At 43.0% G+C, this 57671-nt stretch carries 50 protein-coding genes, 1 tRNA gene, 1 pseudogene and 1 riboswitch (2 of these 53 cut by a window edge); of the genes and pseudogenes, 45 read left to right on the top strand and 7 right to left on the bottom strand.

All coding sequences use genetic code 11. The features are described 5' to 3' along the window. The 3 genes in view from EL081_RS07605 to EL081_RS07595 are tightly spaced (at most 13 nt apart) and all read left to right on the top strand, a layout consistent with a single transcriptional unit that may run on beyond the window. Window positions 1-926, top strand: partial view of an ABC transporter substrate-binding protein gene (locus EL081_RS07605; RefSeq protein WP_126404679.1) — the 3' portion only. Its footprint begins 49 nt before the window's first position; the window shows 926 of its 975 coding nt (coding positions 50-975); its start codon lies beyond the left edge, outside the window; it ends in the stop codon at window positions 924-926. A gap of 10 nt (window positions 927-936) precedes the next feature. After that, a complete protein-coding gene (locus EL081_RS07600; RefSeq protein ID WP_126405066.1) occupies window positions 937-1830 on the top strand; it encodes an ABC transporter permease in 894 nt (297 codons plus the stop codon). A 13-nt stretch (window positions 1831-1843) separates the two neighbouring features. Then, window positions 1844-2647, top strand: coding sequence for an ABC transporter ATP-binding protein (locus tag EL081_RS07595; RefSeq protein ID WP_126404678.1), 804 nt, complete (start codon window positions 1844-1846; stop codon window positions 2645-2647). A gap of 439 nt (window positions 2648-3086) precedes the next feature. On the opposite strand, the gene EL081_RS07590 is transcribed toward EL081_RS07595, so the two are convergent. Both EL081_RS07590 and EL081_RS07585 read right to left on the bottom strand, forming a co-directional pair. After that, the gene (locus tag EL081_RS07590; RefSeq protein WP_126404677.1) at window positions 3087-7976 is read right to left on the bottom strand and encodes a glycosyl hydrolase family 95 catalytic domain-containing protein; all 4890 of its coding nucleotides are present in this window, start codon (window positions 7974-7976) and stop codon (window positions 3087-3089) included. Window positions 7977-8239: 263 nt separating this feature from the next. Further along, window positions 8240-8425 (bottom strand): annotated as a pseudogene (locus EL081_RS07585) (UTRA domain-containing protein); the annotation flags it as partial. Between the two features lie 214 nt (window positions 8426-8639). Between EL081_RS07585 and pflA the strand changes: the two are divergent. The 4 genes from pflA (at window position 8640) to EL081_RS07565 (ending at window position 11707) form a co-directional block, all read left to right on the top strand. Next, window positions 8640-9434: a pyruvate formate-lyase-activating protein gene (gene pflA, locus EL081_RS07580; protein WP_048689741.1), complete on the top strand. Its 795-nt coding sequence runs from the start codon at window positions 8640-8642 to the stop codon at window positions 9432-9434. Between the two features lie 127 nt (window positions 9435-9561). Beyond that, complete coding sequence (locus EL081_RS07575) at window positions 9562-10497, top strand: manganese-dependent inorganic pyrophosphatase (RefSeq protein WP_126404676.1); 936 nt, start codon at window positions 9562-9564, stop codon at window positions 10495-10497. 63 nt (window positions 10498-10560) lie between these two features. Further along, window positions 10561-11073: a YiiX/YebB-like N1pC/P60 family cysteine hydrolase gene (locus EL081_RS07570; RefSeq protein ID WP_126404675.1), complete on the top strand. Its 513-nt coding sequence runs from the start codon at window positions 10561-10563 to the stop codon at window positions 11071-11073. Next, the gene (locus EL081_RS07565) at window positions 11057-11707 is read left to right on the top strand and encodes a DUF1803 domain-containing protein (RefSeq protein ID WP_126404674.1); all 651 of its coding nucleotides are present in this window, start codon (window positions 11057-11059) and stop codon (window positions 11705-11707) included. The genes EL081_RS07570 and EL081_RS07565 overlap by 17 nt, the downstream gene beginning before the upstream one ends. A gap of 36 nt (window positions 11708-11743) precedes the next feature. On the opposite strand, the gene EL081_RS07560 is transcribed toward EL081_RS07565, so the two are convergent. Next, complete coding sequence (locus EL081_RS07560) at window positions 11744-13189, bottom strand: UDP-N-acetylmuramoyl-L-alanyl-D-glutamate--L-lysine ligase (protein WP_126404673.1); 1446 nt, start codon at window positions 13187-13189, stop codon at window positions 11744-11746. A gap of 86 nt (window positions 13190-13275) precedes the next feature. Between EL081_RS07560 and EL081_RS07555 the strand changes: the two genes are divergently transcribed. From EL081_RS07555 to EL081_RS07490, 13 genes are all read left to right on the top strand, one after another. Next, window positions 13276-14904 (top strand): putative polysaccharide biosynthesis protein, encoded by a 1629-nt coding sequence (locus EL081_RS07555; RefSeq protein WP_126404672.1) that lies wholly within the window; start codon window positions 13276-13278, stop codon window positions 14902-14904. Window positions 14905-15044: 140 nt separating this feature from the next. Next, window positions 15045-16139 carry a cystathionine gamma-synthase gene (locus EL081_RS07550; protein WP_126404671.1) on the top strand — a complete coding sequence of 365 codons (1095 nt, stop codon included), beginning with the start codon at window positions 15045-15047 and terminating at the stop codon, window positions 16137-16139. A gap of 9 nt (window positions 16140-16148) precedes the next feature. Continuing rightward, window positions 16149-17318, top strand: a complete 1170-nt coding sequence (locus tag EL081_RS07545; protein ID WP_126404670.1) for a MalY/PatB family protein — start codon at window positions 16149-16151, stop codon at window positions 17316-17318. 40 nt (window positions 17319-17358) lie between these two features. Then, a riboswitch (M-box (ykoK) riboswitch) is annotated at window positions 17359-17513 on the top strand. 223 nt (window positions 17514-17736) lie between these two features. Then, the gene (gene mgtA / locus EL081_RS07540; RefSeq protein WP_126404669.1) at window positions 17737-20397 is read left to right on the top strand and encodes a magnesium-translocating P-type ATPase; all 2661 of its coding nucleotides are present in this window, start codon (window positions 17737-17739) and stop codon (window positions 20395-20397) included. Window positions 20398-20497: 100 nt separating this feature from the next. Continuing rightward, entirely contained in the window at window positions 20498-21127 is a 630-nt protein-coding gene (gene upp / locus EL081_RS07535) for a uracil phosphoribosyltransferase (RefSeq protein WP_126404668.1), read from the top strand. A gap of 162 nt (window positions 21128-21289) precedes the next feature. Beyond that, window positions 21290-21880: an ATP-dependent Clp protease proteolytic subunit gene (locus tag EL081_RS07530; RefSeq protein ID WP_126404667.1), complete on the top strand. Its 591-nt coding sequence runs from the start codon at window positions 21290-21292 to the stop codon at window positions 21878-21880. A 128-nt stretch (window positions 21881-22008) separates the two neighbouring features. Continuing rightward, window positions 22009-22293, top strand: a complete 285-nt coding sequence (locus EL081_RS07525; RefSeq protein ID WP_126404666.1) for a DUF2129 domain-containing protein — start codon at window positions 22009-22011, stop codon at window positions 22291-22293. A 94-nt stretch (window positions 22294-22387) separates the two neighbouring features. Continuing rightward, window positions 22388-23545, top strand: coding sequence for an ABC transporter substrate-binding protein (locus EL081_RS07520; protein WP_126404665.1), 1158 nt, complete (start codon window positions 22388-22390; stop codon window positions 23543-23545). Between the two features lie 81 nt (window positions 23546-23626). Continuing rightward, window positions 23627-24496 (top strand): branched-chain amino acid ABC transporter permease, encoded by an 870-nt coding sequence (locus tag EL081_RS07515; RefSeq protein WP_009731472.1) that lies wholly within the window; start codon window positions 23627-23629, stop codon window positions 24494-24496. Between the two features lie 3 nt (window positions 24497-24499). Beyond that, entirely contained in the window at window positions 24500-25447 is a 948-nt protein-coding gene (locus tag EL081_RS07510) for a branched-chain amino acid ABC transporter permease (protein WP_006595829.1), read from the top strand. Next, window positions 25447-26211, top strand: coding sequence for an ABC transporter ATP-binding protein (locus EL081_RS07505; RefSeq protein WP_126404664.1), 765 nt, complete (start codon window positions 25447-25449; stop codon window positions 26209-26211). The genes EL081_RS07510 and EL081_RS07505 overlap by 1 nt, the downstream gene beginning before the upstream one ends. After that, window positions 26211-26921 (top strand): ABC transporter ATP-binding protein, encoded by a 711-nt coding sequence (locus EL081_RS07500; protein WP_126404663.1) that lies wholly within the window; start codon window positions 26211-26213, stop codon window positions 26919-26921. Before EL081_RS07505 ends, EL081_RS07500 begins: the two co-directional genes overlap by 1 nt. Before the next feature lie 350 nt (window positions 26922-27271). Further along, a complete protein-coding gene (locus tag EL081_RS07490) occupies window positions 27272-27928 on the top strand; it encodes a CBS domain-containing protein (RefSeq protein WP_126404662.1) in 657 nt (218 codons plus the stop codon). Window positions 27929-28084: 156 nt separating this feature from the next. On the opposite strand, the gene EL081_RS07485 is transcribed toward EL081_RS07490, so the two are convergent. Continuing rightward, a complete protein-coding gene (locus EL081_RS07485) occupies window positions 28085-28972 on the bottom strand; it encodes a YitT family protein (protein ID WP_126404661.1) in 888 nt (295 codons plus the stop codon). A 172-nt stretch (window positions 28973-29144) separates the two neighbouring features. Between EL081_RS07485 and tmk the strand changes: the two genes are divergently transcribed. The 8 genes from tmk to EL081_RS07445 all read left to right on the top strand — a co-directional run bounded on the left by tmk (window position 29145) and on the right by EL081_RS07445 (window position 34923). Then, complete coding sequence (tmk, locus tag EL081_RS07480) at window positions 29145-29783, top strand: dTMP kinase (protein ID WP_126404660.1); 639 nt, start codon at window positions 29145-29147, stop codon at window positions 29781-29783. Beyond that, a complete protein-coding gene (locus EL081_RS07475) occupies window positions 29780-30679 on the top strand; it encodes a DNA polymerase III subunit delta' (RefSeq protein WP_126404659.1) in 900 nt (299 codons plus the stop codon). Before tmk ends, EL081_RS07475 begins: the two co-directional genes overlap by 4 nt. A 4-nt stretch (window positions 30680-30683) precedes the next feature. Then, window positions 30684-31004, top strand: coding sequence for a DNA replication initiation control protein YabA (yabA, locus tag EL081_RS07470; protein WP_023024026.1), 321 nt, complete (start codon window positions 30684-30686; stop codon window positions 31002-31004). A gap of 2 nt (window positions 31005-31006) precedes the next feature. Beyond that, on the top strand, window positions 31007-31891 hold the full coding sequence (rsmI, locus tag EL081_RS07465; protein WP_126404658.1) for a 16S rRNA (cytidine(1402)-2'-O)-methyltransferase: 885 nt from the start codon (window positions 31007-31009) through the stop codon (window positions 31889-31891). Next, a complete protein-coding gene (locus EL081_RS07460) occupies window positions 31881-32453 on the top strand; it encodes a GNAT family N-acetyltransferase (protein WP_048689681.1) in 573 nt (190 codons plus the stop codon). The genes rsmI and EL081_RS07460 overlap by 11 nt, the downstream gene beginning before the upstream one ends. Continuing rightward, on the top strand, window positions 32446-32934 hold the full coding sequence (locus EL081_RS07455; protein WP_126404657.1) for a methylated-DNA--[protein]-cysteine S-methyltransferase: 489 nt from the start codon (window positions 32446-32448) through the stop codon (window positions 32932-32934). The genes EL081_RS07460 and EL081_RS07455 overlap by 8 nt, the downstream gene beginning before the upstream one ends. 9 nt (window positions 32935-32943) lie before the next feature. Further along, the gene (locus EL081_RS07450; RefSeq protein WP_048789566.1) at window positions 32944-33297 is read left to right on the top strand and encodes an arsenate reductase family protein; all 354 of its coding nucleotides are present in this window, start codon (window positions 32944-32946) and stop codon (window positions 33295-33297) included. An 84-nt stretch (window positions 33298-33381) separates the two neighbouring features. After that, window positions 33382-34923, top strand: coding sequence for an ABC-F family ATP-binding cassette domain-containing protein (locus tag EL081_RS07445; protein ID WP_126404656.1), 1542 nt, complete (start codon window positions 33382-33384; stop codon window positions 34921-34923). Between the two features lie 33 nt (window positions 34924-34956). Here EL081_RS07445 and EL081_RS07440 read toward each other — a convergent pair whose 3' ends face one another. Beyond that, window positions 34957-35781: a peptidylprolyl isomerase gene (locus EL081_RS07440; protein WP_126404655.1), complete on the bottom strand. Its 825-nt coding sequence runs from the start codon at window positions 35779-35781 to the stop codon at window positions 34957-34959. Window positions 35782-35974: 193 nt separating this feature from the next. Here EL081_RS07440 and EL081_RS07435 point away from each other — a divergent pair, with 193 nt between their 5' ends. The 6 genes from EL081_RS07435 to EL081_RS07410 all read left to right on the top strand — a co-directional run bounded on the left by EL081_RS07435 (window position 35975) and on the right by EL081_RS07410 (window position 43553). Continuing rightward, window positions 35975-36757 (top strand): hypothetical protein, encoded by a 783-nt coding sequence (locus EL081_RS07435; RefSeq protein ID WP_185946485.1) that lies wholly within the window; start codon window positions 35975-35977, stop codon window positions 36755-36757. A 63-nt stretch (window positions 36758-36820) separates the two neighbouring features. Then, window positions 36821-37741 (top strand): hypothetical protein, encoded by a 921-nt coding sequence (locus EL081_RS07430; RefSeq protein WP_126404654.1) that lies wholly within the window; start codon window positions 36821-36823, stop codon window positions 37739-37741. Window positions 37742-37904: 163 nt separating this feature from the next. Then, window positions 37905-38180 (top strand): hypothetical protein, encoded by a 276-nt coding sequence (locus EL081_RS07425; protein WP_164555440.1) that lies wholly within the window; start codon window positions 37905-37907, stop codon window positions 38178-38180. Window positions 38181-38280: 100 nt separating this feature from the next. After that, on the top strand, window positions 38281-40635 hold the full coding sequence (locus EL081_RS07420; RefSeq protein WP_126404652.1) for a DNA translocase FtsK: 2355 nt from the start codon (window positions 38281-38283) through the stop codon (window positions 40633-40635). Between the two features lie 101 nt (window positions 40636-40736). Continuing rightward, window positions 40737-41123: an SMU1112c/YaeR family gloxylase I-like metalloprotein gene (gloA2, locus tag EL081_RS07415; protein ID WP_006595847.1), complete on the top strand. Its 387-nt coding sequence runs from the start codon at window positions 40737-40739 to the stop codon at window positions 41121-41123. Between the two features lie 84 nt (window positions 41124-41207). Further along, window positions 41208-43553: an HAD-IC family P-type ATPase gene (locus EL081_RS07410; RefSeq protein ID WP_126404651.1), complete on the top strand. Its 2346-nt coding sequence runs from the start codon at window positions 41208-41210 to the stop codon at window positions 43551-43553. A gap of 53 nt (window positions 43554-43606) precedes the next feature. Here EL081_RS07410 and EL081_RS07405 read toward each other — a convergent pair whose 3' ends face one another. Beyond that, the gene (locus EL081_RS07405) at window positions 43607-43951 is read right to left on the bottom strand and encodes a DUF3397 family protein (protein ID WP_126404650.1); all 345 of its coding nucleotides are present in this window, start codon (window positions 43949-43951) and stop codon (window positions 43607-43609) included. Window positions 43952-44112: 161 nt separating this feature from the next. Between EL081_RS07405 and rplK the strand changes: the two genes are divergently transcribed. From rplK to EL081_RS07355, 8 genes are all read left to right on the top strand, one after another. Further along, window positions 44113-44538 carry a 50S ribosomal protein L11 gene (rplK, locus tag EL081_RS07400; RefSeq protein WP_006595850.1) on the top strand — a complete coding sequence of 142 codons (426 nt, stop codon included), beginning with the start codon at window positions 44113-44115 and terminating at the stop codon, window positions 44536-44538. Window positions 44539-44635: 97 nt separating this feature from the next. Further along, window positions 44636-45325: a 50S ribosomal protein L1 gene (gene rplA, locus EL081_RS07395; protein ID WP_006595851.1), complete on the top strand. Its 690-nt coding sequence runs from the start codon at window positions 44636-44638 to the stop codon at window positions 45323-45325. 154 nt (window positions 45326-45479) lie between these two features. Further along, a complete protein-coding gene (locus tag EL081_RS10150; protein ID WP_232011388.1) occupies window positions 45480-50819 on the top strand; it encodes an accessory Sec-dependent serine-rich glycoprotein adhesin in 5340 nt (1779 codons plus the stop codon). A 539-nt stretch (window positions 50820-51358) separates the two neighbouring features. Further along, window positions 51359-52090, top strand: a complete 732-nt coding sequence (gene pyrH / locus EL081_RS07375) for a UMP kinase (protein ID WP_006595852.1) — start codon at window positions 51359-51361, stop codon at window positions 52088-52090. Window positions 52091-52108: 18 nt separating this feature from the next. Then, entirely contained in the window at window positions 52109-52666 is a 558-nt protein-coding gene (frr, locus tag EL081_RS07370) for a ribosome recycling factor (RefSeq protein WP_006595853.1), read from the top strand. Window positions 52667-52772: 106 nt separating this feature from the next. Beyond that, a complete protein-coding gene (gene cvfB, locus EL081_RS07365; RefSeq protein WP_126404649.1) occupies window positions 52773-53627 on the top strand; it encodes an RNA-binding virulence regulatory protein CvfB in 855 nt (284 codons plus the stop codon). A 10-nt stretch (window positions 53628-53637) separates the two neighbouring features. Further along, the gene (locus EL081_RS07360; protein WP_023023987.1) at window positions 53638-53853 is read left to right on the top strand and encodes a YozE family protein; all 216 of its coding nucleotides are present in this window, start codon (window positions 53638-53640) and stop codon (window positions 53851-53853) included. 91 nt (window positions 53854-53944) lie between these two features. Beyond that, the gene (locus tag EL081_RS07355) at window positions 53945-54943 is read left to right on the top strand and encodes a PhoH family protein (protein WP_185946450.1); all 999 of its coding nucleotides are present in this window, start codon (window positions 53945-53947) and stop codon (window positions 54941-54943) included. A 66-nt stretch (window positions 54944-55009) separates the two neighbouring features. Here EL081_RS07355 and ald read toward each other — a convergent pair whose 3' ends face one another. Continuing rightward, window positions 55010-56122, bottom strand: coding sequence for an alanine dehydrogenase (gene ald, locus EL081_RS07350; RefSeq protein ID WP_126404647.1), 1113 nt, complete (start codon window positions 56120-56122; stop codon window positions 55010-55012). Window positions 56123-56329: 207 nt separating this feature from the next. Between ald and EL081_RS07345 the strand changes: the two genes are divergently transcribed. From EL081_RS07345 to tetA(46), 3 genes are all read left to right on the top strand, one after another. Further along, complete coding sequence (locus EL081_RS07345) at window positions 56330-56899, top strand: GNAT family N-acetyltransferase (RefSeq protein WP_126404645.1); 570 nt, start codon at window positions 56330-56332, stop codon at window positions 56897-56899. 50 nt (window positions 56900-56949) lie between these two features. Continuing rightward, window positions 56950-57022: transfer RNA gene (locus EL081_RS07340), tRNA-Thr, on the top strand. 403 nt (window positions 57023-57425) lie between these two features. Continuing rightward, window positions 57426-57671, top strand: partial view of a tetracycline efflux ABC transporter Tet(46) subunit A gene (gene tetA(46) / locus EL081_RS07330; protein ID WP_126404643.1) — the 5' portion only. The gene runs 1479 nt beyond the window's last position; only the first 246 of its 1725 coding nucleotides appear in the window; it begins with the start codon at window positions 57426-57428; its stop codon lies off the right edge, out of view.

The following is a 57671-nucleotide window of genomic DNA, read 5'->3' as shown; positions in this document are numbered from 1 at the left end:
TGATGACCTCCCTCTTGACCCTTCATCACTTGAAGACCTCTAAGCATGAAAAGATCAAGATTGGGATTTCCCAGTATATTACCCATAAGTCTTTAGATGCGACTCGTAAAGGCTTTGTGGAAGAGTTAGCCAAACAAGGTTATGTAGATGGAGAAGAGATTGAAATTGATTATCAAAATGCCCAAGGGGAGCAGCGAAATTTGAAAAATATTTCAAATCAGTTGTCACAAGAAAGCGATCTTGTATTTGCCATTGCAACTCCATCAGCACAAAGTATCGCCAATACGAGCAAAAGGACCCCTGTAGTCTTTTCTGCAGTGACAGACCCTCTGGCTGCTAAGTTGGTCAAGAACTTGGATCAGCCTGGTGGCAATGTGACAGGAACGAGTGACCAATCTTCAGATGCCATTGCTACGCAAGTCGACCTGATTCAAAAGGTTTTGCCAACAGCTAAGACAGTCGGGATCCTCTATACGCAAAGTGAGCCCAACTCAGTCGTTCAAAAAGATGAAGCAAAGAAGGTCCTTGAGGCCAAAGGCTACCGTGTCGTAGAGAAGACCATTTTAGACAGTAATAATGTGAAAGCGGCAGCGGACAGTTTGATGTCAGAGGTGGATTTAGTCTTTATTCCAACAGACAACATCATTTCTTCTACAATGGAAACCATTAAACAAGTGTCTTTGAAACATAAGGTTCCAGTTATTGGAGGTTCGATTGAAATGGCCCAAGTAGGAGGGCTCTATACCTATGGGACAGACTACACTGAGTTAGGTCGTCAATCTGCCCGGATGGCGATTCGTATCCTGAAAGGGGAAAAGGCAGCCGAACTGGCAGTGGAGGCCCCTAAGAATCTAGAATTGTATGTTAACAAAGAGATGGCTAAGAAATTAGGAATTGATCTCTCTGGTATGAACGAAAAGAAATAGGAGATGGATGATGGATTTTGTATTATCAAGTTTATCTGAAGGTTTATTGTGGTCGATTATGGCCATTGGTATTTTCTTAACATTCCGCATTTTAGATATAGCGGATATGACAGCAGAAGGGGCTTTTCCGCTTGGGGCTGCAGTCGTTGCGTCCCAAATTCAAGCAGGGCAAAACCCTTGGCTAGCGACCCTCTTTTCGATTTTAGCAGGGATGTTAGCAGGTCTAGTTTCTGGCCTTCTGCATACCAAGATGAAGATCCCCGCCCTCTTAACAGGGATTGTGACTCTGACAGGTCTCTATTCGATCAATATAAAAATCATGGGGGGCGTCCCTAATTTATCCATTGGTGATTCTAGTACCATTTTCAAGTCTGTGATGGGCTTGGGTTTGTCCAATGAGGCAGCTGTCTTTGCTGTTAGTATTTCTTGTTTGTTATTGGTTTGTCTGATTTTAACCCTCTTGATGAAAACCCAGATTGGTTTGGTTCTTCGTTCGACTGGGGACAATATCCCGATGAGTGAGGCCAATGGGGTGAATGTGGATACCATGAAGATTTTCGGTTACATGATTTCCAATGGACTGGTTGCATTGTGTGGGGCTCTTTTCGCTCAGACAGATGGCTTCTCCGACGTGACTTCTGGTACAGGGACCATCGTCGTAGGTCTCAGTGCTGTTATTTTAGCAGAAGTCCTAATCCATGATTTGACCATTGGAGGACGCTTGCTTTCGATTGGAGTGGGGGCAATTGTCTACCGCCTCATTATCCTCAATATCTACGAAATTCCAAACCTAGACCAAAACTTAGTCCGTTTGTTTAACGCCATTCTCTTGGCTTTGGTCTTGTTCGCACCAGAAGTACAGAAACGTCTCAAGATTCGTGGATTAAAATTAAGCAGTAACTAGAAGGAGAAGATAAATGGCAACATTGTTAAAAATTGAAGACATCCATAAGACATTCGAAGCAGGCACGGTCAATGAAAACCATGTTCTCAAAGGCTTGGATCTAACAGTAGAAGAAGGGGATTTCATCTCCGTCATCGGAGGAAATGGAGCTGGGAAATCGACATTGATGAATATTCTGGCAGGTGGATTGCAAGTGGATCAAGGAGATATCCTTTTGGAAGGGAAATCCATTAAGCAGACCAGTGTTCGGAAGCGTGCTAAAGATATTGCGCGTGTTTTCCAGGATCCTAAGATGGGGACGGCTTCCCGCTTGACCATTGAAGAAAACATGGCCATTGCTAAAAAACGTGGAGCAAGACGGGGCCTCAGTTGGGGGGTCAGAGAAAAAGACCGTGCGGAATTTAAAACGGCTTTGAAGGAACTCAATATTGGTTTGGAAAAACGCCTCAAAGTGGATACGCAATACTTATCAGGGGGACAACGGCAAGCCCTTACCTTGGTCATGGCTGCCTTGGTCAAACCAAAACTCTTGCTACTGGATGAGCATACCGCGGCGCTCGACCCCAAGACCAGTGAAATGGTCATGGAACTGACGCAAAAGATTGTCGAAAGCCATGATTTGACAACCTTGATGATTACGCATGATATGAACCATGCCATCGCATATGGTAATCGTTTGATCATGCTCTACCAAGGCAAGATTGTAGTCGATGTTAAAGGGAAAGAAAAGAAGAACCTGACAGTTGAAGACTTGATGCGCCTTTTCCATCAGAACAGTGGTGAAACATTGGTGAGTGACGAATTGGTATTAGGATAAACTAAAAAGAGAGTGGGACAGAAATCGGTAATTCGTTAGAATTCGATTTCGTCGTCCCACCTCCGCACAGTTGGGTAGGGCTGTAAAAGCTGATGAAATCAGCGTAGTAGAGCCCACTCAACCACTGCGTCTTGCTCGATAATCCAAAGACAATTGAGAGGCTAGGACTTTTGTCCCAGCCTCTTTTATATTGAAGAAAAAGTAATCCTAGTAACTTTCCTTAGGTGAGTGCGGACGTCAGCGAACTTCTACGAAGTTCCATGACTTAGTTTTGAATCTAAGGTTTCAAAACTCCCGAATGCTTGAAAAAAACAGTGTTTCAAGCATTTTTCTCACTGCAGAAAGTTTCAATGCTTAGCTTAATGCTAAAAAGACGAAATTTATTTTTTTATTGAAGAATCACTAAAGTTCTTTTATTGATGTAGCTAACAACATCAAGCTAATCCTGTTCCTTTTTCCCTAGGAAGCTAGCTGCGAGAACAAGGCTGAGTCCTGCTAAGAAGAGTAGGTATGAACGTTGTTCATGATTTGTTTTTGGAAGTTGTCTTTGCGAAGCCTGGTCTTGTTTAGAGTTGGGAACACTAGTCAGAGTGTTTCGGATATCAGTTGGATGAGTAGATTCTTCAACTAGGATGTTCCCGTTTTGAACCATTCTTCCTGAGACGATAGGCTCAACTTTTTCATAGGAATCTGGACTAAGGGTTCCGACTTCTGGTTCCGACTGGTAGACAATGGCATAGGTTCCTAACTCTTGTGCTATGAATTCAATCATGCCCTCTCGTAGTGTAAATGCTAATGGTTGGAGTTCTTGATTAGGAGTCAAGAAATAGACTTGCTTCACTTCTTTTGATAGTGGAAGTCGTACCAGTACACTTCCTTTGACTGGAACTGGATTCCCTTCTTTATCCTTGAGTTGAAGGTTGAAAGCATCGTAGGTTTTGCCAAAGAGTCCTTGGTCAAGGACCTTTTGAATCTCTAAATGACTGTCACTACCAATCTCATTTTCTCCACTAATGACCTCTACCTGGCTTGCTTGGTCTTTCAGTACTCGAAGGACATATTCAGGTAGAGAGTGGTTAGCTGCCTCCTGTCCAGCAGTGCCGATTGGTTCTGTGTACTCAGGAAGGGTCACTACAGGAGGTTCTTGGTCTCCCAAACTTGTCACAATAGCAGGTAAGAGAGAGACGGCTGGACTAGTGATGGTCTTTCCTCGGATGGCATAGGCTGAGATGATCTGAGTTTGTTTTTGATGAGCAGTTTCTGGGATCGTCAATTCAACTTGCTGGTCCTTAATCGCTAACACTCGATTTCCATCTGATAGGGTGACGTGGGAATCATCGGTTTTCTTGAGGAAAACAGGATTTTTTTCCCCAGGGAAATGAAGGGCAATAGCATCCCACTCCCCAGACGGAAGTGTGAGGGTAATCGTCTGATCGCCTGCTTTTATTGGGGCCAGGCTTGGAGTATCTAGGGATACTGTTGACGGCTTCAGGATGTCAAATGAATCCAGAGAAATCATTTTTCTATCATCAGGAGAGTTAGGATCCACTGTCAGGGTAAGGATATGATCTCCATTGCTTAAGTTTGTATACTCGCCAATCAACACATTCTTTTCATAGTCAGCACTTGAGTAGAAGTCCAAACTTGGCATTTCTTTTCCATCTATGGTGACTAAGGCTTTTCCATAGTCAGAAGATTTTAAGCCGTAAATACGAATACCTGTACCAGTGAAGGGAATGGTTGCTTTGGCCTCTGAATACTGAGATGGATCCACGTTTTGGAGAGTCGCGTATTTTTCTGTCGTTTGATATAAGCCTGATTCGCTCCAGTCCTTGAACAAGGAGCCATAGTTGATGCGGGGGTCTCTGTCATCCATCTTTTCAACAGTCGCACCTTGACCCGGATAGATTTTAAAGTAATCTATGGAAATTTTTGAGCGTTCATCCCCTCGGTTCAAGTGCTCCTTCTTCACGGTTAGAGTTAGGAGGTGATCTCCATCAGGAAGTCCTGTAAAACGACCGATTAGAGCACTTTTCTCCGTCTCTCCTGATGTGTGGAAATCTAGGTCTCCTATTTTTTTGCCATCGATTTGGACTTCTGCCAGGCCTAATTCAGATGATTTGAGACCATAGATTTCAATTCCTCTCCCCTTGAAAGAGATCCGAGCAGTAGCATCTTTGTCAGAATAGCTATCGACAGTTAGGTCAGCGTATTTTTCAGTTCCTGCAAATAGGTCAGCATCCTCCCAGTTATGGAAGGCAGGACCGTATTGAACACGGGGATCTCTGTCGTCCATCAATTCGACAACTGGCTGGATTGACGTAGCTTCTGATGCTTGCCTTGAGCGCTCCCCAATCATGGCTCTAACAGTATAGCTATAGCTGTGAAGAGAATCAATGGAGCGGTCGATGAAATGAGTGACATTGGTTAGGAATTCCTTGACAGAAGAAGCGTCATTGCTTTCATCTTTGCTTTCTCGACGGATGACATAGTGGGTCGCATCTGTAACCGGATTGAAATCGAGTTCAGCTGTTACAGCATCTTTTCTCACAGCAGATAGGCGAGTAACCTGCTCTGGTAACTTCTCAAAGGTAATCTGATCTCCTTTTTGAGTGGCAATCTGAATCCGATTGCCCTTCAGAAGAGTTGGCTTGATTTCTTTCCCGTTAATCTTGACAATACTCGATTCGATGTCTGGATAATCGACCACTAAATCTCCCCCAGCATGGGAAAGGAAAGCTAATGACTCAAGATTTTTTTCTTTCCATTTCATGCTGACTTCAAAGTTGCCACGAGCGACTAGACCTGAAATTTGCCCATCTTTCCAGGCATCCGGAAGAGCTGGTAATGGAGCAATGTAGCCTGTGTGAGATTGAAGGAGCATTTCTGCCATCCCACTGGTTGCACCAAAGTTCCCATCGATTTGGAAAGGCGCGTGTGTATCCCAGAGGTTTTCTAGAGTTGAAGATTTAAGCTGTTCAGCCAACAAACGATGGGCACGATTTCCATCAAGTAGACGAGCCCAGAGGTTGATTTTATTGGCCTTGGACCAACCAGTTCCGCCATCTCCACGATGGTTTAAGGTTGCGCGTGCAGCCTCCAGGTATTCCGGCTGATCCTTGCTAAATAGAGTTCCTGGGAAGAGCCCAACTAGATGGGAAACGTGACGGTGATGGTTTTCAATTCCTTCATTAGTGAATTGAGGACTGTCTTCTTCGTACCATTCCTTGATTCGGCCCTCTTGGTTGATATGAAGTGGTTTGAGCTTGTCAAATTTAGTCTTCACTTCGGTAACCAAGTCTTGGTCGATATTTAGATGATTGGCTGCTTCCATATAGTCGTGGAAGAGCTGCCAAACTAGGGATTGGTCAAAGGTATTCCCAATTGTGATGGTTCCATGCTCTGGCGAGTAAGATGGAGAAGACACCCAACGGTCACTTGCCTGGTCGTAGTGTAGGAAGGAGTTCCAGAACTTAGCAGTTTCCTTAAGCATTGGATAAATCTTTTCTTTGAGATAGGTCTCATCCTTGGTGAATTTGTAGTAGTCATAGACATTCTGCATCATCCAGGCATTGGCAGCCGGAGACCAACCCCAATAATAGTCCCAACCTGGAGTGGTCCAGCCAAACGGTGTAGCTTGGGTGTGGACCAGCCAACCATTTTCTTGGCCTTCTTTGGACTCGATACCGGCATACTCTTTAGCAGCGATACGGCCATAGTAGCGCAGGTCATCGATATAATTGACCATTGGCTTAGCCGTTTCTGCGAGATTGCTCATATAGGCAGGCCAGTAGTTCATCTGAAGGTTAACGTTGAGGTGGTAATCAGCGTTCCAAGGTGGATTGTCTACAGCATTCCAGACTCCTTGCAAGTTAGCAGGAAGGGCATCAGTACGGTCACGAGACGAACTGATGAGGAGGTAACGTCCGTATTGGAAGAAGAGTTCCTCTAGTTCTTGTCCTTTTTCCGGATTATAGGTTTGGAGAGCTTCTTTTGTCGTTTGAGTAGACTTGCTACCGCCAAGATTTAGTTGAACACGGTTGAAGAGACTTTGATAGTCCTCGATGTGGTCATGTTTTAGAGTTTCATAATCTTTGGCCTTAGCAGCTTCAACGATAGATTTAACAGTATTTTCCACGTCAATATCCTTGCGATAATTGGTTTTTGGATTTTGAGCAAAGTTGGTCTTGGCACTGAGTAAAAGGGTCGCATAGCTAGCTCCAGTGACAGTCAAATAGCCATCTTGGGCAGTGACTTGTCCGTCTGTCTTGATTCCAAGATAAGAGGCAAATTGTAGACCATTGTCTTTAACAGTTCCCTTAAGTAAAATACCATTCGAATCAGTCGTAACCGCCCCTTGTTTATAATTCGAATATTCCCAAGAGTAATCGCCATTAGCAAGTAAATCTTCTGTTAAGCTATTCCAAAGGGTAAAATCGAGGGTCTTATCCCCTTTTTTACTTAAATGGGTTACAGTAACATCGTCAGGATAGCTAGAGAAGGTTTCGCGTTTAAAAGTGGTTCCATCTTGGCTATAAGAAGTAGTCGTGATAGCTTGGGTAATATCTAAGTCACGATAATAGTCGGTAACATTTTCCAAGCCTTTCTTTTGGTTGTTAAAGACCATAAAGATATCACCAAAAGATAAATAACGACCATACTGAGCATTGTTTGGTCCCACTAGATTTTCTTCAGCTAACTGTTTCGCTTTTTGGCGGTCTCCAGCTTCAAGGGCCTTACGGATTTCTGCTAAGACCTTATAGCGGTCTTGATAGTTCCCCCCATTGTAATCGGTGCTATCCGGTTGCGGTCCACCAGACCAGAGAGTTTTTTCATTGTATTGGATTCTTTCTTCACCGATGAGCCCAAAAACTTTTGCCCCCATTTCTCCATTTCCGACTGGTAGGGCTTGTTTTTCCCAGCCATCATAGGAAGGAGTAGCTGGTTGATTGTAGGTCAATTGATAATCAGTTTGTTTGGCCACGGGAGTCTCAACTTTCATAGTTTCCTTATCTTTATTCGGCTCAATCGAACTAGTCGAACCGTCTGTATGACTACTTTCAACAGTTCTATCAGGAGTTGAGTTTCTTTCTTCAGAAATAGGAGCAATAGGTGGATTTTCTGGCTTGGATCCTCCAGTTCCGTCAGTCGGGCTCTCTATGGCTGGGGCAGCTTCAAGGTGGTTACTTTCGTTTTGACTTCCAACAATACTATCAGCACCTACCTGATGTGAGCCGAGAAAAATGGCTCCTAATAAAACAGAAGCCGTACCGACTGTTAGTTTGCGGATACTATAACGGCAGGATTTTTCCAAAAATCTTTGGTCCATAGAACTCTCCTCTAGTTTTTTGAGACCGCTTACATTTTTAGTTAAAGACAGTCCCTTCATATTTATTTCTATCATATCCAATTTAATAGGGAAACAGGAAAATGTCAATAGCTTTTAGGTAAGATGCATATTTGAGAGTGTTATTTCTTGAAATAGTAGAGAAATAAGAGATGAATAAGCTATTGTTTTGGGCTGAAAATAGTTTTCATTTTCGGATCTCGTAAAAAACAGTAGAGTCCATTCTCAACTGTCAGCGGAGTACTCTATTTTTGATTTCTTTTTGCATAGTCGACAAAATGAAACTTGTCTAATTTGTGACGGCTTTCGGTGAACTGGAATTGCCGACCGTCTGCTAAGTAAACTTGGGAGCGGACCGATACAACGTGTTGGTCTTTTCCAAGATCCAGTAAGATTTTATCGCGATTATCGATTGGTGAAATCAAGATTTCTTAAGATATTAAAAAAAAAGAAAACGGCTCTTCGTTTTCTTTTTTTGCCATAGAGAATAAGTAAGAATAACAGCTACTGGAATGGCCTGTACTAATACAATGGAATGAAATTGAAAAACAGTTTATTTTCTAAAAAATCATTAAAATCCTTTTATTCACAAGGAATCGTGTTATAATAAAGTCATAAAACGTTTTCAAGAGAGAAGGACAAGACATGGAAAATGAAACAGTTGACTATGGAAAAGTAACAGGAATGGTACACTCTACGGAAAGCTTCGGTGCAGTGGATGGACCAGGGATCCGTTTTATTGTCTTCCTTCAAGGCTGTCAGATGCGATGTCAGTATTGCCATAACCCGGATACTTGGGCTATGGAAACGAACATGTCTAGAGAACGAACAGTGGATGATGTCCTAGAAGAAGCCCTCCGCTATCGTGGATTTTGGGGTCAAAAAGGTGGAATCACTGTCAGTGGGGGAGAAGCTCTCTTGCAGATAGATTTCTTGATTGCCCTCTTCACCAAGGCTCAAGAGTTGGGCATTCACTGTACGCTGGATACTTGTGCTCTACCTTTCCGCAATACTCCTCGCTACCTGGAAAAATTTGACAAACTGATGGCAGTGACCGATTTGGTGCTTCTTGATATCAAGGAAATTAATGATGAACGGCACAGATTTGTAACCAGTCAAACGAATAAGAATATTTTGGCTTGTGCCAAGTATTTGTCTGATATTGGCAAGCCCGTTTGGATTCGCCACGTCTTGGTGCCTGGGCTTACAGACCGAGACGACGACTTGATCGAACTTGGGAAATTCGTCAAAACCCTTAAAAATGTTGATAAGTTTGAAATTCTTCCATACCATACCATGGGTGAGTTCAAATGGCGGGAATTGGGTATTCCGTACAAGTTGGAGGGTGTGAAACCACCGACAAAAGAACGGGTCCAAAATGCTAAGGATTTGATGGAGACTGAAAGTTATCAAGATTACCTGAAACGGGTTAAAGGATAAAATAAATCGAGACAGTTGGTTCTTCCAGCTGTCTTTTCTGATGAAAAGCACAACTATTCCCTTTCTTTAAACGGAAAAACGTGCTAAAATAGAGTGAATAGACAAATGAAAATGAAGAGGTAGAAACATGTCAAAAATTCTTGTTTTAGGTCACCAAAACCCTGATTCAGATGCCATTGGTTCATCTGTAGCTTTTGCTTACCTTGCAAAAGAAGCTTATGGTTTGGATACAGAAGCGGTTGCTCTTGGAACTCCAAATGAAGAAACATCTTTCGTCTTGAACTATTTTGGTGTAGAAGCACCGCGCGTGATCACATCTGCTAAAGCAGAAGGTGCAGAGCAAGTCATCTTAACAGACCACAATGAATTCCAACAATCTGTTTCAGATATCGCTGAAGTAGAAGTTTACGGTGTGGTGGACCACCACCGTGTGTCTAACTTTGAAACTGCCAGCCCACTTTACATGCGTTTGGAACCAGTTGGATCCACATCTTCTATCGTATACCGCATGTTCAAAGAACATGGTGTAGCTGTACCAAAAGAAATCGCAGGTTTGATGCTATCTGGTTTGATTTCAGATACCCTTCTTTTGAAATCACCAACAACCCACCCATCTGATAAGGTGATTGCGCCTGAATTGGCTGAATTGGCTGGTGTGAACTTGGAAGAATACGGTCTTGCCATGCTCAAGGCTGGTACAAACTTGGCAAGCAAATCTGCTGAAGAATTGATTGATATCGATGCCAAGACATTTGAACTCAACGGAAACAATGTTCGTGTGGCTCAAGTGAACACAGTTGATATTGCTGAAGTCTTGGAACGCCAATCTGAAATCGAAGCAGCTATCCAAGCCGCAAATGCAGCTAACGGCTACTCTGACTTTGTCTTGATGATTACAGACATCGTCAACTCAAACTCAGAAATTTTGGCTCTTGGTGCTAATATGGACAAGGTAGAAGCAGCTTTCAACTTCAAACTTGAAAACAACCACGCTTTCCTTCCAGGTGCTGTTTCACGTAAGAAACAAGTGGTACCACAATTGACTGAAAGCTTTAATGCATAATGATAGATGGGGAAGCCCATTGTTAAAAAGGAGTTTCGACTCCTTTTTTTCTAGGAGAGAAAGATGTTAGAAAATGGCGATTTGATTTTTGTGAGAGAAGATACAGAAATGGGGCAGGCTATCCAGGCTTCTACAGGTAACTACAGTCACGTGGCTATCTTTTTGGACAGACAGGTCTATCATGCTACGGTGGAAGGTGGCGTCCTTGCCCAGGCTCCTGAGGACTTCTTTGAAGCTGGAAAAGTCTATGACCTTTATCACTATGAGCAGATTGATTGTACAGAGGTCAAAAAACGAGCAGAGAGTCTTTTAGGTTCTCCTTACAATGCGTCCTTTTATCCAGATGGAGATGGTTTCTATTGTTCCCAGTTTGTAGCAGAAATTCTTCCTATTTTTGAGACCATTCCCATGAAGTTTGGAGAGGGAGAAGAAGAAATTAGTTCCTTTTGGAAAGCCTACTACAGAGAACTCGGCCTAGCCGTTCCTCTAGATCAGCCCGGGACCAACCCGAGTCAGTTAGCCCAGTCTTCGCAACTACAGTTTAAAGAAAGGTATATGGATGATTACCATCATTAACCCCACACGTTTGACGCGTCAGCCTTTTTTTAAGGACTTGATCAACTATCTGGATCAGCAGGATGATGTGATTTTGCGGCAAATCAAGGCCCAATTTCCAGATCAACCAGTGGATAAACTGATGGAGGAGTATATCAAAGCGGGCTTGATCCTTCGAGAAAATAAACGCTACACCCTCAACCTGCCTTTCTTGGAGTCAGCTGATCTTGTTGATTTGGATCAAGAAGTCTTTGTCCGAGAGGATAGTAAATTTTATCAGGAACTGAAAGCCAAGGTCTTCCAAACGGAACTCCGCAATACGACCAATGCAGCGATTCTAGTAGAGGAGACTGACTTCGAACGAAATGCACAGACCCTTTCCAATTACTTTTACAAGGTGGCTCAGCAATATTCATTGACAGAGGAGCAAGAGAAGCTCTATGCCATCTTGGGAGATGTCAATCCAGAGTATGCTCTCAAGTATATGACTAGCTTTTTGCTCAAGTTCCTCAAAAAAGATGAAGTCCAGCAAAAGCGCAGAGATATCTTTGTCGATAGTTTAGTTTTATTGGGCTACATCATTCAAAATGAAGATGGAAAGTATGAGTTAGCTGTTGAATTTGATAAAGAAAGATTTATTTTTATAAAAAAATAAAGGCTAGGAAAATTTCCTAGCCTTTCTATTGTTTGATTATAAGTAACGTTCAGCTATGGCGGCATCACCTAGATATTCTTCTTTTACCCCATTGACGATTTGGTAGCAGTCAGCTCCTTTTCCAGCGATAATGACAGCATCTTCAGGCTTGCTGGTCGTTGCCATAGCCCGTTGAATGGCTTGTTCGCGATCTGCGATTTTTTCGACAGGGCGCGTGATGAAACTGCTAATCTCTTCAGCGATGGTCAAAGGATCTTCATAGTTAGGATCATCCGCTGTGAGGAAGACTTGTATCTCAGGATGGTCTTCTAAGAGCAAGCCAAAATCCTTACGGCGGCTCTCTCCTTTATTCCCAGTTGATCCAAGGACCAGTGAAATGGTTCCCGTTTGATGGGTTTCGACAACTGAGAGCAGTTTTTTCAAGCTATCTCCATTATGGGCATAGTCGATGAAGACCTTGGCCCCATTCTTTTGAGTCAAGACTTCCATTCGGCCAGGAACGCGCGTCTTGGCAATTCCTTTTTGGATGTCTTCGAGACTCGCCCCTAGACGAAGGCAGGCGAGACCTGCAGCCACAGCATTTTCTTGGTTGAAGCGACCAATCAGTTGGGTCTTGTAGTCGCCGGCTAACTTACCAGTGACAGAAAAGCTAAAGGCTTTTGAGTTCTGGACTTGGTTGCTTGATTGACTACCGTAAAAGTCGTGGTTTTGCTCAGCCACCTGCTCTGCAAGAATCTCAAAATGATCCATATCGCTATTGACGACAACAGCACGGCTATTTTCCATCAAGAGACGTTTGTGGTAGAAATAGTCTTCGAAGGTCGGATGTTCAATCGGTCCGATATGGTCAGGGCTGATGTTGAGGAAGACACCGACATCAAAGATCAGACCGTAAACCCGTTTCACCAAATAAGCTTGGCTGGAAACTTCCATAATCAGGTGGGTCCGATCGTTGGCAACTGCTTGAGCCATCATTTCAAAAAGATCAATGCTTTCTGGAGTGGTCAAGGTTGACTTGAAGAAGGTCTTGCCATCCAAGGTTGTGTTCATAGTGGATAGCATAGCTGGACGGTGGCCTTGTTCAAGAATCTTGTAGGCATAGTAAGCAGAAGTCGTTTTGCCCTTGGTCCCTGTAAAAGCTAAGAGTTTTAGCTGGCGCTCAGGATGACCAAAGAACTCCATGGCAATCAAGCTCATAGCCTGTTTGATATCGGTAACGATAATGGCTGGGATGCTGACCTCAAAGTCTTGCTCAGCGACATACCACTGGAGACCTTGCTCGATCGCTTGCTCCAAAAATTCCTTCTTGAAATTTGCCCCCTTGACAAAAAAGAGGGTCTCAGCGTTGACCTTTCGACTATCGTAGCTAATTTGATTAAAAGAAACACCACTTGCTGAATAGTGGTATTCTCCGTCTTGTAGGATCTCACGAAAGTTGTGATCCTCTTTTAAAATGTTTAGTACAGTTTCTATCTTCATCATAATCCTATTTTAAACTGAAAGACCTTATTTTACAAGTGTAAAGGAAAAGTTTATAATGAAAGAAGACTATAAAGTAGAGGAAAGATATGAGTAACGAAACAAGTAATCAACAGGCCCAGATGCTTCGAGGAACAGTCTGGTTAACAGCCAGTAATTTCATTAGTCGTCTCTTAGGAGCAGCCTATATCATCCCTTGGTATATCTGGATGGGCAAACATGGCGCAGAGGCAAACGGTCTCTTTACTATGGGCTATAATATCTACGCTTGGTTTTTGCTGATTTCAACTGCAGGAGTTCCTGTAGCGGTTGCTAAGCAAGTGGCCAAGTACAATACCAAGGGGCAAGAAGAACACAGTTTTGCCATGATTCGTGGCTTCCTTAAGTTCATGTCTTTATTGGGCTTGATTTTTGCCATTATTATGTATGTGCTTTCTCCAGTATTTGCAAATCTGTCTGGGGGTGGGAAAGACCTAATCCCTGTCATGCAGAGCCTGTCTTGGGCAGTCCTCATTTTCCCTTCCATGAGTGTCATCCGTGGCTTCTTCCAAGGGCATAACAATCTGAAACCTTATGCCATCAGTCAAATTGCTGAGCAAGTGATTCGGGTCATCTGGATGCTCTTGACAGCCTACTTTATTATGAAGGTTGGCTCAGGTGATTACGTTGAAGCAGTGACCCAGTCCACTTTTGCAGCCTTTATTGGGATGGGAGCGAGTCTTCTAGTCCTCGTCTATTACCTCTGGAAAACAGGGCTTCTACAGCACATTATCCATCGCCCAGAGTCTGATAATGAGATTGATACCAAGGCACTTTTGTGGGATACTATTCGTGAAGCGATTCCATTCATTGTAACAGGATCAGCCATTCAGCTCTTCCAAATTATCGACCAGATGACCTATAGCAATGTCATGTCTTGGTTCACTAACTTCTCTCGCTCGGAGCTCTTGGTTCAGTTCAGCTACTTCTCAGCGAATCCGAACAAGATTACCATGATTTTAATTGCGGTTGCGACATCAATTGGTGGGGTGGGAATCCCTCTCCTTACAGAGAACTATGTCAAGGGTGATTTCCGGGCTGCAGGTAAGCTGGTTCAAGATAATTTGACTATGCTAGTGGCCTTCTTGCTTCCAGCGACGATTGGAGCAGTAGCCATTGCGGAACCTCTCTATACGGTCTTTTACGGGAAACCAGATTCCCTTGCTTTGGGACTCTTTATCCTAGCGATGTTGCAAACGGTCATTCTAGGCTTGTATACGGTTCTCTCTCCAATGATCCAGGCTCTTTTCCAAAATCGGAAGGCCATTCTTTACTTTGGTTATGGAGTGTTGGTGAAACTGATTTTACAAGTACCTTTCATTTATCTCTTTAAAGCTTATGGTCCGCTTCTTTCTACTACGATTGGTCTTATGATTCCGATTGTCCTTATGTACAAGGAAATTCATCTGGTAACCCAATTTAATCGAAAGACTGTCTTTAAACGGAGCTTACTAACAGCTATTTTAACCTTGATCATGTTATTAGTGGTTTTACTTTCAGCCTTTATCCTCGGCTTTGTCATCAAACCAAATGGTCGAGTGACAAGCATGATCTATGTGGCTCTGATTGGTGGTGTTGGGATCATTGTTTATGGTGGTCTTGGTCTTCGTCTTCGTTTCTTAGATCGTTTTATTGGTAGTAAGGCAGCCAGTCTTCGAGATAAATTTCATATTTCATAACTAGTAGAGGTTGGGTCCGGTGCCCACCTCTTTTTCATTATAGTTTGAAGCTATATCTAGCTCTTGAAAAAGGAAAAACCGAATCATCTAAAGAAGTGATACAATAGAGACAATTGAATTTACGTCCATCGGAGGTTTGTATGAGTCGCAAAAAGAATATTAACACCATCCTAGCGCAAGCGGGAATTAAGTCGGATCCAGCAACGGGGGCTTTGATTACTCCGCTTCATTTTTCAACCACTTACCAGCATCCAGAGTTTGGTCAATCTACTGGATACGACTATATCCGTACCAAGAATCCAACTCGAGTAAACGCCGAAAAGACCTTGGCGGCCATTGAGAGCGCAAAGCATGCCTTGGTGACGAGTTCGGGTATGTCTGCCATTGTCTTAGCCTTTAGTATTTTTCCTGTTGGCAGTAAGGTCTTGGCAGTACGGGATCTTTATGGGGGCTCTTTCCGCTGGTTCAACCAAATGGAACAAGAAGGACGTTTTTACTTTACCTATGCAAATTCTGAAGAAGAATTGGTAGAAGGATTGAAGGGAGAGGTGGATATTCTCTATATTGAAACCCCTACTAACCCACTCATGCTGGAGTTTGACATCCAGAAATTAGCTAAACTCGCTCATGAAAAAGGGGCAAAAGTGATTGTAGACAATACCTTCTATAGCCCTATCTACCAACGTCCAATTGAAGAAGGAGCAGACATCGTCCTTCACTCAGCGACCAAGTATCTAGCGGGTCATAATGACGTTTTGGCTGGGGTTGTAGTGACTGATGATGAAGGCCTCTATGAGCAACTCTTTTATAACTTAAACACAACTGGAGCTGTTCTCTCTCCATTTGACAGCTACCAATTGATCCGTGGTTTAAAAACCTTAGCCCTTCGTATGGAGCGCTCTACAGAAAATGCGAAGAAGGTAGTGGAATTCTTGAAGGGGCATCCAGCTGTTAAGGAAGTCTTGTATACTGGCAAGGGAGGCATGGTTTCCTTTAAAGTAAGCCACCAAGAAAAAATTCCAACCATTTTAAACCACTTGCAAGTCTTTACCTTTGCAGAAAGCTTGGGTGGAGTGGAGAGTTTGATTACCTACCCAACGACCCAGACTCACGCAGATATCCCTGCAGAGGTTCGTCATTCCTATGGGTTAACGGATGACTTGCTTCGCCTCTCCATTGGGATTGAAGACGCAAGGGATTTGATAGAGGATTTAGAACAAGCATTGGCTAGATAGGAGTCCATCATGGGAAAAGAACAATTTTTGACCGTTCCTGATCGTTTGGGACACCACACTAGTAAGTGGAAGGAGTCAGAGCAAGATCCAGAACTTCTTCCTGCTTGGATTGCCGATATGGATTTTGAATCCTTACCTGCTGTTCGACAAGCCATTCGAGATTACGCGGATCAATTGGTCTACGGATACACCTATCCTAGCGAGGAGCTTTACCAGGCTGTTCAGAATTGGGAAAAGTCAGAGCATGGATATGTGTTTGAGAAGGAAGCCATTGTCTTTATGGAAGGTGTGGTTCCGTCTATTTCAACGGCTATTCAGGCTTTCACTAAGGAAGGCGAGACTGTTCTCATCAATACGCCAGTTTATCCACCCTTTGCCCGTAGCGTCCGCCTCAATCAACGCAAATTAGTTACCAATTCCTTAGTAGAAGTGGATGGACTCTTCCAAATTGATTTTGAGCAATTGGAAAAAGACTTTGTGGAGCACCAAGTCAAGCTCTACATCCTGTGCAATCCTCATAACCCAGGCGGTCGTGTCTGGGAAAGAGAAGTCCTAGAAAAGATTGGTCATCTCTGTCAAAAACATGGGGTCTTGCTTGTTTCAGATGAAATTCATCAAGATTTGGTATTGTTTGGCCACCAGCACGTTTCTTTTAATACAGTAGATCCAAGCTTTAAAGAGTTCACACTTGTCTTATCGAGTGCGACCAAAACCTTCAACATCGCAGGGACAAAAAATTCCTATGCCATCATCGAGAATGATGCACTAAGAAAATCTTTCCAAGCTCGGCAGTTGCGAAACAATCAACATGAAATATCTGCCCTTGGCTTTATCGCCACCGAAGTAGCCTATCTGAATGGAAAAGGCTGGTTAGAGGACTTAAAGGAAGTCTTGGAAGAAAATATCGATTACACTGTAGAAGTTTTACGCAATCAGACAGATATTGGTGTGATGAAACCGCAAGGTACCTATCTACTCTGGCTTGATTTTTCTGCCTACGATTTGTCAGAGGAAGAACTCCATGCTCGTCTTCATGATCAGGCCAAGGTCATCCTCAATAAAGGAACAGACTTTGGAGTAGAAGGGAAGCAACATGCCCGTTTGAATGTGGCAGCACCGAAAACCCTAGTCCAAGAGATTGTTGCTCGGATCGTAACCGCCTTTCCTAAAAAAGTTTAATGTGAGGGTTGACTTTTCTATAGGGGAGGAGTATACTCAAGGGGAATAACGGTAGGTGAGGCTACCACAAGGATACGGATGACTACCGCAAAGCAGTGGAGACACTACTCGTTGGTCAACAGTCCTGATCGCAAAGGTCAAGACTAAGCTCATTTCATTGCCTTGCGGAGCTAAAGCTTGGACGGTCTATTTTTTGAGAATTTTCATTAAAAAATAAACGACGAGTTTAATGAGTCCTACCTGTAAAAGGGGAGGGCTCTTTTCTTATGTTTAAGCATCCCCTCAAACATCAAGTAGAAAAGGAGAGCACTATGATACAAATCGACGATCATCCCGAACCGCACATAGCCAGCCAATCGCTGATTTGTGTCATCGGGACTCTATAAGCGTTTGGCTCCTGATTTAAAAGGAGATTCCAATGCAAACAACAAAAGAAAGACTCATTGCTGCATTGCAAGATGCAGAAACAAGAACCTTAGCAACCTATCAATCTAGCTGGTCTGGCTTGACAGAAGACCAAGTAGAGGAAAACCGGGATAACTATGGAGAAAATATCCTCACAAAGGGGCAAGATGATTCTATCTGGAAACGGATTGTTGAATCCATCATCAATCCCTTCACAGTCATCTTACTGCTCATTGCCCTTGTTTCTTTGGTGACCAATGTTTGGTTAGCTAAGCCGGGTGAGGAAGATCCAACGACCTCTCTTATTATCGTCGTCCTCGTTCTTCTCTCAGGGGGGATTCGCTTTATCCAAGAATTACGCAGTGACAAGGCTGCTAGTAACCTTTCTCGCATGATTGTTAATACAGCAACAGTGATTCGAGAAGGCAAGGAAGAAGAAATTCCCATTGATGAGATCGTTGTGGGAGACTTGATCAAACTGAGTGCAGGCGACATGATCCCAGCGGATGTGGTCTTGTTGGATTCTCGAGACTTCTTCGTCCAACAATCCGGTTTGACTGGTGAGAGTGATGCTGTCGAAAAAGTTTGTTTAAAAAAAGCAAGTGGTCAAAATCTGGATAGTCTCCTGGAGAGTGAGAGTCTAGCTTTTATGGGGACCAACGTCATCTCAGGCCGAGCAACTGCCTTGGTCTTAGTAGTCGGGGATGAAACCATGATGGGAGCTATTGAGCAGACCATCAATACTTATGATGAACCAACCTCTTTTGAACGAGAAATGAACACCATCTCTTGGTTGTTGATTCGACTCATGATGGTGATGGTGCCCATCGTCTTCTTTATCAATGGTTTGACAGACGGGGACTGGCTAGAAGCGGGTGTCTTTGCCCTCAGTGTAGGAGTGGGTTTGACTCCGGAAATGCTTCCAATGATTATCACAGCTAGCTTGGCTAAGGGTTCCATTATCATGGCCAAAGAAAAAGTGGTTATCAAAAAGCTTAATGCCATCCAAGACCTAGGCGCTATCGATATTCTCTGTACGGATAAGACAGGAACCTTGACCCAAGATGAGATTGTACTCGAATACCCACTCGATATTCATGGGGACTTGGATTTGTCCGTTCTTCGTCGGGCCTATCTCAATTCTTACTTCCAAACCGGCCTTAAAAACTTGATGGACCGGGCCATTATCAGTCGGACAGAAAGAGAAGCTAAGAAACATGAGATTGTCAGAGGCTTGGACCAAAGCTTCCAAAAAATTGATGAATTGCCTTTTGACTTTGAACGCCGTCGGATGAGTGTCATTGTCAAAGATGAGCAGGGAGTCGTGAGCATGGTCACCAAGGGAGCCTTGGAAGAAATGCTAGCAGTCTCTAACTATGTGGAATACAAGGATGAGATTATCCCCCTAACAGACCAAGTGCGGGAAGACGTCTTAGGAGAAGTAGCTCAGCTGAATGAACAAGGTTTGCGCGTGCTAGGTGTTAGCTACAAATCAAATCTTGAGGAAGGCTATGCCTTTGAAGTAGGGGATGAAGCAGACATGATCTTGACGGGTTATTTAGCCTTCTTGGATCCACCAAAACCTTCTGCCGCACCAGCCATCAATACTCTTGCGGAATACGGAGTTGCTACTAAAATCCTTACGGGTGATAATGAGAAAGTGACCCAAGCGGTTTGTGAAAAGGTGGGACTAAATGTTGACAGCATTTTGCTGGGGAGCGATATCGACAGTCTCTCTGATTCAGAATTGACTCAAGCAGTAGAAACAACAACGGTTTTCGCTAAATTATCTCCAGACCAAAAAGCACGCATTATCTTGCAACTCAAAGCGAATGGCCACAAGGTCGGCTATATGGGAGATGGCATCAATGATGCACCTTCTATGAAAGTGGCAGATGTGGGTATTTCGGTTGATACAGCTGTCGATATTGCCAAAGAAACAGCAGACGTTATCCTTCTGGATAAGGACTTGATGGTCCTCGAAAAAGGCTTGGTAGAAGGACGCAAAGTTTATGCCAACATGACCAAGTACATCAAGATGACCGTTTCTTCCAACTTTGGGAATATCTTCTCTCTTCTCTTTGCCAGTATTTTCCTTCCTTTCCTTCCAATGGCTCCTATCCATCTCATCGTCTTGAACTTGGTTTACGATCTTTCCTGTATTGCCTTGCCTTTTGACCGAGTGGATAAGGACTTCTTGAAGAAACCAAGAATCTGGGAAGCAAAATCTATTACCCGCTTTATGGCCTGGTTTGGTCCTATTTCCTCTATCTTTGACATCCTGACCTTCATCATTCTCTACTTTGTCATCGTACCCATGATTACAGGCTATGGCTATGTCCATGGTGCTGATAGTGCAGGACTCTTCATCATGCTCTTTCAAACCGGCTGGTTTATCGAGTCTATGTGGTCCCAAACCATGGTCATCTATATGCTGCGGTCTCCAAAATTGCCCTTTGTTCAAAGTCGGCCAGCCCTTGCTGTCATGGCAACGACTCTATTGGGCGCCCTCTTTGTGACCTTCTTACCATATGGCCCATTGGCTTCCTTGCTAAAAGTAGCGCCACTAAATAGTCTTTACTTCCTATTACTAGCGGGGATTCTCTTCCTTTATATGGCAAGTGTCACCCTAGTCAAACACTATTATATTGGCAAGTACAAGGAGTGGCTATAAGCTACTAATGAAAATAAGAAAAGAAAAGGTTTGCATATTTGTAGGCCTTTTTCTTCCTTTTTGATATAATAAGATGAATATAGAGAAAGAAGGAACTATTATGGGAAAACTTGAAGTCATTAAACATCCACTTGTTCAGCATAAATTGTCTATTTTGCGACGGACAGATACCTCTACAAAGGCTTTTCGTGAATTAGTTGATGAAATTGCTATGTTGATGGGATACGAAGTTTTGCGCGAACTTCCTCTTGAAGATGTAGAAATCGAAACACCAATTACAAAAACAGTTCAAAAACAGATTGCTGGTAAAAAACTAGCGATTGTTCCAATCCTTCGTGCAGGGATCGGGATGGTAGACGGACTCTTGAGTTTGGTACCTGCTGCTAAAGTTGGTCACATCGGAATGTACCGAGATGAAGAAACCTTGAAACCAGTTGAATACTTGGTGAAATTGCCAGAAGATATCGACCAACGTCAAATCTTTGTGGTGGACCCAATGTTGGCGACTGGGGGATCTGCAATCTTGGCTGTCGATTCATTAAAGAAACGTGGTGCAAGCCATATTAAATTTGTCTGCTTGGTTGCAGCACCAGAAGGTGTGGAAGCTCTTCAAACAGCTCATCCAGATGTCGAAATATTTGCTGCAGCCTTGGATGAACGTCTCAATGAAAACGGCTATATCGTTCCAGGTTTGGGAGATGCTGGGGACCGCTTGTTTGGTACCAAATAAGCACATTTCCAATCCATCTTTGGGAAAGTAAAAATTTGACCTTTGTTGACCAATGGGATATAATAGCTTTTATAAAGAATGGAAGGCGACCTAGCCTCTCGAATCAACCGGATGAAACTCCTGAGATGGTGCCGGTTATAATGGATAAAAGGAGATGAATGAATGATTCCAGTAGTAATTGAACAAACTAGTCGTGGTGAACGCTCATACGACATATACTCACGCCTCTTAAAAGACCGTATTATCATGGTGACAGGACCGGTAGAAGACCAAATGGCCAATTCGATTATTGCCCAATTGCTCTTCTTGGATGCCCAAGATAATACCAAAGATATCTATATGTATATCAATACGCCAGGAGGCTCTGTCTCTGCAGGTTTGGCAATCGTCGACACCATGAACTTTATCAAATCAGATGTCCAAACCATTGTTATGGGGATAGCAGCTTCAATGGGGACTGTGATTGCATCAAGTGGTACTAAAGGCAAACGCTTCATGTTGCCAAATGCTGAGTACATGATCCACCAACCAATGGGTGGTACTGGTGGCGGTACCCAACAAACGGATATGGCCATTGCAGCAGAACACCTCTTGAAAACACGTCACAGATTGGAAAAAATCTTGGCAGAAAATTCAGGTCAAACCATCAAGAAAATCCACGCTGATGCGGAAAGAGATAATTGGATGACTGCAGAAGAAACGTTAGCTTATGGTTTCATCGATGAAATCATGACTAACAACAATATCGGATAAGAAATCTTAACCACCAAGCCCTCTCCTATGATAGGGGAGGCTTTTTAGTGCTCTTTACTTTCTAGAAAAAGATAGTATTTTTACATGAAATTTGCTATACTTGTAACAGAAGCAGAAAGGGATTGTGTATGTTTGAGAAGCAAGCTAGAACAGGCTTAATTGTAAAATTGTATTATAATCGAGATGCAAAGAAATTACAGGGAATTGGGGATGTGATTTATCATTCCAAAAAAATGCGCTATGTACAGGTCTATGTCGATAGTTCTCAAGTCCTTGAAATCGTGCAGCAATTAAAAAAGGAACGCTTCGTGAAGAAGGTTCAAATTTGCCATATTCAAGAATTGGATCGTGATTTTGTAGGAAGTTTGCATCGTCAACAGGATGAAATACGAGTAGAAAACGCAATCATTTAGAAGATTGCGTTTTTTATGTTGACAATTTTCAGATAATTCGGTATATTCTTAATATATATTTATTTTTTAGATTTATTTAAGGAGATTATTACAAATGAAGAAAAAATTTGCTCTTTCATTTTTAACAATTGCAAGTGTCGCTCTTCTTGCGGCCTGTGGTGAAGTTTCAACTTCAGGTTCAAACACAACTGGTAACGAAATCGGCAAAGAACTAAAAATCGGTTTTAACTTTGAAAAAACTGGTGAAGTAGCAGCATATGGTAGTGCCGAACAAAAAGGTGCTCAATTAGCCGTTGATGAAATCAATGCTAATGGTGGAGCTGATGGTAAGAAGATTGTTGTCACAGACAAAGATAACAAATCTGAAACAGCTGAAGCAGCTACAATCACTACAAACCTTGTCACTCAATCAAAAGTGAACGCTCTTGTAGGACCTGCTACTTCAGGTGCCACTGCCGCAGCTGTTGCGAATGCTGGTAAAGCAGGTGTTCCATTGGTAACACCATCAGCAACACAAGATAATTTGACAAAAGGTCAAGATTACCTTTTCCGTGCAACCTTCATCGATAGCTTCCAAGGACAAATCATTGCTAAATATACAATGGATAACTTGAAAGCGAAGAAAGTTGTTCTTTATTACGATAATTCATCTGACTATGCTAAAGGGATTGCTGAAGCCTTTAAGAAATCTTATAAAGGTGAAATCGTAGCAACAGAAACTTTCCAATCTAAGGATACAGACTTCCAAGCTGCTCTTACAAAAATCAAAGACAAAGACTTCGATGCGATTGTCCTTCCAGGGTACTACACTGAAACTGGTAAAATCGTAAACCAAGCACGTGGTATGGGAATCAAACAACCAATCATTGGTGGTGATGGATTTAGCGATGCTAAATTCGTTGAACAAGCAACACCTGCTGCAGCTACAGACATCTACTACGTAGCTGGATTCTCTACTGAAGGTGAAATGACTGATAAAGCCAAGAAATTCGTAGAAGCTTATAAAGCAAAATACAACGAAGAACCTTCAATGTTTGCGGCTTTGGCGTATGATTCAGTTTACATGGTTGCAGAAGCATCTAAAGGTGCTAAGAACTCTGTCGAATTGAAAGACAACCTTGCGAAGTTGAAAGACTTGGAAGGTGTTACTGGTACAATGTCTATTGACAAAGACCATAATCCGGTTAAATCTGCACTTATGATTGGCTTAAAAGATGGTAAAGTTGAGTCAGTTGAGTCGGTTAAACCTTAATTATCATTTGTTGTTTGTACAAGAGGCTGGGAGAATGAAAATTCCTGGCCTCGCTCTTTATTATTAGAAAGGATGGTTCAAATGCTCCAGCAATTAGTGAACGGTCTAATCTTGGGAAGTGTCTATGCACTCTTGGCCCTTGGTTATACTATGGTGTATGGAATTATCAAATTGATCAACTTTGCCCATGGGGATATCTACATGGTAGGTGCCTTTATGGGATATTTCTTATTGAACTCATTGAAGGTTAACTTCTTTGTAGCCTTGCTTCTGGCTATGGTCGGGACAGCTATTTTAGGGGTTGTGATTGAATATTTGGCTTATCGTCCGCTTCGCCATTCAACTCGGATTGCAGCCTTGATTACAGCCATCGGGGTTTCCTTCTTGCTCGAATACGGGATGGTCTTCTTTGTAGGGGCAAATACCCGTTCCTTCCCACAAGTCATTGAAACTGTTCGTTACAATTTTGGTCCCATTTCGATCTCTAACATTCAGTTGATGATCTTAGGAGTGTCTATTTTCTTGATGGTCGCTCTTCAATTTATTATCCAAAAGACAAAGATGGGGAAAGCCATGCGTGCCGTTTCTGTTGATAGCGATGCTGCTCAATTGATGGGGATTAACGTAAACCGGACCATCAGCTTTACCTTTGCTTTGGGATCAGCCTTAGCGGGTGCTGGTGGTGTTTTGATCGGTTTGTATTACAACTCGATTGAACCTTTGATGGGGATGACACCAGGGATCAAAGCCTTTGTCGCAGCCGTTCTTGGAGGAATCGGAATCATTCCAGGTGCGGCCCTAGGTGGATTTGTTATCGGTTTGTTGGAAACCTTCGCCACAGCGATCGGTCTCTCAGATTTCCGTGATGCCATTGTGTATGCCATCTTGATTGTGATCTTGCTCATCCGTCCAGCAGGTATCCTCGGTAAAAATGTGAAAGAGAAGGTGTAAGCCATGAAACAAAATTTAAAAGTGAATTTAGTCTGGCTTGGTCTTTTGATCGCAGGTTTTGCCTTGATCCAAGTCTTGGTTGCAGCAGGTGTCCTCAACCTCTTCTATATCCAAATTTTGGAACAAATCGGGATTAATATCATCCTTGCAGTTGGTTTGAACCTCATCGTTGGTTTTTCAGGTCAATTCTCACTCGGTCATGCCGGATTTATGGCCATTGGTGCCTACTCTGCAGCCATTCTCGGTTCTAAATCACCAACCTACGGAGCTTTCTTTGGCGCTATGGTTTTAGGGGCCTTGATTGCAGGTCTCGTTGCCTTGATCGTTGGGGTTCCAACCCTTCGGTTGAAAGGAGACTACTTAGCGATTGCAACACTTGGGGTTTCAGAAATTATCCGGATCTTGATTGTCAATGGTGGTACTCTAACAAATGGTGCCGCAGGTATCCTTGGTTTGCCAGCCTTTACAACCTGGCAATTGGTTTACCTCTTTGTCGTGATTACAACGATCTTTACGATTAACTTCTTACGCAGTCCAATTGGGCGTTCTACCCTTTCTGTTCGTGAAGATGAAATCGCAGCAGAATCTGTTGGGATCAACACGACAAAAGTTAAAGTTATTGCCTTTGTATTTGGTGCGATCACAGCGGCGATTGCTGGATCTCTTCAAGCTGGCTTTATCGGTTCCGTTGTTCCTAAAGATTACTCTTTCACCAATACCATTAATGTCTTGATCATTGTCGTTTTCGGTGGTTTGGGATCGATGTCAGGAACAGTTGTGGCAGCCATCGTCTTGGGGATCTTGAACATGGTGCTTCAAGACTTCTCAAGCGTCCGTATGATCATTTACTCATTGGCTTTGATTCTCGTGATGATCTTCCGTCCAGGTGGTCTTCTTGGAACATGGGAATTTAGCTTGAAAAAACTACTCTCAAAAAAGGAGGCTAACTAATGGCACTTCTTGAAGTAAAAAATTTAACAAAAAACTTTGGTGGTTTGACAGCCGTTGGGGATGTGACCATGGAACTCAATGAAGGGGAATTGGTTGGGTTGATCGGGCCCAACGGTGCCGGTAAAACAACCCTCTTCAACCTCCTAACAGGAGTATATGAACCAAGTGAAGGAACCATTACTTTAGATGGGCACCTATTAAACGGTAAAGCACCTTATAAAATCGCTGCAGGTGGTCTTGGACGGACCTTCCAAAATATCCGTCTCTTTAAAGATTTGAGCGTTTTGGACAATGTCTTGATTGCCTTTGCCAATCACCACAAACCACATGTCTTTGCTAGTCTGTTCCGTTTGCCAAGCTATTACAAAAATGAAGAAGCATTGAAAGCAAAAGCTCTTGAATTGTTAGCCATTTTTGGTTTGGAAAAAGAAGCAGATACCTTGGCTAAGAACTTAGCTTACGGACAACAACGTCACTTGGAGATCGTTCGTGCCCTTGCTACAGAGCCAAAAATTCTCTTCTTGGATGAACCTGCTGCAGGAATGAACCCTCAAGAAACAGCAGAATTGACCCAATTGATCCGTCGCATTCAAAAAGAATTTAATATTACGATTATGCTGATCGAACACGATATGAGCTTGGTCATGGAAGTAACAGAACGGATTTATGTATTGGAATATGGTCGTTTGATTGCCCATGGTACGCCAGAGGAAATTAAGAATAACAAACGCGTAATCGAAGCATATCTAGGAGGTGAAGCCTAATGTCTATGTTAAAAGTTGAAAATCTTTCTGTACACTATGGCATGATCCAGGCTGTCCGTGATGTCAGTTTCGAAGTCAATGAAGGAGAAGTTGTTTCTCTTATCGGTGCCAATGGTGCTGGGAAAACATCTATTCTTCGTACCATTTCAGGTTTGGTGCGTCCAAGTACTGGGAAAATTGAGTTTTTGGGTCAGGAGATTCAAAAGGTTCCGGCTCAAAAAATTGTAGCTGCTGGACTCTCTCAAGTTCCAGAAGGCCGCCACGTCTTTCCAGGCTTGACTGTTATGGAAAACTTGGAAATGGGAGCTTTCTTGAAGAAAGATCGAGAAGAAAATCAAGCTAACTTGAAGAAAGTCTTCTCACGTTTCCCACGTTTGGAAGAACGGAAGAACCAAGACGCCGCTACTCTATCTGGTGGGGAACAACAAATGCTCGCAATGGGTCGTGCACTTATGTCAACACCAAAACTCTTGCTTTTGGATGAACCTTCTATGGGATTGGCTCCAATCTTTATCCAAGAAATCTTTGATATCATCCAAGATATCCAAAAACAAGGAACAACCGTTCTCTTGATTGAGCAAAATGCCAACAAGGCCCTTGCCATCGCAGACCGCGGTTATGTTTTGGAAACAGGAAAAGTGGTTCTGTCCGGAACAGGAAAAGAACTCTTAGCCTCAGAAGATGTCCGCAAGGCCTACCTTGGTGGATAACGGATAAAGAGAGTGGGACAGAAATCGGTAATTCGTTAGAATTCGATTTCGTCGTCCCACCTCCGCACAGTTGAGTAGGGCTGTAAAAGCTGATGAAATCAGCGTAGTAGAGCCCACTCAACCACTGCGTCTTGCTCGACAATCCAAAGACAATTGAGAGGCTAGGACTTTTGTCCCAGCCTTTTTAAAAATAGTTTATCTGCAATTAGAGAATTTAGTTTTCATAGGGATGAATGCAAGGATTATTAGGCAATTCTGAATTTTGAAAACAAGAGAAAACTGCTGAAAGCGTTTGAAATAGCACTAAAAATCAAGTATAATAAAACTAACAAAAGCTTAGGAGAATGGTTATGGCTGTTAAAGATTTTATGACCCGTAAAGTAGTCTATATTAGTCCAGATACAACAATTGCTCATGCGGCAGATTTGATGCGGGAACAAGGCTTGCACCGCTTGCCGGTCATTGAAAATGACAAATTGGTCGGTTTGGTGACAGAAGGTACGATTGCAGAAGCGAGTCCATCAAAAGCAACGAGTCTTTCTATTTTTGAAATGAACTACCTGCTCAATAAAACCAAAGTTAAGGACGTCATGCTTCGTGATGTCATTACTGTCTCAAAATTTGCCAGCCTTGAAGATGCGACCTATCTCATGTATAAGAACAAGGTGGGGATTCTTCCGGTTGTAGACAATGATCAAGTTTCTGGTGTGATTACCGACCGTGATATTTTTCGTGCCTTCCTCGAAGTATCCGGTTATGGAGAAGAAGGAGTTCGTGTTCGTTTTGTGACAGAAGACAAGGTGGGCGTCCTTGAAAAAATCATCCATTTGATCGTAGAAGAAGGGTTGAATATCTCCAATACGGTCAATATCCCAACCAAAGATGATCGTGTGGTCATTGAAGTTCAAATTGACGGCATTACCGATACAGAAGTCATCAAGAAGAAATTTGAAGAAAATGGTATTGGTGTGGATGAAATTAGTCGCACATCTGCAAAAGCATTTTAAATAAACAAAGAGAGGCTGGGACAAAAGTCCTAGCCTCTTAATTTTTTTGGATCGTCGAGCAAGACGCAGTGGTTGAGTGGGCTCTACTGTGCGGAGGTGGGACGACGAAATCGAATTCTAACGAATTACCGATTTCTGTCCCACTCTCCCTTTGTTTTAGCGAGCAATGGGTTGCTTGTTGGTATCCAATGTAAATCCTTCTCCTAGGATTTCGTGGGCTTCTGTAATGGTAATGAAAGCAAATGGATCAATTTTATTAATCAAGTCTTTCATTTGTTTCATTTCATTCCGAGAGACTACGCAGTAGATAATCTTCATTTCTTGTTGGCTATAATAGCCCATGCCGTTCATGAATGTGACCCCTCGGCCCAAATCAGTCGTGATTTGTTTGGCAATTTCATCTGGTTTGGAAGTCACTACGAGGAATCCTTTCCCTGCAAATCCTCCTTCACCAACGATATCAATGACGACGGTGTCAATCAGGATAAAGAGGAGGGTGTAGGCCGCAATTCGGAAGTCCTTAAAGACGATCAAAACAGTTGTCAAGACGATGGCATCCACAATCAACATGAGGCGTCCCATAGAAAGTGTCGTGTACTTGTTAAAGATACGTGCGACAATATCGGTTCCACCTGTTGTTCCTCCAGCGTTGAAGATAATCCCCAGCCCAGTTCCAAGGATAACCCCTGATCCGATACAGGCTAGGAGGATATCTCCGTCAAGAGCAGTGAAGACTGCATTTTGAAGATGATGACTTCCAGGAATCAGCTCGAAGATGGCCATCCAAGTAGAGACCGAAAAAGTTCCAATCAAACTGAGATAGAGGGAGCGGAGTCCCAGTAATTTCCAGGCCAGGAAAAAGAGGGGAATATTGATAGCCAAGTTCATGACTGAAACGGGAATTTTAAAGAGATAGTAGGTAATCAAGGTAATCCCTGTAGCCCCTCCCTCATAAAAGTGAAATGGAATGACTAAAAAGAAGATTCCAAAAGAAAAAATGCCAGCTCCAAAAATAATGGCTAGAATATTTTTTGCCTTAAACATGCTCGTTCTCCTAATCGTTTTTCACCATACATTTTACCAAAAAAAATGAAAAATAGGAAATAATTTTCATCAATTTTCACGAATTCGAACAGGATTTTTACCCCTATTTTTGGTAAAATAGGAGGAAGTAAAACAAGCAAGAGAAATAATCATAGAAAGTTAAGATGAGAGAATGAAACAAGGAACATTAATTTCAATTGAAGGTCCAGAAGGCGCAGGGAAATCCTCCGTTTTAGAAGCCTTGTTACCACGCTTGGAAAAGGCAGGAATCGCCTATATCACTACGCGAGAACCAGGGGGCGTCGAAATAGCAGAAAAAATACGCGAGGTCATTCTAGATCCATCCCATACGGAAATGGATCCCAAAACAGAATTGCTTCTTTACATCGCTAGTCGTCGCCAACACTTGGCAGAACGTGTCCTTCCAGCTTTGAAAGCAGGGAAGCTCGTCATTATGGATCGTTTTATCGATAGTTCGGTAGCATACCAAGGCTTTGGCCGTGGATTAGCAGTAGCAGATATTGAATGGTTGAACCAATTTGCGACCGATGGTCTGAAACCCAATCGGACCTTCTACTTTGACATCGATGTAGAAGAAGGGTTGGCGAGAATTGCTAAGAGTACTAGCCGTGAAGTCAATCGCCTGGATCTAGAAGGACTCAGTCTCCATCAGAAAGTTCGCCAAGGTTATCTGGCCATCCTCGAAAAAGAACCACAACGGGTGGTGAAAATTGATGCCAGTCAACCTTTTGATAAGGTGGTCGAGGATACTTGGGTTCTAGTCAAAGAAGTCTTGGAGATCAGTGAATGAAGGTAGAACAAGTGCAAAAACTTCAACCTCAGCTAGTAGATCGCTTCCAAGCTATTTTAGAACAAGACCGCTTGAGCCATGCCTATCTCTTTACAGGGGATTTTGGCAGTTTTGAGATGGCCCAGCTTTTGTCCCAAAGTCTCTTTTGTACGGATAAGAAGGGTGTTTGGCCCTGTGGGACTTGTCGGGCTTGTCGCTTGATTGAAGAGGATGAATTCTCAGATGTAACGGTTGTCCGACCGGTCAATCAAATCATTAAAACAGATCGGATTCGGGATTTGATCCAGCATTTTTCTCAGTCAGGCTACGAAGGATCCAAGCAAGTCTTTATTATTTGTGATGCAGACCGGATGCATGTCAATGCAGCCAATTCCCTCCTCAAGGTGATTGAAGAACCTCAGAGTGAAGTTCATATCTTTCTGCTGACAGCAGATGAGCAACTGGTTCTCCCGACCATTAAAAGTCGGGCGCAGCAGGTCCATTTTCCGAAAAACCAGGATTTCCTAAAAGAGTATCTCCTTCAGGAAGGTCTCTTGCTTCAACAAGCAGATTTGTTAGCCAACTTTAGCCAAGGATTTCAAGAGGCCCAAATTCTCGCTGAGAATACATCCTTTTTCGATCTGGCGAGAGAGTGTGAGCGTTTCGTCGCAGCTTGTCTAAAAGCAGATCCGCATGTCTACTTACTGGTCTCTCGCTTGGTTCAAGAGACGGATGATAAAGAAAAGCAGTCCCAAGCCTTTCGCTTGCTGGAATTGCTCTTTGCACGCTCCATCGGTCAGTCCTTAGGAAGAGACTATCTAGAAAAATTGGTCTTGGCCAAACAGATGTGGGAACGCAATGTGAGTTTTCAAAATGCTCTCGAGTATATGGTCCTACAGTTGAAAAATAGAAGGTAAAGAGATGAATAAAAAAGAATTATTTGATGCTTTGGATGGCTTCTCCCAGGAATTGCTAGTTACATTAGCAGAGGTTGAAGCCATTAAGAAAAATCTCAAACTCATTGTCGAGGAAAATACTGCTCTCCGTCTTGAAAATGATAAATTGAGAGAGCGCTTAGGAGAAGTGGAGAAAACCAGCTCCCCTAAATTCCATCGCAATGGTCGTGAAAATTTACAAAGAATTTACAATGATGGATTTCATGTTTGTACAGACTCCTATGGTCAACGTCGTGAAAATGATGAAGAGTGTATTTTCTGTGATGAATTGTTATTTAGGGAGTAAACATGCAGATTCAACGAAGTTTTAAAGGGGATAGAGCGACGGGAACCCTCTTTTTAGTGCCGACTCCGATTGGCAATCGGGATGACATGAGCTACCGCATGATCCAAACCTTAAAAGAGGTAGATCTGATTGCGGCGGAAGATACCCGTAATACAGGACTCTTGCTCAAGCATTTTGAGATTAGGACGCCGCAAACCAGCTTTCACGAGCACAATGCTATGGAAAAAATTCCTGATTTACTAGCTCATTTGGAGTCAGGAAAGGGCTTGGCCCAGGTATCGGATGCTGGATTGCCAAGTATTTCGGATCCAGGTCATGACTTGGTCAAGGCAGCCATTGAGCGAGAGATTCCCGTTGTGGCGGTTCCTGGTCCGAGCGCCGGGATTACGGGTCTAATTGCGAGTGGCTTGGCTCCCCAGCCTCATATCTTTTATGGATTTCTCCCGCGCAAAGAAGGGCAGCAAAAGGCTTTTTTTCAAGAAAAGCGAGACTATCCTGAGACTCAGATTTTTTATGAGTCTCCGCACCGGGTTCGTGCGACGCTTCAAAATATGCTGGCAGTCTATGGAGACCGTCCGGTTGTGCTGGTCCGAGAACTGACCAAGATCTATGAAGAGTACACACGAGGGACCATCGCAGAGTTAGTGGCTTACCTAGAGGAAAATCCCCTCAAGGGGGAGTGCCTTCTAATTGTGGAGGGCGCCAGTGAGCAGAAGCCAGATCTAGAAGAAGTGGATCTGATCCGAGAGATTGATCTACTGGTCGAATCTGGTATGAAAAAGAACCAGGCAATTAAACAGGTTGCCAAACAATTTGGGCTGCAAAAGAGTGATCTCTATGCCCGTTACCACCAAGAGGAAGAAAAAGGAGAGTCTGATGGAAATTAGAATGGCCTATCCCAATGAAATCAATCGGATTATGGAAATCATCCAAGATGGCAAGGATAGCTTAGCTGCAGCTGGCGTGGACCAATGGCAGGATGGTTATCCGGATCAAGAAATCATTTTTGAGGATATCCTAGAAAGCCGTGGTTATGTAGCTGTAGAGAATCAAGAAGTCGTAGCTTATGCCGCTCTCTACAAGGGAAATGAAGCAGCTTATAATGACATTTATGATGGAAAATGGGAACATGATAACTATCTCTATATCAGTTTTCACCGGATCGCTGTTGCCAAAGAAGCTGCTGGACGAGGCGTAGCCCAAACCTTCCTTCAAGGCTTGATCGAAGGAGAGAAAGGCCCGGATTTTCGCTGTGATACCCATCCTGACAACAAGGTCATGCAACACCTTTTAGAGAAGTTAGGCTTCCATTACTGTGGGAAGGTACCAATTGATGGGGTGCGTCTCGCTTATCAGAAGATCAAACGAAAGGCAGAAACCAGCCTCTTCCAAGTGATTAGCGAAGATGATCGTTGGGACTACCGTGCAGAACAGTCTCAAAATGACTAGGTTTTATCGCCAACTCTATCAGAGTCCCTTGGGGCCTCTATCTGTTGTGGTGGATGAGGAAAGCCTAGTTGGGATCTGGTTTTGTGACCAAGCCAATTGTGAGCAGGGGCTTGAGCATATCGAAGAAGCTTGTCAGCCACTTCATGAAGCTGTCTTTGAATGGCTGGATCGATACTTTATAGGGGAAAATCCTTCCATGCCCTTTCCCCTATCTCCTCAAGGGACAGACTTTCAACAAAGAGTTTGGGCCTATCTAGCTCAGATTCCCTATGGGGAAAGTCGGACTTATGGAGAGATTGCCCGGGCCTTGTCTTGCAAATCTGCCCAAGCCATCGGTCAAGCAGTAGGTCGGAATCCCTTGCTCCTCCTTATCCCATGTCACCGGGTGCTGGGTACGGAGAAAAAGTTGACAGGCTATGCTGCTGGACTAGATCGCAAGCGTTGGCTGTTGCAACATGAGGCCATATCTTGGAAAGAATAAGGAGAAAAGATGTTATCATTTATTGAATACCCAAAATGTTCGACCTGCCGCAAGGCGAAATCGGAGTTAACGAGCTTAGGCTGTGAGTTTGATAGTCAAGATATCGTGGTAGACACCCCGACCAGTGAGCAACTACAAACTTGGATCAAGGAGTCTTCCCTACCAATCAAATCCTTCTTTAACACCAGTGGGATGAAGTATCGGGAGTTAGGCTTGAAAGACAAGGTGGATCAGCTTTCGATAGAAGAAGCGGCAGACCTTTTAGCTAGCGATGGCATGCTGATCAAACGCCCTCTCTTAGTGAAGGACGGAAAAGTTGTTCAAGTGGGCTACCGGAAACCATATGCGGACTTAGGTTTGTAAGAAAAAAGGGAGTTGGACTCCCTTTTAATTCTGTCTTGAAGATGATATAATCATACGAGTGAAATCAATGAAAGAGAGTCAATCATGAGTATTTTAGAGGTGAAAAATTTAAGCCACGGCTTTGGAGACCGGGCTATTTTTGAGGATGTGTCCTTCCGCTTGTTAAAGGGAGAGCATATCGGATTGGTAGGGGCCAATGGTGAAGGAAAATCCACCTTCATGAGCATCGTGACGGGCAAGATGCAACCCGACGAAGGGAAGGTCGAGTGGTCTAAGTATGTGACCGCTGGCTATCTTGACCAGCATGCTGTCCTAAAAGAAGGGCAAACGGTGCGCGATGTCTTGCGGACAGCTTTCGACGAGCTCTTTAAAGCAGAGGCTCGCATCAATGACCTCTATATGGAAATGGCTGAAGATGGAGCGGATATGGATGCTCTCATGGAAGAAGTCGGAGAGCTCCAGGATCGGTTAGAGAGCCGGGATTTCTATACCTTGGATGCCAAGATAGATGAAGTGGCGCGTGCTCTTGGGGTCATGGACTTTGGTATGGAGACGGATGTGACGGCCCTGTCAGGTGGGCAGCGGACCAAGGTCCTTTTGGCTAAATTGCTCCTTGAAAAACCAGATATCCTTCTCTTGGACGAGCCAACCAACTACTTGGATGCAGAGCACATCGATTGGCTCAAACGCTATTTGCAGAACTATGAAAATGCCTTTGTCCTTATTTCCCACGATATTCCTTTCTTGAACGATGTGATCAACATCGTCTACCATGTGGAAAATCAACAGTTGACCCGCTATTCAGGAGACTACTACCAATTCCTCGAAGTTTATGAAATGAAGAAATCACAATTGGAAGCGGCTTATGAGCGCCAGCAAAAAGAGATTGCTGATTTGAAAGATTTCGTAGCCCGCAATAAGGCGCGTGTGGCTACACGGAATATGGCTATGTCTCGTCAGAAGAAGCTGGACAAAATGGAACTCATTGAGTTGCAAAGTGAGAAACCAAAGCCATCCTTTGAATTTAAAAATGCCCGCACACCTGGACGCTTTATCTTCCAGGCCAAGGATCTCCAAATTGGCTATGATCGTCCCTTGACCAAGCCTTTGAACTTGACCTTCGAGCGCAATCAGAAGGTCGCCATTATCGGAGCTAATGGGATCGGGAAAACCACTCTCTTGAAGAGTCTTCTAGGAATTATCCCTCCAATTGCTGGTGAAGTCGAGCGTGGGGATTATCTTGAGCTTGGCTATTTCGAGCAAGAGGTCGAAGGAGGCAATCGTCAGACACCGCTAGAAGCAGTCTGGAATGCCTTTCCAGCTCTCAATCAAGCAGAGGTTCGAGCTGCCCTTGCCCGCTGTGGTTTGACAACCAAGCATATCGAAAGCCAAATCCAAGTACTATCCGGTGGGGAGCAAGCCAAGGTACGCCTCTGTCTCTTGATGAACCGTGAAAACAATGTCTTGGTACTAGATGAGCCGACCAACCACTTGGATGTGGATGCCAAAGAAGAGTTGAAACGGGCCCTGAAAGAATATAAGGGATCGATCCTCATGGTTTGCCACGAGCCAGATTTCTATGAAGGCTGGATGGACCAAATCTGGGACTTTAATGAATTGACGTAAACACAAAAAGAGAACCGTGCGGTTCTCTTTTGCTTATTTCTTGAAATCGTAGTCTTTTACGATTTCCATTTTTTCAATTTTGACATCTTCTTTTGGTTTGTCTTTGTCGTCCGTTTCAACTTCGGCAATTTTGTCGACTACATCCATGCCGTCGATGACTTGTCCAAAGACAGTGTAGTTCCCACCATCAAGGGTAGGGTTTCCACCATTCTTATAGGCTTCGATGATTTTAGCAGGGAAGCGCTCAGTTGGAAGCTTGCTGGACCAGTCTTCTTTATTTTGGTTAATATAGAATTGGCTACCATTTGTATTTGGACCGGAATTGGCCATGGCTAAAGCACCACGAAGATTGTAGAGGTAAGGAGAGTATTCATTTTCAAAGCCTGCTCCTGAATCTTTAGAGCTATCTTTTCCTTTCCAAATGGACTCACCACCTGTACCATCTCCTTTAGGATCTCCTGTTTGGATCATAAAGTTATTAATCACGCGGTGGAAGAGGAGGCCATTATAATAGCCATCCTTAGCGTGGGTTAAGAAATTCTCAACGGCTAAAGGTGCGTATTTCGGAAAGAGCTTAACGGTAATGTCCCCTTTGTTGGTCGTGATTTTCACGACAGCTTCATCTTCAGCAACTTCGTTGGAGAGCTGAGGAAAGACCGCATTTTCATTGGTCATCGCATCTTGGATATCCTTACGAAGCTGATCTAATTTCTTTTGTTCACTAGCATCTACGCTAGAAGTAGTTGATTGCTTAGTTTCTGAAGCCGAGCTAGAGGATGTCTTTGTATCTGATTGATTAGAGCCACATCCTGCCAAAGCTAAACCGGAAAATACAAGTAGGGCAATTAATTTTTTCATATTAATCCTTTCAACACATTAGTCTACCCTCTATTGTACCTTAATTTTCCATTTGATTCAAATCTATCCTTTGGATGAGGCGATATTCAGCTTGCGGGCCTATGAAAAATGAGGTATGATGGGAGGTAACTTGTTTTGTTGGAAAATGAACGAATTCCTAAAATAAAACAAATCATGGATAGGAGGCTAAATGATGGATTATAAAACTCTACGCAAAAACTATAGACTCTATATTAGATCTGCAGGCGTCTTGGCAATGCTTTTGATTATTTGCATTGGGTTCGTGGTCAGAGATACCCTTCTTCAGACTGCTGGCCTCTTATTGGTCCTTGCAGGCTTGTTTTTATTTATCTACTTGCTTAAGAAGAGCTACACCAACAAGTGCAACACCTTGCTCCATGTAGACTTAGATTTAGCTTTTTGGCAGCAATACCTTCAGTTGAACAAGAATGTGAAAAAGCCCATTTTACAGATCGATATGAAGCTGACATCAGTCGCTTATTCTTTTATGATGGGAGATTTCGATATTGTCATAAAAGAAGCTAGAGAAGCACTCAGTCAGAAGGAACTACCGCAAAAATATAAGAACTTTTTTGAGAGTTATCTCATGCGATCAATCGTCCTAACAGATCCTGATTTGTCTAGAGAGGAGCTAGAGGCTCAGTTAAATGGATTGACCATTACAGACCCTACACTAGCTGAGAAAACAAGAAAGGTCTGTCTCGCTCTTTATGATTTAACCATTGCCCACCAAAGCAATGACTATTTCGAAGATTTAAGCAATGATTTCAAATACCAGCAGTTAGAGATTATCTACTACCAAGCCTTGAATGCTACTCTTAAAGGCGATAAGTCTAGAGCGGAAGAGCTCTTTCGCAAGTTAGTTTCAGAAGATGAGTCGCTCTATATCGTTCAAAAGGCGCAACAATACTTGAAGGATGAGGACAACCGTGTATCTCCTTTCCAGTCGAAATAGGGATCAAGAGAGATTTAGACGAACTATAATGACTGTCTAGTCGTTAAAAAGAGGATGTTGAAAATGAAAAAATGGAAAATTGTAGCTTTACTTCTAATATCGATTCTATCTATCTCTATGATAGTCTATAAGAAAAACTTAGACCTTCAAAAAAATGAACATAAAATTAAATGGGAAAAGTATGATGCAGGATCGATCAAAGAATTACACTATCTAGATGAAGAGAAACGAATAATTTCCTTTCGAGGCTCTGAAGATTTCACTTCCCTTAATGGATGGGCATCAATTGGTGATCGTTATTTAGTTTTAGGAACACGGACTGCAAGTAATGAAGGAATAGACGAGGAACCCAAAAAAGGTTGGACTTGGCATGCGATTGTTTATGATTTAGATTATCTAGATAAGAAACCTGAAAAGGTTGATCTCTACCAAGTTGTTAAGAATTATGATAAAAACTTTTATTTGTTATTTCAAGGAAATATAGTTATTGAGGATGAAAAGGAATATTTATTGTTGACACTCCAACAATATGAAAAAAAGAACAGAATCACCGTTAAAATGGACTTGGATTCCAATAAAATAGTGGGCGAAACGACAGAGAAATTACTCAAAAGCAATTACCCCACTAGTCATAACTTAACATCACTTGGAGACGCCATTAATAATAGTAATGTATATAACCGAAATGATTTCTTTATCTTCTCTTATCCGTATTGTGACTGTATCAACTTTGAAAAGGACTACTCTAAGTTTATTCAGTTAGGAAAGGCTAATAAAGAAGATAAGATGGTGGTAGCATTTCGGAAGAGAAAAATATCCGTAGAAGAATCCTACCAAATGCTTAGGCATTGGTTTGCGCCACTTGGTCAAGATAAATTAGAAGTGATTGGAACATATGAAAGTAATGATGGGGAGAAGCAAACTAAAGTATTGGAGACTTATCAAGAGTTTGCCGAATGGACTCATCTTGAAAGAGATTGGTAAGGATACAGTCTATTTTTTAAAAAAAGAAAGATGAAAAGGATGACAACTATTTCAGATATACTAGAAAAATTTTATGCAGATCACGAGGTGAAACCTTATATTTCGCCTGAGAGAGACTTGGAAGCTTGGTTGTTGGATCCAAAGCTCGGAACATGTGAAGGTTTTGGTAGATAAGGGGTATGTTGTTATCGAATCCGCTTTTGATTCGCTGGACCAAATCAATGCGACCATGAAAAAAGCCATTCTTAAAAAGAAGGGAGTCGCGGGCTTGTCCAAAATGAAAGCAGCCGATTTGAACCAAGCTTTAGCGAATTACTTTACCGAAGAAGAGTTGGCACAAGAGTTCACAGTTCGGGGCTTTCAGTTGACGGAAAAAGGAAAACAAGCGCTGAAAGAGCATCAAGCCATCATCGACCGCCACCCAAAGAAAAATCTATAGGTAACAGTGCCTGTGAGGTACTGTTTTTTTGTTGCTTTCGCAGATGAGAGAAAAGGATTTTACTAGAGAACTAGTCTAGAAATGTGGTATAATAAAGGTTATGGCAAACAATAATCAATCAAAAAAAACACGGTCGACAAGACGACTGTCTAAAGCAGAAATAGAAAGAAAAAAAGCAATTCGCCGAATGATCATGACGATTGTCTTAACTCTCGTCTTCATTTTCGCCTTTTTACGATTAGGGGCCTTAGGCTTAGTGACCTACAACCTTATCCGTCTCTTGGTAGGTAGTCTGGCTTACGTAGCGATGACGGCTGTTATTGTCTACCTCTTCTTTTTCAAATGGATTGAGAAGCATGAGGGGACCTTGTCTGGCTTTTTAAGTCTTTTTGCAGGCTTACTACTGATCTATCAAGCTTACTTTGTCTCCCTCTTGAAACTTGAAGGCTCTTCTTTCGGGTCAACCTTCTCACGTATCTTAGGGGACCTCGTGCACCTTCGCGTCTCTTCTTTTGCAGGAGGAGGACTACTAGGAGCAATCTTATATACGCCGATTGCTTTCTTGCTCTCGAACATCGGGACTTATTTCATTGGAGGACTCTTGATCGTATTAGGACTTCTCTTGATGAGTTCTTATTCGGTTTATGATTTGTATGAGCAGGCTGTCGCAGCTTTTCACTCCTTTATGGAAAAACGAGAAATTCGTCGCCAAGAGCGCTTTGTCGAGCGTGAAGAGAAGAAGGCCCTTCAAGCAGAAGCAGAGGAGGCAGCCCGCATCGAGCAACTTGCAGAAGCTAGTCCCGTGAGTACAGAAGGCTATCCTGTAGATCTTGAGACAGGTGAGGTCATGGAACCTGTGACCGAAACAGAAGTACCTGCAGAGGAGGCCTACCCTCAAATTTATCTACCAAATGAAGAGGAAGGCTACTCGGAAGAATGGTCGGACGGCTCCCCAGAGGAGCTGGAGGACGTCGCAGAAGAGGAGGATGTGGATGAAGAAGTCACTGTGGACTTCACACCTAAGGAACTCCTTCAGTACAAACTTCCAACGATTGATCTCTTCGCACCTGACAAACCGAAAAACCAATCCAAAGAGAAGAACATCGTTCGTCAGAATATCCGCATTCTGGAAGAAACCTTTGCAAGCTTTAACATCAAGGCGACAGTGGAACGGGCGGAAATCGGCCCCTCTGTCACTAAGTATGAAGTCAAACCGGCTGTCGGTGTGCGGGTCAACCGCATCTCCAACCTGGCAGATGATTTAGCCTTGGCCCTAGCAGCCAAGGATGTGCGGATTGAAGCACCGATTCCAGGGAAGTCTCTGGTCGGAATTGAAGTGCCCAACTCAGAGATTGCGACGGTCTCCTTCCGTGAATTGTGGGAGCAGTCCAAAACAGACCCAGCTAAACTCCTTGAGATTCCTCTTGGGAAGGCTGTAGATGGTTCAGCTCGGACCTTTGATTTGGCACGGATGCCTCACCTCTTGGTAGCAGGTTCTACCGGATCTGGTAAGTCAGTAGCGGTTAATGGGATCATTTCGAGTATCTTGATGAAGGCCCGTCCGGACGAAGTCAAATTTATGATGGTCGATCCAAAAATGGTGGAGCTTTCTGTCTATAATGATATTCCTCACCTCTTGATTCCAGTTGTGACCAACCCACGCAAGGCCAGTCGGGCCCTACAAAAGGTTGTCGATGAGATGGAAAATCGCTATGAACTCTTCTCGAAAGTGGGTGCTCGGAATATTGCTGGCTTTAATGCCAAGGTCGCGGAGTACAATACCCAGTCTGAGATGAAGCAAGTACCACTTCCATTGATTGTGGTCATTGTCGATGAGTTGGCAGACTTGATGATGGTGGCAAGTAAAGAAGTGGAAGATGCTATTATTCGTCTTGGACAGAAGGCGCGTGCGGCAGGGATCCACATGATCCTTGCGACTCAACGGCCATCGGTTGATGTTATCTCAGGTTTGATCAAGGCCAATGTGCCTTCCCGTGTCGCTTTTGCGGTATCATCTGGGACCGACTCACGGACCATCTTGGATGAAAATGGGGCGGAGAAACTACTTGGTCGCGGAGACATGCTCTTTAAACCGATTGATGAAAATCATCCGATCCGTCTGCAGGGCTCCTTTATCTCTGATGATGATGTGGAGCGGATTGTCAACTTCGTCAAAGAACAGGCTGAAGCGGATTATGATGATGCCTTCGATCCAGGTGAAGTATCTGAGTCTGACTTTGATGGAGGTATGGGTGGCTCAGACGAAGGCGATCCTCTCTTTGAAGAGGCAAAGGCGCTCGTGATTGAAACTCAAAAAGCCAGCGCTTCGATGATTCAGCGTCGTTTATCGGTTGGTTTTAACCGGGCCACTCGCCTCATGGAAGACTTGGAAGCAGCAGGTGTCATCGGACCAGCTGAAGGGACCAAGCCAAGAAAGGTCTTGCAGACCAATTAGTCTTTCTTTAGATGAAGAAGGAATGAGATATTTGACAATAGCAAAAACCTGCCTGTACAAGGGGCAGGTTTTGTTTACGATAAAAAAGAAAAGGACAGCAGATGCATCTCGATACCATTCACCACATTGCCATTATTGGCCACGATTATGACAAAACCAGAGAATTCTATGTAGATAAGTTAGGCTTTGAACCTTTAGACGAACACCATCGACCAGAAAAGCAGGATATTCTCTTTAACATTCGAAAGGGAAACCTGACCTTGGAAATATTTATCAAACCAGATGCCCCCAAGAGACCCTTTCTCCCTCATCCAGAGCATACAGGCCTTCGTCATCTGGCTTTTCGAGTAGAAGATGTTCAAGCCTGTTTAGTAGAGTTTGACCAATTAGGGATCCCTCATACAGAGCTACGAGTGGATGATTTTGATGGGCGCAAAATGGCCTTCTTCTTTGATCCAGATGGCTTGCCTCTGGAACTCCACGAGTAGGTATAAAAAATCTTCGGTCTCTAGTCCCAAGCAAGAAGACAGCCTTTTTGCTAAACTGGATATAGATAAAAGAAAGAAGTATATATGGAAGAGAAGCGATATAGCGGGCTAACGAATGAGCAAGTCCAAAGCCGAATCAGACAAGGAAAACAAAATCGAGTGACCATCACGGCTGAAAAGTCGACGAGAGAGATTGTTTATTCAAATGTCTTTACTTATTTCAACCTGGTCTTTGGTATTTTAGCTATCTTATTGGTACTAGTACGGTCTTGGAACAATATGTTATTTGTTCCTATTGTCGTCGTTAACTCCTTGATTGGGATTGTTCAAGAATTGCGGTCTCGTCGGATTTTGAATAAGATGCGCCTTCTTCAAGTGGAGAAAGCTCGAGTGATTCGTGAGGGAGAACGACTGGACCTTTCTGTCGACCAGGTGGTAGAGGGGGATGTCGTCTTGTTCCAAGCAGGGGATCAGATCTATGCAGATGCCAAAGTTCTAGACGGTTCGATCATGGTCGATGAGTCTCAATTAACAGGTGAAGCAGATGAAATCCCTAAAGGTGAGAATCAGAAACTCATGTCAGGAAGTTTTGTCATTTCAGGCCAGGCAGTTGCCGTCTTGGAACAAGTAGGAGATGCGTCTTATATTAATCAGCTGAGTCTCTCAGCCAAGAAAGTCAAGGGACACGAAGAATCTGAAATGGTTCATGCAGTGGACGGCCTTGTCCGAATGATCGGAATGATTCTCATCCCGATTGGCTTGCTCTTGTTCTTGCAGAGTTATCTAGGAAATCAAGAATCCCTCAAAGTTAGCATCACCTCTATGGTCGGTGCCATCATTGGGATGATCCCAGAGGGACTCTACCTCTTAATGACTCTGGCCTTGGTGCTAGGAGCAACCCGTTTAGCCCTTCAAAAGGTCCTACTCAACAGTATGAAGGGAATTGAAACCCTATCCCGTATAGACGTCCTCTGCCTAGACAAGACGGGGACCATTACCGAACACAGGATGCAGGTGAGTGAGTTCCTCCCTCTGGCGCTAGCTGAAAAAGAAGGCAAAGAAATATTAAGTCAATACCTTCAGGCAAGTGAAGATCAGAATGATACCATTACGGCCATTCGCAAGTCTCACTCCGTCCACCCCACCCAAGTATGGCCCGTTCAAGATCGTCTTCCTTTTTCATCTAAGAAGAAATTTGGGGGCCTTCAGTTCCAAGAAGGGATCTACCTATTAGGAGCACCGGATGTTTTGCTCAGAGATGATCTCGATGCTTACCAAGAAGTGTGGCAACGAGAGGTTGAACGAGGAGCGCGTGTCCTTATTTTGGGGCATTACCAGGGTGAACAGCTGACGGAAGTAATAGAAGCTCCAGTCCTTCCCCTTCTAGCCATAGTCTTGGAGAATCCTGTTCGGTCGACTGCTCCTGAAACCTTCGCCTATTTCCAAAAACAAGGGGTGACCATCAAGGTTATTTCAGGGGATCATCCTGTTACAGTTGCTGCCGTTGCTCAGAAAGCAAATATTCCTCATGCGGATCAAGTGGTAGATGCTAGTCAGCTCAAGACGCGTGAGGAGGTAGTAGATGCAGCACGGACCTACACCGTATTTGGACGAGTTAGTCCAGAACAAAAACAAATTCTCATAGAGAGCTTGCAGGCGGATGGTCATAAGGTTGGCATGACAGGAGATGGGGTCAATGATATCCTCGCTATGAAAAAGGCAGATTGTAGTATTGCCATGAATACGGGACATGATGCGACCAAAAAGGTGGCCCAGGTTGTGCTTTTAGATTCGGACTTTTCTCACATGCCATCTATTGTGGATGAAGGTCGCCGAGTGGTCAACAATATTCAACGTTCTGCGAGTCTCTTTTTGGTCAAGAATATTTTTTCAATTTTATTGGCTATTTTGGCTATTCTCTTTAGTTTCACCTATCCCATCCAGGCTTCTCAGATGTCCTTGATCAGTGGATTTACCATTGGAATCCCCGGTTTCTTGCTGGCCTTGGAGAAGAATTGTGCCCGGATAGAAGGAGACTTTATTGAAACCGTGATAGAGCAAGCTCTTCCAGCTGCCTTGACCAATCTCATATCAGTCCTTTTCCTTGTGGTTCTGGGTCCTTTCCTTGCATTAAGTCAGGGAGAAATTTCGACCATCTCTATCTACTTGCTGGCATTGATTGGCTTTACAAAAGTGTACCAACTCAGCCTTCCCTTTAATCATGTAAAATTGGGCATCATCCTTCTGAATATAGCTGGATTTTGCCTGTCGGTTTTTGTATTTTCTCCCATTTTTAATCTCAGCCATCTTCATCTGACTGGCTGGATCATGACCCTTGTCCTAGGACTGATCATGGAAGGAGTCTTATGGTTGATGAATCGTCTTATTTATTCCTTAGTGACCCATCTGCATAAGTCCAGAAACAAATAGAAAAACGGTATGAACTATGATTTTAGTTCATACCGTTTTATTGTTGCTATAGATCAGATGAAGAGACTGATCGTCATAATGAGGTAAAGGAAGAAGGTAGTGAGGAAGCCTGCTCGCCAAAAGTACTTAAAAAATTTCGGATAGTAAAAACTACGTCTCTTTTTCAAAAAATAAATGGTTAAGCCAATAGCTAAAAGGGACAAGGCCAATAACAATTGTGGCAACAAATTATGATAGTAAGCCGCATCTGAAATTAAATAGTATTCTAGCGCAAAAAGAGGAAAAGCCAGGTCGGCAAAATTCAAGCCATAACGTCGCAGTTTAAAGACTCGAATAATAATCCCACTGAGAATCAGGGTCAAAAAAATAAATACAAGGGAAGCAACTTTTATTAACATACCTCCATTTTATCACAAAAGTAAAAAAAAGTGTGATGGAAATGAAATTTTTTCTTGCATTCGGAAGAAAATAGTGTATAATAGAAAGGTATGCGCAGAGCATACTTGTGGGAGGTAAAAATCTGTAATTACCGCCAAAACCACAAAGGAGGATTTAAGAAATGGCTAAAAAAGTCGAAAAACTTGTAAAATTGCAAATCCCTGCTGGTAAAGCTACTCCAGCTCCACCGGTTGGACCAGCACTTGGTCAAGCAGGTATCAACATCATGGGATTCACTAAAGAGTTTAACGCTCGTACAGCTGACCAAGCTGGTATGATTATCCCAGTTGTGATCACTGTTTATGAAGATAAATCATTTGATTTCGTTACAAAAACACCACCAGCTGCTGTTCTTTTGAAAAAAGCTGCAGGTGTTGAAAAAGGATCAGGTACACCTAACAAAACGAAAGTTGCAACAGTTACTCGTGCACAAGTACAAGAAATTGCTGAAACTAAGATGCCAGATTTGAACGCTGCAAACATTGAGTCTGCAATGCGTATGATCGAAGGTACTGCTCGTTCTATGGGATTCACTGTTACTGACTAATTGTAACAATCCTATTTGCCCGCAATACACTTGATCATGAGACGAGTGACGTGGGAGATGAAAATCGATATGACCACATTACAAGGAGAAAGATAAAATGGCTAAAAAAAGCAAACAACTTCGTGCTGCACTTGAAAAAATCGACAGCACAAAAGCATACAGCGTAGAAGAAGCTGTAGCTCTTGCAAAAGAAACTAACTTTGCAAAATTTGACGCAACTGTAGAAGTTGCTTACAACTTGAACATCGACGTGAAAAAAGCTGACCAACAAATCCGTGGTGCAATGGTATTGCCAAACGGAACTGGTAAAACTGCTCGCGTTCTTGTATTTGCACGTGGTGCAAAAGCTGAAGAAGCAAAAGCAGCTGGTGCAGACTTCGTAGGTGAAGATGACCTTGTTGCGAAAATCAACGATGGTTGGTTGGACTTCGATGTAGTTATCGCTACACCTGACATGATGGCTCTTGTTGGACGTCTTGGACGTGTCCTTGGACCACGTAACTTGATGCCAAACCCTAAAACTGGTACTGTAACAATGGATGTTGCAAAAGCAGTTGAAGAGTCTAAAGGTGGTAAAATCACTTACCGTGCAGACCGTGCAGGTATCGTTCAAGCCATCATCGGTAAAGTGTCATTTGACGCTGATAAATTGGTTGAAAACTTCAAAGCTTTCAACGATGTTATCCAAAAAGCAAAACCAGCTACAGCTAAAGGTACTTACGTAACTAGCTTGACTTTGACTACAACTCAAGGTCCTGGTATCAAAGTGGATGTTAACTCACTTTAATTAGAAATCAAAGCTACCTTCGGGTAGCTTTTTTGTTCGTTTGAATGATTTAGAAGGTTCTAACTTGATGATAAATTCGATAGATATTAAAACGCTTGCATAAGTACAGGAAAAGGGTATAATATAGTTGAAAAACAAAAAAAAGGAGAATCAAATGATTTTTAAACGTTCAAACGGAGAATTCCGTGAAACTGATCGAGTGACTCGTTTCAAATTGATCAAGTCGGGTAAGAATTGGTTGCGTGCAGCTACTTCAAACTTTGGTTTGCTCAAAGTGATTCGTGGTCAAGTCGAAGAGACAGTTGTAGCTGAGGTGCGTGAAGATGCTGTTTCTGCTAAGAGCCGTCATCTCTTAAAAGGGATCGTAGTGGCAGCAGCAGTTCTAAGTGCTACCACAGTTGCAAATACTACCTTTGCGGATGAAGTAGGAAACGAAGTAGTTTCTTCCTCTACAGCAGTGAGTGCTCCATCCGTTTCAACTGAAGCAGCTTCATTAACTGAAGAAGCTTCTAAAGAAGTCTCAGCCCCTCAAAATGAAACTGCTACAGAAACAAAACCTTCAGTAGCAAGCTCATCTGAAGTGGTCGAAAGTGCTGTAGCATCGGATGATAAAGCAATCTTGGAACAAAATGCTTCTGAAGCAGCTTTATTGAATCAAATAGCAGAAAAATATGCTTCAACCCATCAAAATGAAGAGCAGAAAGCTGCTATCAAAGAGGCTGTTGCAAAAGTTCAAGCTGAATTGCCAACAAAAGAAGCTTCGAGCAATTCTGAAGTAAAACCACAATCATATGCTGAACAACGAGAACGCTTGAACAAGTCAGTAGATGACATGATGGTAACCCTGAAGGCGGCAGGTTTCAAAGGAAATACAACTGTTAATGGCGCACCAGCAGTTTCTGCTCAGTTGGATGCTCTTTCAACTTCAACTACTCTGACAGCACCATCTGTTTCTCCAATAATGGATGAACCAAATGGAGCTTCAATTGAGGATCCAGCATGGAACAATGCAAATTATCAATTGGATCCAAATGCAGATCGCTATACTTATTCTATTTGGGATCTTCAAAACTGGCAAGGTGCAGCTAATCAAGGTGGTGTTACCTATAACAATGGTGGCTATTATGTAACCTTCTCAGTAGATCGCTCTACTGTAGGAACGACAAAGACGCCAACAGTTCATGCTCGTTTAGTAGAAAAAGCGACGGGTAAAGAAGTGGAAGCATTGGATATGACTGCCAATTCAACGTTCCAATTTAGCACCTTGGTGAAAGAAAATCCTACTTATGCCCCTCAATTTGATTATACTACTGGGGAATCTTCGCAAATTCTAGGAACTTGGACCAATAACCGTGAAGCTGGTCCAACTTCTGATGATAAATATAAACACCACATTCTTCAAATTCGTGATACGGTTAAACCAGGAAATGTTGGAGAAACAAAACCAAATGTTCAAACAGTTATCCCAATTGAAAAAGTAACCCATACTACCCACTATAAAGTGGAAGGTACGAATGAAGAATTAGCTTCCTACAGCCAGACAGGTATTGAAAGCCAGGACTACAAGGCATCTAATCCGCGTTCATTTGAAGGCTACGAGTTCGTACGTACGGATGCTGAAAAGGATATGGCAGGTTCTCTAGGCGGTGTCGGAGCTAAATACCTAGAACTCCAAGGTGGACGTGCTCACTACTATGTCAAACGGATTGTAGAGCAAGTCGATAAAGACGGTACATCAGTTGTCAAATTGTACGCTTTAGACCCATCAAAAGTGGCCTCGTATAATCCATCTACAGATGTAAATACGCTTGACTTAACCAACTATACACTATTGTATACCTCAGATCCTGTTAAGCCAGGAGGCAAGCCAACCCCTGCTGGAACAGCAACTGAACCTAAAGAGGTCGGATATGTTGACAGTAAGGATGGAAAATACCATCTTAAAGTAGCAACTTATACGGATGGTGGAAATGGGAATGTGCGCTTGAGTGGTTGGTACAATAAAGCTACAGGGGATGCCTTTACCGATTCACCGCAATTCTCAGCGGATGTAGACCCTGTTCGAAACAACACTTCTAATATCATTGGTGGGAACACACCAGGGGATAAAGCGTCTGGATATCCATCATTCTTTAATAACTATTCTCTTCCATCTATTAAAGAAATTTCTACGGATGTAACGCACTACTACCGTAAAACAGATGAAAAAGGAAATGTCTTCGTTCACTATAAAGATACTGAAGGTAATACTATCAAAGATTCAGTAAAAGATGAAGATCAACAGCCAGTTAACAAACACTATGACACAGTTGAAGACAACCGCCCACAAACAATAGAAAAAGCTGGCAAAACCTATGAATTGGTACCAGCAGGTAACTACACAGTTGGTGAAGTAGATGACCAAGGACACCTCAAGTCTTCAGACCCTACAACTGGAGAAGTTGCTAAAGAAGATAAGAATATTACCTACATCTACAAATTGAAAGAAGAACCTAAGGGTAACGTCTATGTTCACTATGTGGATACAGAAGGCAAGACAATCAAGTCAGATGTGACCGACGAAGATGCCCAACCAGTGGACAAAGACTACGATACAGTAGTAGACAACCGCCCACAAGAGATTGAATTCGAAGGTAAGACCTATGAATTGGTAGCAGCGGGTAACTACACAGTAGGTGAAGTGGATGATCAAGGTCACCTCAAGTCTACTGATCCTACCACAGGTAAAGTCATCGAAGGCGATAAGAATGTAACGTATGTATACAAACAAAAAGAAGAACCTAAGGGTAACGTCTATGTTCACTATGTGGATACAGAAGGCAAGACCATCAAGTCAGACGTGACCGATGAAGAAGCCCAACCAGTGGACAAAGACTACGATACAGTAGTAGACAACCGCCCACAAGAGATTGAATTCGAAGGTAAGACCTATGAATTGGTACCAGCTGGTAACTACAAAGTAGGTGAAGTGGATGACCAAGGTCACCTCAAGTCTACTGATCCTACCACAGGTAAAGTGATCGAAGGCGATAAGAATGTAACGTATGTATACAAACAAAAAGAAGAACCTAAGGGTAACGTCTATGTTCACTATGTGGATACAGAAGGCAAGACCATCAAGTCAGACGTGACCGATGAAGAAGCTCAACCAGTGGACAAAGACTACGATACAGTGGTAGACAACCGTCCACAAGAGATTGAATTTGAAGGCAAGACTTATGAATTGGTACCATCTGGTAACTACACAGTTGGTGAAGTGGATGACCAAGGTCACCTCAAGTCTACAGACCCTACTACAGGTAAAGTGATCGAAGGCGATAAGAACGTCACATATGTATACAAACTCAAAGAAACTCCAGCTGAACCTAAGGGTAACGTCTATGTTCACTATGTGGATACAGAAGGCAAGACCATCAAGTCAGATGTGACCGACGAAGAAGCTCAACCGGTGGACAAAGACTACGATACAGTGGTAGACAACCGCCCACAAGAGATTGAATTCGAAGGCAAGACCTATGAATTGGTACCAGCGGGTAACTATACAGTTGGTGAAGTAGATGACCAAGGTCACCTCAAGTCTACAGACCCTACCACAGGTAAAGTGATCGAAGGCGATAAGAATGTCACATATGTATACAAACTGAAGGAAACTCCAGCTGAGCCTAAGAAGGGTGAAGTCATCATCACATACGTAGACGAAAATGGTAAGGAAATCGAAAAACCTCGTCAAGATACACCAAATTCTCCATACGACACACCATATAACACCACTGAGGAAGGTGAAAAACCAAATACTATCAAGACACCAGATGGTAAGACCTATAAGATCGTACCGAAAGGGGACTACCCAGTAGGTAAAGTTGACGAAGATGGACACTTGGAAACATCTGATCCAATTAAAGGTAAAGTTGACAAACCTAAGTCAATCATCACTTACGTTTATAAAGAAGTGAAGGAAACCCCAGCTGAGCCTAAGGGTAACGTCTACGTACACTATGTAGATACAGAAGGTAAGACCATCAAGTCAGATGTGACTGACGAAGAAGCTCAACCAGTGGACAAAGACTACGATACAGTGGTAGACAACCGCCCACAAGAGATTGAGTTTGAAGGCAAGACTTATGAATTGGTACCAGCGGGTAACTACACAGTTGGTGAAGTGGATGACCAAGGTCACCTCAAGTCTACAGACCCTACTACAGGTAAAGTGATCGAAGGTGATAAGAATGTCACATATGTATACAAACTGAAGGAAATTCCAGCTGAGCCTAAGAAGGGTGAAGTCATCATCACATACGTAGACGAAAATGGTAAGGAAATCGAAAAACCTCGTCAAGATACACCAAACTCACCATATGACACACCATATAACACCACTGAGGAAGGTGAGAAACCAAATACTATCAAGACACCAGATGGTAAGACCTATAAGATCGTACCGAAAGGTGATTACCCAGTAGGTAAAGTTGATGAAGATGGACACTTGGAATCATCTGATCCAGTTAAAGGTAAAGTTGACAAACCAAAATCAACCATCACTTACGTCTATAAAGAAGTGAAGGAAACCCCAGCTGAGCCTAAGGGTAACGTCTATGTTCACTATGTGGATACAGAAGGCAAGACAATCAAGGAAGATGTTACTGACGAAAAAGCTCAACCAGTAGACAAAGACTACGACACAGTTGTAGACAACCGTCCACAAGAGATTGAATTCGAAGGCAAGACTTACGAATTGGTACCAGCTGGTAACTACACAGTAGGTGAAGTTGATAAAGAAGGTCACTTGAAGTCAACAGACCCAACAACTGGTAAAGTGATTGAAGGCGATAAGAATGTCACTTATGTATACAAACTGAAGGAAACTCCAGACAAACCTGTAGAACCAACTCCAGACAAACCTGTAGAACCAACTCCAGACAAGCCTGTAGAACCAACTCCAGACAAGCCTGTAGAACCAACTCCAGACAAACCTGTAGAACCAACTCCAGACAAGCCTGTAGAGCCAACTCCAGACAAACCTGTAGAGCCAACTCCAGACAAGCCTGTAGAGCCAACTCCAGATAAGCCTGTAGAGCCAACTCCAGATAAACCAGTAGAGCCAACTCCAGATAAGCCAGTAGAGCCAACTCCAGATAAGCCAGTAGAGCCAACTCCAGACAAACCTGTAGAGCCAACTCCAGACAAGCCAGTGAATCCAACACCAGATAAGCCAGTGGATCCAACACCAGGTAAACCAGTGGATCCAACACCAGGTAAACCAGTGGATCCAACACCAGGTAAACCAGTGGATCCAACACCAGGTAAACCAGTGAATCCAACACCAGGTAAACCAGTGGACCCAACATCAGGTAAACCAGTAGAGTCAACACCAGCTAAAGAACAACTTCCAAATACTGGTGAAACTACATCTGTCGGATCAACTGTACTCGGACTAGTTGCAGGACTTGTAGGATTGGCAGCACTTGGACGTCGTAAAGAGGAAGACGAAAAATAATTCTTCTTCCTTTGGTGAATGATTGATTTGGCTTCATTCAAAACGGCAGTTCTAATTGGTGACTAGAATAGGCCTTAAAGCCTTGAAAAAGGGGATGATCACTCCCCTTTTTCAACTAGTCATACACCTAACTAAGAAGCATTAAATTGATATAAAACGAGCCTCCCACCATAAACAGTTTAAAAGTTTTATACTGTTTATCTAAAAAAAGGGGGCTCTTTTCTTATAATCAAGAAAGTAAATGCAAGTTTAAATTACTTATTTGAAATTAAATATTATAGTAGCAGCTAACCTGATTCAGAGTGATAATCATCTGGAAAAGATCATATGATTGTTGATGAACTGATGATTGATAAAAGCGACAATCCTTAAATCACATATGTAAAAAAGTTTCATTACCTAAATCTAGGTCCTTTAGAAAAAGTAGGATAAAAATGAATATCTTTTCAGTGGATAAGTTAAAATTTTTTTGATAGATATTACTATATAAAAAACGCTTTTTGTGGTAAAATAATACAGATCATAAAAGGAGTGACAAAATGGTAGAACCTAAGTATAAACGTATTTTAATTAAGTTATCAGGTGAAGCGTTAGCCGGTGAACGGGGTGTCGGAATTGATATCAAAACGGTTCAAAAGATGGCCCTTGAAATCAAAGAAGTTCATGACCTTGGAATTGAAATTGCTCTCGTTATCGGTGGAGGAAATCTCTGGCGTGGAGAACCTGCGGCGGAAGCAGGTATGGATCGAGTTCAAGCAGATTACACTGGAATGCTTGGAACAGTTATGAATGCCTTGGTGATGGCGGATTCTCTTCAACAGGTTGGAGTAGATACGCGTGTCCAAACAGCGATTGCCATGCAACAAGTCGCTGAGCCTTATATCCGTGGCCGCGCCCTTCGTCACTTGGAAAAAGAGCGTATTGTTATCTTTGGTGCAGGCATTGGTTCTCCATACTTCTCAACGGATACAACGGCTGCTCTTCGTGCCGCTGAAATTGAAGCAGACGCAATCTTGATGGCTAAGAATGGTGTTGACGGCGTTTATAATGCTGATCCAAAGAAAGACAAGACAGCTGTGAAGTTTGAAGAATTAACTCACCGTGATGTCATCAACAAAGGCCTTCGTATCATGGATTCGACAGCATCGACCATCTCAATGGATAATGATATTGACTTAGTCGTTTTCAACATGAATGAGCCAGGTAACATCAAACGCGTTGTCTTTGGAGAAAATATCGGTACTACCGTTTCTAATAATGTAGAAAAATAAGGAAGTTAGAGGAATAAAATGGCAAATCCAATCGTAGAAAAAGCTAAAGAAAGAATGTCTCAGTCTCACCAAAGTTTGGGACGTGAATTTGGAAGTATCCGGGCAGGTCGTGCAAACGCAAGTCTCTTGGACCGTATCTATGTTCAATATTACGGAGTTGATACTCCATTGAATCAAATCGCATCTATCACGATTCCAGAAGCCCGTGTGATGTTGATCACGCCTTTTGACAAGTCTTCATTGAAAGATATTGAGCACGCTTTGAATGCTTCTGACCTTGGTATTACTCCGGCTAACGATGGTTCGGTCATTCGCTTGGTCATCCCAGCTTTGACAGAAGAAACCCGTCGTGACTTGGCCAAAGAAGTGAAAAAAGTTGGTGAAAATGCTAAGGTAGCGATCCGTAACATCCGTCGTGATGCTATGGATGAAGCTAAGAAACAAGAAAAAGCAAAAGAAATCACTGAAGATGAATTGAAGGGTCTTGAAAAAGAAATCCAAAAAGTAACGGATGATGCTGTGAAACATATCGATGAAATGACAGCTCACAAAGAAAAAGAATTGCTTGAAGTCTAATCATTTCCAGCAGTTTACAGAGGAAATGAACTCAGTTGGCACTGCTGGCTGGGTTTTATTTCCATTAAGGGGCTATTGATCATCATTAGCTAGAAAGAAGGAAGAAATGAATACCAATCTCGCACATGATATCGTGGGCCTTGTTACGGATGAGAATGACCGTTTTTACTTTGTCCAAAAGGATGGGCAAACCTATGCCTTGGACAAGTCTGAAGGAGAGCATGCTCTTGGAGAGTCCGTCAAGGGCTTTGCCTATACGGATATGAAGCAACGTTTGCGCCTGACCACACTTGAAGTCACAGCTCGTCAGGACCAATTTGGTTGGGGGACAGTGACAGAAGTTCGTAAGGACCTGGGTGTTTTTGTCGATACTGGTCTACCTGACAAGGAGATTGTCGTCTCTCTGGATATTTTGCCTGAGATCAAGGAACTATGGCCTAAAAAAGGGGATAAACTTTTTGTTCGCCTGGAAGTCGATAAAAAAGACCGGATTTGGGGTGTCTTGGCCTACCAAGAAGACTTCCAACGGATTGCTCGTCCAGCCTACAACAATATGCAGAATCAGAACTGGCCGGCTATCGTCTATCGCTTAAAACTCTCAGGGACCTTTGTTTACTTACCTGAGAACAATATGTTAGGCTTTATCCATCCAAGTGAGCGCTTTGCCGAACCTCGTTTGGGACAAGTCCTAGATGCCCGGGTTATTGGTTTCCGAGAGGTGGATCGGACCTTGAATTTATCCTTGAAGCCACGCTCGTTTGAAATGCTGGAAAACGATGCACAGATGATTTTGGCATATTTAGAAAACAACGGAGGCTTTATGACCTTGAATGATAAGTCCTCCCCAGAAGATATTAAGGCAACCTTTGGCATTTCCAAGGGGCAGTTCAAAAAAGCTCTGGGAGGCTTGATGAAAGCAGGGAAAATCACACAGGATGCCTTTGGTACAGAATTAAAATAAGAGGAGTCCTATGCGAAAATCATTTTATACTTGGTTGATGACAGAGCGCAATCCCAAAAGCAATGCTCCCAAGGCTCTTCTGGCTGATTTGGCCTTTCATGAGACAGCCTTTCCAAAGCATACAGATGATTTTGATGAAGTCAGTCGCTTTCTGGAAGAGCATGCCAGTTTCTCCTTTAATCTAGGAGATTTTGATGCAATTTGGGAAGAATACCTAGGTCATTAAGTACAAGAGAATCAAAGTGGGCCGGGGATGGTCAATTCTCGGTCTCTTTGTTATAATAGAGAAAACTTACAGAAATAGAGAGGTTCTTTATTTGAAAGAACATTCAATTGATATTCAATTAAGTCATCCAGATGATCTCTTCCATCTATTTGGATCCAATGAACGTCACTTGCGTTTGATGGAGCAGGAGTTGGATGTGATCATCCATGCCCGAACAGAAATTGTCCAGGTCATCGGTCAAGAAGAAGATTGTGAAAAAGCCAGACAAGTTATTGAGGCTTTGCTTATCTTGGTGAATCGTGGCATGACTATCGGGACGCCGGATGTTGTAACAGCTATTCAAATGGTTCGTAATGATGAGTTGGATAAGTTCGTGGCCTTGTATGAAGAAGAAATCATCAAGGATAGCTACGGCAAGCCCATTCGGGTCAAAACGCTAGGTCAAAAGATTTATGTAGATAGTGTCAAGCACCATGATGTGACCTTCGGGATTGGACCAGCAGGGACTGGGAAGACCTTCTTGGCGGTAACTTTAGCCGTGACCGCCCTCAAGCGTGGTCAAGTCAAGCGCATTATTTTGACTCGCCCAGCCGTGGAAGCAGGAGAGAGCCTCGGTTTCCTTCCAGGGGATCTCAAGGAAAAGGTAGACCCTTATCTACGTCCAGTCTATGATGCCCTCTATCAAATCTTGGGCAAGGACCAGACCACTCGGATGATGGAGCGGGAGATTATTGAGATAGCTCCCTTAGCTTATATGCGGGGCCGGACCTTGGATGATGCCTTTGTCATTCTCGATGAAGCGCAAAATACAACCATCATGCAGATGAAGATGTTCTTGACCCGTCTTGGTTTCAACTCCAAGATGATTGTCAATGGAGACACTAGCCAGATTGACCTTCCTCGAAATGTCAAATCCGGCTTAATTGATGCCCAGGAGAAGTTAAAAAATATTTCTCAGATTGATTTTGTGCACTTCTCTGCTAAGGATGTTGTTCGCCATCCTGTTGTAGCAGAAATTATCAGGGCCTACGAGCCCCTCCCAAATCCAGTGCTCAAAGAAAAACTGGATGTGGAAGAAGAAACGGAATAAAAAAAGAGGCAAAGATCAGAGGATCTTTGCCTTAAATTGACGATAATTCTTTGAATATATGATAGTTTAAACCAATTCGTCGATTGGAGTGAAGTCGCGTTCTAGACCTTCTGAAACTGGTTGGCTTGTGATATGGCCTTGGTAAGTAGTGACCCCTTGGCGCAAGCCTTCATCAAGTGCGATGGCCTTATGGAAGCCTTTGTCAGCCAAAGCTTCTACATAAGGAAGGGTTACATTGGTAAGGGCGATAGTAGAAGTGCGAGCGACAGCCCCTGGGATATTAGCAACGGCATAGTGGAGCACACCATGTTTTTCGTAAACAGGCTCCGTATGCGTTGTCACACGGTCTGCTGTTTCGATAACACCACCTTGGTCAACTGCAACGTCGACGATGACGGAACCTGGACGCATTTGTTTGACCATATCGTCTGTTACTAATTTAGGAGCTTTAGCCCCAGGAATCAAGACAGCCCCGATGACAACATCGGCATCACGGACACTGGCTTCGATATTAAATGGGTTGGACATGAGGGTTTGGATTTGATGACCGAAGACATCTTCTAGGACAGACAAGCGTTTGGCGCTGATATCCAAGATGGTGACTTGGGCACCGAGTCCAAGAGCGATACGAGCAGCATGGGTTCCAACGACCCCGCCTCCGATGATAGTGACTTTTCCTTTTGGAACACCAGGTACACCACCTAGGAGGACGCCTGAACCTCCTTCCTGTTTGGTCAAGAAGTGAGCCCCGATTTGCACGGCCATCCGTCCAGCGACCTCACTCATTGGGACCAAGAGTGGTAATTGTCCTTCAAGGTCTCGCACTGTTTCGTAAGCTACACCAGTTGTCTTAGCAGCGACCATGGCATCTGCTAATTCAGGAGCAGCAGCCATGTGCAAGTAGGTGAAGAGCAAGAGGTCTTCACGAAGGAAGCCGTATTCTTCAGCGAGGGGTTCCTTTACTTTAACTACCAATTCAGCGGCCCAAGCCTCTGCAGCGGTTGCGACAATGGTCGCTCCTTGTTTGCTGTAATCTTCATCAGCAAAGCCAGAACCAAGTCCAGCATTTGTTTCCACCAAAACTTGATGGCCCTTTCCAACCAAGCTGTGTACGCCTGCAGGTGTCAAACCGACACGATTTTCATTGTTTTTAATTTCTTTTGGAATACCGATTAACATGTTTATTTCTCCTTGCTTAGATATAAGTGTAAAAAGGCCATTGGTGTGAGATTGCTCTCCTAACTCAATGACCTTTTCACTCCTCATCCCAATTTTTTAACCGAATGGTTTTATTTTATATAAAAGCTAATCAAAAATCAAGAAAAAATTTTAGATTGTCTTCCTTTATGTTTTCTGCTAAACTACTACCTAAAGAAAGAGTGTCAAATGGAAAATTTATATGTGAAGTTAGCGGCTTATCGTGAAGTGGAGACAGAGCGTTTGCACTTGCGTCCGGTCACTCTTGAAGATGCACCAGCTATGTTTGAGTATGCTTCTGATGAGACAGTTACGCGCTATACCTTTGCAACCAATCAAAGTATAGAAGAGACGCGTAATAATATTGCCCTCTTTTACCTAGCGAGTCCACTTGGAAGATGGGGGATCGAGCTCAAAGAGAATGGAAAATTTATCGGGACTATTGATTTACTGGATTTGGATCTTTGTCTGAAGAAGGGGAGTATCGGCTATGTTCTGAATAAAGACTATTGGAACCAAGGTCTTGCGACAGAGGCTACCAAGGCAGTCATTGCCTTGGCTTTTGAACAGTTAGGGATGAACAAGCTCATTGCTGTTCATGATAAGGACAACCCAGCTTCTGGACGGGTGATGGCCAAATCAGGGATGAAATATTCTCACGAGGAGCCCTACGCGATGCTAGACTTGCATGAAGAAGGGAGAATGGTGACGAGAGTCCATTATGTCCTCACTAAGGAAGAATATTTGGCAGAAAAATGAGTCAGGATATTGACAAAAGGCCTATCTCCATGATATAGTAGATAGGTACTGCTGGTTTAGCTCAGTCGGTAGAGCGCATCCATGGTAAGGATGAGGTCGCCGGTTCAATCCCGGCAACTAGCATAGTAAAAGAGAGAAGCTTAGAGGGGATCTAGGCTTCTTTTTGTACGCTTTCTTCTAACTGGGAGCCTATTCGTGGAATCTTTTTCAACAATTTTCAAAAAAACGTTGACAAGCACAGAAATCCGTGGTAAAGTTATAGCAACAAAGAGAAAGGAGAAAACCATCATGAACAAAGTAGATGTTTTGATGACACAATTGAATACACAGCTTCTCCAATCTCAGTTGAGTTCAATGTAGACAATGAATTAAACCCAAGATGGAGGAGTCTGTCTTGGGTTTTTTGTATGCATTTTTGCCTGCCTTAACTGAATTGGTGATAGGCATCAGAAGGCCCAAGTGTGGACTGAGCACGTACTCAGCTCCTACTTGGGTTTTTTCTGTGCCGTTTTGAAAAGGAGAGTAGATGATAAGAGCTATTTGGGAGTATATCAGAGAGCGCAAGTGGCGCTATATTAGCATTGCTGTGGTCCTGATTCTTTATGATTATACCTTATTGATCCCGACGCAAGTTATTCAGCGTTTAGTGGATCATTTGAGTCAGCAGACGCTGACGCAATCCAACTTTGTATGGGATATGGTCCTCTTGGTAGGATCAGCCATCCTCAATTACCTGACGGCTTTTTATTGGCAGTTGCGCCTTTTTCAGTCG

The sequence above is a fragment of the Streptococcus viridans genome (assembly GCF_900636365.1).
GTDB classification, from domain to species: domain Bacteria; phylum Bacillota; class Bacilli; order Lactobacillales; family Streptococcaceae; genus Streptococcus; species Streptococcus viridans_A.
The sequence above is the reverse complement of the archived record's forward strand: the minus strand, read 5'-3'. Positions and strand labels throughout refer to the sequence as shown.

Coding starts and splice junctions, on each gene's coding strand:
- EL081_RS07450 (WP_048789566.1), top strand. CDS start 32,944: ATGTTATCATTTATTGAATACCCAAAATGTTCGACCTGCCGCAAGGCG.
- EL081_RS07575 (WP_126404676.1), top strand. CDS start 9,562: ATGTCAAAAATTCTTGTTTTAGGTCACCAAAACCCTGATTCAGATGCC.
- EL081_RS07445 (WP_126404656.1), top strand. CDS start 33,382: ATGAGTATTTTAGAGGTGAAAAATTTAAGCCACGGCTTTGGAGACCGG.
- EL081_RS07505 (WP_126404664.1), top strand. CDS start 25,447: ATGGCACTTCTTGAAGTAAAAAATTTAACAAAAAACTTTGGTGGTTTG.
- EL081_RS07420 (WP_126404652.1), top strand. CDS start 38,281: ATGGCAAACAATAATCAATCAAAAAAAACACGGTCGACAAGACGACTG.
- ald (WP_126404647.1), bottom strand. CDS start 56,122: ATGTTAATCGGTATTCCAAAAGAAATTAAAAACAATGAAAATCGTGTC.
- tmk (WP_126404660.1), top strand. CDS start 29,145: ATGAAACAAGGAACATTAATTTCAATTGAAGGTCCAGAAGGCGCAGGG.
- upp (WP_126404668.1), top strand. CDS start 20,498: ATGGGAAAACTTGAAGTCATTAAACATCCACTTGTTCAGCATAAATTG.
- EL081_RS07530 (WP_126404667.1), top strand. CDS start 21,290: ATGATTCCAGTAGTAATTGAACAAACTAGTCGTGGTGAACGCTCATAC.
- rplK (WP_006595850.1), top strand. CDS start 44,113: ATGGCTAAAAAAGTCGAAAAACTTGTAAAATTGCAAATCCCTGCTGGT.
- EL081_RS07525 (WP_126404666.1), top strand. CDS start 22,009: ATGTTTGAGAAGCAAGCTAGAACAGGCTTAATTGTAAAATTGTATTAT.
- EL081_RS07590 (WP_126404677.1), bottom strand. CDS start 7,976: ATGGACCAAAGATTTTTGGAAAAATCCTGCCGTTATAGTATCCGCAAA.
- EL081_RS07510 (WP_006595829.1), top strand. CDS start 24,500: ATGAAACAAAATTTAAAAGTGAATTTAGTCTGGCTTGGTCTTTTGATC.
- EL081_RS07565 (WP_126404674.1), top strand. CDS start 11,057: ATGATTACCATCATTAACCCCACACGTTTGACGCGTCAGCCTTTTTTT.
- cvfB (WP_126404649.1), top strand. CDS start 52,773: ATGAATACCAATCTCGCACATGATATCGTGGGCCTTGTTACGGATGAG.
- EL081_RS07555 (WP_126404672.1), top strand. CDS start 13,276: ATGAGTAACGAAACAAGTAATCAACAGGCCCAGATGCTTCGAGGAACA.
- EL081_RS07440 (WP_126404655.1), bottom strand. CDS start 35,781: ATGAAAAAATTAATTGCCCTACTTGTATTTTCCGGTTTAGCTTTGGCA.
- EL081_RS07520 (WP_126404665.1), top strand. CDS start 22,388: ATGAAGAAAAAATTTGCTCTTTCATTTTTAACAATTGCAAGTGTCGCT.
- EL081_RS07430 (WP_126404654.1), top strand. CDS start 36,821: ATGAAAAAATGGAAAATTGTAGCTTTACTTCTAATATCGATTCTATCT.
- pyrH (WP_006595852.1), top strand. CDS start 51,359: ATGGTAGAACCTAAGTATAAACGTATTTTAATTAAGTTATCAGGTGAA.
- yabA (WP_023024026.1), top strand. CDS start 30,684: ATGAATAAAAAAGAATTATTTGATGCTTTGGATGGCTTCTCCCAGGAA.
- EL081_RS07345 (WP_126404645.1), top strand. CDS start 56,330: ATGGAAAATTTATATGTGAAGTTAGCGGCTTATCGTGAAGTGGAGACA.
- EL081_RS07485 (WP_126404661.1), bottom strand. CDS start 28,972: ATGTTTAAGGCAAAAAATATTCTAGCCATTATTTTTGGAGCTGGCATT.
- EL081_RS07475 (WP_126404659.1), top strand. CDS start 29,780: ATGAAGGTAGAACAAGTGCAAAAACTTCAACCTCAGCTAGTAGATCGC.
- rsmI (WP_126404658.1), top strand. CDS start 31,007: ATGCAGATTCAACGAAGTTTTAAAGGGGATAGAGCGACGGGAACCCTC.
- rplA (WP_006595851.1), top strand. CDS start 44,636: ATGGCTAAAAAAAGCAAACAACTTCGTGCTGCACTTGAAAAAATCGAC.
- EL081_RS10150 (WP_232011388.1), top strand. CDS start 45,480: ATGATTTTTAAACGTTCAAACGGAGAATTCCGTGAAACTGATCGAGTG.
- gloA2 (WP_006595847.1), top strand. CDS start 40,737: ATGCATCTCGATACCATTCACCACATTGCCATTATTGGCCACGATTAT.
- EL081_RS07515 (WP_009731472.1), top strand. CDS start 23,627: ATGCTCCAGCAATTAGTGAACGGTCTAATCTTGGGAAGTGTCTATGCA.
- EL081_RS07410 (WP_126404651.1), top strand. CDS start 41,208: ATGGAAGAGAAGCGATATAGCGGGCTAACGAATGAGCAAGTCCAAAGC.
- EL081_RS07500 (WP_126404663.1), top strand. CDS start 26,211: ATGTCTATGTTAAAAGTTGAAAATCTTTCTGTACACTATGGCATGATC.
- EL081_RS07490 (WP_126404662.1), top strand. CDS start 27,272: ATGGCTGTTAAAGATTTTATGACCCGTAAAGTAGTCTATATTAGTCCA.
- pflA (WP_048689741.1), top strand. CDS start 8,640: ATGGAAAATGAAACAGTTGACTATGGAAAAGTAACAGGAATGGTACAC.
- EL081_RS07405 (WP_126404650.1), bottom strand. CDS start 43,951: ATGTTAATAAAAGTTGCTTCCCTTGTATTTATTTTTTTGACCCTGATT.
- EL081_RS07435 (WP_185946485.1), top strand. CDS start 35,975: ATGGATTATAAAACTCTACGCAAAAACTATAGACTCTATATTAGATCT.
- EL081_RS07460 (WP_048689681.1), top strand. CDS start 31,881: ATGGAAATTAGAATGGCCTATCCCAATGAAATCAATCGGATTATGGAA.
- EL081_RS07600 (WP_126405066.1), top strand. CDS start 937: ATGGATTTTGTATTATCAAGTTTATCTGAAGGTTTATTGTGGTCGATT.
- mgtA (WP_126404669.1), top strand. CDS start 17,737: ATGCAAACAACAAAAGAAAGACTCATTGCTGCATTGCAAGATGCAGAA.
- EL081_RS07550 (WP_126404671.1), top strand. CDS start 15,045: ATGAGTCGCAAAAAGAATATTAACACCATCCTAGCGCAAGCGGGAATT.
- EL081_RS07595 (WP_126404678.1), top strand. CDS start 1,844: ATGGCAACATTGTTAAAAATTGAAGACATCCATAAGACATTCGAAGCA.
- EL081_RS07545 (WP_126404670.1), top strand. CDS start 16,149: ATGGGAAAAGAACAATTTTTGACCGTTCCTGATCGTTTGGGACACCAC.
- EL081_RS07360 (WP_023023987.1), top strand. CDS start 53,638: ATGCGAAAATCATTTTATACTTGGTTGATGACAGAGCGCAATCCCAAA.
- frr (WP_006595853.1), top strand. CDS start 52,109: ATGGCAAATCCAATCGTAGAAAAAGCTAAAGAAAGAATGTCTCAGTCT.
- EL081_RS07455 (WP_126404657.1), top strand. CDS start 32,446: ATGACTAGGTTTTATCGCCAACTCTATCAGAGTCCCTTGGGGCCTCTA.
- EL081_RS07570 (WP_126404675.1), top strand. CDS start 10,561: ATGTTAGAAAATGGCGATTTGATTTTTGTGAGAGAAGATACAGAAATG.
- EL081_RS07560 (WP_126404673.1), bottom strand. CDS start 13,189: ATGATGAAGATAGAAACTGTACTAAACATTTTAAAAGAGGATCACAAC.